Genomic DNA, 57,671 nt, shown 5'->3' on the forward strand with positions numbered 1-57,671 from the left:
CTCACCGAGCAGGTAATCCAGAAACTGGATTTTCACCGGCGTATTGAACTGCCCTTCGGCCGTCAGCGGAATGATCTGAGCAGCCCCCGCCCGAGTGAACGCGAAAAACGCCGCGGCGGCTTCACGGCTGCGGAAGGTTTTCACGCACAGCACATCGCGGGTACGCAGCGTGATAAAGCGCTGATAACGACCACCGGAATAGGTGCTCAGAATCAAGCCATCGTCCACCAGAACGCCCAGCCCCTGAGTGGCACGGCACTGGCCATCGCCGCCATTCTCCGAGCCGTAGGGCAAGTAGCACCAGTTGGTCTGGCTCAGGGCCCGCACCGAACCGGGGGCAATCTGCAGGTCGTGCTCGATTTGCTGCCGGGCTTCGGGTGTTTGATACGGAATGCTGCAGCCGCTGAGGATCAGGGCCAGTAACACGTACAACAGGCGATAAGAGCGCATAGGTTTTCCATAACGGGCACGGCAGGTCGTTGCGCGCGTTGCCAGGGGGGTCATTCCTTTGAAAGCTGCGCAGGTTCTGTCACATTCTACGACAAGTACCTCTCGGCGAAGCTTTATGGAAATACAGATTTCGGAAACGTCCGACTGGCAATTGTTCGCGGCCATCGCCGAAGTGTTGGAGCACGGTTTGAAAGGTGAATGGACCGTAAAGGCCGACGGGCTGGTGGTTCCATTTGCGGGATAAAGGAGACTTTGCGTAGGCCGTAGCACCTTGCTCCATTGCCTACGCTTGCGTCAGAATCCGCCGGCTTGTGCACCTCGGTGGTCATCTCTAAGGTTGCTCGGTCGCTGAAAACTCAGTGATCGGGTTTAGTAGCCCTTAGTTGAATTGCGCTTAGTGCACGAGCTTCATCAATCAGACGTTCCTGTCTGTGCTTGATGGTGGCTGTGCGTAGGGCGCCTTCGGGCGCGCCGGCTTTGCGTAATTCCCCGGTCTACTAACCTGCGTGCAGCTGCCACCCTTTTCGTTTAGTAGCGAAAGGGGGTCAGCCCCAAGTCAGGAATTGCGTGAATGTTCAAAGTAACCCCGAATCCTCCGAAGAAACCGGATCTAAAACTCCACCAGGCTGCCCAGCGCGCCATTGATCACTACCTCAATCCCGGCACCGATGCCGAGACAGTCCCAGAGACAACCGCCCTCTTCAGCGTCACCTCCGGCGTCAGCAGCGAAATCCTGATCGCCAACAGCTACGAAACCGTTTCCTCCGTCAGCGCCCTGCTGCTCGACCTGTCCGACGAACTGACCGGCAAAGACCGCGACGTGGCATTAGCCATTCACCAACTGAGCGAATTGAGCGTACTGCTGATCGGCAAACTGATGGACCGCGAAACACCTCGGGCATGAAGCCCAACGCGGTCCTGCGGGACTAGCCCTTCAACTCACCCAACCGATTACTCGCCGCGTCGTCGTATGTCATATACAGCGACGCGGCGAGAGGCGCACGGTGCATTCAGCCATTGCTGAACCCCGCCTGGTTCGTTGTAATGGGCCTAGTCGAAACCCAACAGGTGATTCATGGACGCTGATCCGCTATGCCTAGTATTTGTACCAGCCCTCGTAGCCGTTCTCACCGCCGCTGAAGACAGAAAGGGTTCACCTCTTACCGAGGCTGAGGTCTGCAATATTCGAGACCAGGCGGTTTGTATTACCCTGCCATTCAGCGTGGCGCTTGATATGGAAAGGGAACGCGGCTATCCGGATATAGTTGCGGAGAACTGCTGGAGTGAATGGCAAAGCCGCAAATGTCATTGATTGATGTGGTCAGAATCACTTCACGTCTTTTCTAAAAGACTGTATGTGATGGTTGCCTAACTCAATTTTAGCGAGCGTGCTATGCCTGAATTAAAATGTTTCTTTCTTGATCATGACGTTGATATTGATCCAGATCCTCAGGCATATGCTGAGTTCTTCTTGAACTATCAATCTTCAAAGTGGCAGAAAGGGTCCGGTGATGGAGTATTTAGCTATATTAGTGACGAAGGTGACAAGTCCGAGCTATCAGTGCTAGAGAATAAAGAGTTAGGTATTTCAGTTAGATACAACATCCGAATATCCGGAGAACGAACAGGCGCTGAGTTTTATTCAGTGGGCACACTGAATAAAATTAATGTCGTTAAGAATTGTGGTGATGATCAGTTCGTACCTGAAGGCTCATTTTTAAAGCCCGATGTAGCATGGTTAGCGGTGGAAGATTTTTTAAAGAATCCGAGAGTTAAATCAGCTCGGATAACATGGTTGAATTCTGATGATATTTCCTGGCCCGACAGGTAATGAAATGACTTGATATGCCTGGATAACCCGGCACCACGCTGAACAGAAAGGGGCTTTATTTTTTCGATTAAAAAACCAGACTTCTTTTCCTTCTTGATCACGGCCTGAATCCCGCTACCGTCCCAGAGACGACCGCCCTTTTCAGCGCACTCTCCGGCGTCAGCAGCGAAATTCTGATAGCCAACAAACACAAAACCGTTTGCTCAGTCGGTGCCCTGCTGCTCGAGCTGTCCGACGAACTGACCGGACAGACCGCGATGCGGCACTGACCATCCACCAACTGAACGAATTGAGCGAATTGCTGATCGCAAACTGATGGACCGCGAAACACCTCGAAGCTAAAGCCGAACGCGGTCCAGCGGGACTAGCCCTTCAACTCACTCAACCGATTACTCGCCGCGTCGTCGTATGCCACATACAGCGACTCGGCGATTTGGCTTTTGATAGCCTTGGCGCTTTCCAGACCCAATACAAAACCTTCAGCCTTCCCGCCTGCGCGGTTGAGGTCTTCTTTGGTGTCAGCACCGGTGATGGCGTCGAGGAGCTTGATGGCGTGAGGGCCTACGCCTTTTGGGAGGCTGATTTGGTCGATGCTCATTGGGATGCCTCGGATGAGGTGCGGGATGGGGTGATGCGGGGTGAAGAGGTCATGGGCGATACCTTGAGATTGAGGTCGGTAGCGCGTGGAACCACTGCCGGGGGGGCCATGGTAGACCGGTATGGGAATTAAAGGGCTGGTTTCGGCCAAAAGCTGCCTGTCGGTTGCCCACGCTTTGACCGATGGGGTAGATGAAATTTTGAGTATCGCTAGAGTCTCATCGTCATTGCCTAACTGTGCCATCCAGGGGCGACGGATCGACTGTATGCAATAAGCGTCTGATCGGTACACCCTCGGGCAATTGCACGGAGCTGAAGATAATCCGGCCCTTGACCTCGGTGCTCAGCTTCGCCAGTCGCCGCTCCGGCACGTCGTAGATAAAGGCTTGCCGGATCAAGGGATGGTCCATACAAAACGCCAACAGATTGAATCGAAAGCTTGTCGCCAAGCTAGCATTTATCATTACCAAGTCGAAAACGCTGTCGCCGTACTCCAGTAGATTTAGCATTTCTTCCAAGCTCGATACAGGTGCTATGGCGTAGTAGCCCTGGTAGTTGAAGTCTCGCTCCAACCGCAAACGTTGAAAGTGTTGCGGATCGGCAATCATGATACGCAAGGCTTTATTGGTCATGGGAGGCTCCTAGCGACCTGCGCCGTTCGCTGTAGCCAACGTAGCAGGTCGGCGCCGTCCATTGGCCGGGCGTGCCAGTAACCCTGACCCTGGGTGCAGCCAAGCTCCAAAAGCTCTCGATGTTGCTCGGCGGTTTCAATGCCCTCGACTACCACGGACATGCCCAGGGTGCTCCCCAAGGCTAGGGTGCTCCCGATCACAGCTCGGCAACGGGGCTCATCATTGAGGCCACGGACGAACTCAGCGTCGAGCTTGATTTCGTTAAACGGTAACTGACACAGGCGCTGCAACGAGGAAAAGCCTGCACCGAAATCATCGATCGACAAGCGACACCCCATCATGCGCAGCCGTATCAGGTTTTCCAGGCACATCGCCGGTACTTCGAGTAATCCGCTCTCGGTCAATTCGAAGGTTAAGCTTGAGCCCGGAGTCTGGTTTGACGCCAATATCCGCTTGATCTGCGACGTCAGCTCAACACTGGCAAGTTGGCTCGCTTGAAGGTTGAACGCAAGGTCCAGAGCCGCGCCCTGGCTCCTGATCTGCCACTGCAAGCTCAGCGCCTGACGCATCAGGCTGAACAGCAGTTCATCGATCAAGCCACAACGCTCAACCGTCGACAGAAACACAGCGGGCGCGAGCAGGCCCTTGGTGGGGTGATTCCAGCGCGCTAGGACTTCCACCCCCAATACCTCGCCGGTCCGCAAATCGAATTTGGGTTGATAATAGGGCTCCAGTTGCTGATCGATAAAAGCATGTCGTACCTGCTCTTCGCTCGCCTCCTCTACACACGCCGGGATGGACTGCGCGGACCGCCGCCCGCTCAGATACGCCTCTAGAAACTGACGCAAAATATCTGCGTGCAAAGGCTTGGCAACATCACCGAGCATATTCAGCCCCAACAGTGAGCCCATCTGCCTCACTGCGCGACGCACATCACTTGGCATGCAACTGCTGATCAAGACGGCGCCCAGTTGCCCGGCGGTACCAGCACGCTGAATGAACTCAAGGCCATCCATACCTTCCATTTGCAGGTCGCACAACACTACATCTACAGAGCCAACCGCTTGCAAGAGGGTCAATGCTTCCACACCATTGCCGGCCTCCAGTACCTCGGCGCAGCCCAATTGTTTCAGCAAGCTGACCGCTACGGAGCGCTGGAACAGGTGGTCTTCAAGCACCAGGACACGAAGTGGCAGGCTAGGCATTTTGGTTCACTCGGCTACAAAGGAATACGCCCATTTTCGAGGATTGACCTCTAGGATTAGCGTGGAAAATGGCTGAGTTTTTGTAGGAATTTTCCCAAAGGATCTTCTGCTTCAGACACAAAAAAACCGCGCCGGACACAGTCCGGCGCGGTTTACCAGATGAACTACTTGTAGGTAATCGTGAAATTCGCGGTAGCGTTGGCTACGCCTGGTTCAGGGCCAATGGTGCTGCCGGCGGTCTGAATATAACGAGCCCCGAACTGCAGGGTGGTAACACCGTCGCGTACTGGCATTACCGGGGTATCCACACCCAATGGCAGCGGCGTGCCATCTTGCTTGAGCACTTGTACGGCAACCCCCTTGGCGGTCGATTCTGCGTTGAGACCCATCACGCCATTCCCTGCGTCAACGATTGCCGAACCGCGGACGCCTTCAAGGCGGATATTGGCGTTGTTGCCCTGGAAGTAGTTCCAGGCCTGGCCCGAGACGTAAGTGCCGGCCAGGCAGTTATTCAACGTGATGGAGAAGTTCTGGGTAGTGGTGGTGGTGCCAGGACCGTTGAATACTCTGCGCTCCCAGGTGCCCATGGGCACGTCAACGATGTTGCCGGTCTCCTGGGGCAGGCTACAGCCGGCTACGGTGATGCTGCCATTCAAGACGCCGGTGGCCCAGCGCTCGGGACCGCTGCCATTGTTGATGTCAAAGGAGTAGATCTCCAGTCCGTTGAAGTCATGACTACCCGCACCAATTGGACCGGTCTTGACCAGGAAGATGCTGATGCCCGCGACCGCCCAAGACCCTCCGGGACCACAGCTTTCAATGCTGATGGGAAAGGTGCTATCGCCGACGCGGCACCAGTAACCGACCCCACCATCGTAATTGACTATGGCGCCTACCCCCGGAATATTGGTGCTGTACACCGACTCACCCAGGCCCTTGCCAACGGCCACCGGTACACTGCCGACCTTCGCGCTCAAGACATTTCCCTGCGCGGTAAAGAGTGTGGAGGTCGTGCAGGTTACGCCTTTGTTGACTGAATACTTCCGGATACCAATGGTCGAGCCAACCGGCGCATCCTGGGGAATATACAAAGCCCCAACGTTGTAGGTCAGCGTCGAAGGGTTTATGTCGCATTCCGCCCAAGCCAACTGGCCCACACACATCTGTAAAACACCCAACAAGATCAAAGCCAAATACTTGTTCATCACAACCTCACAAAGATGCTGTCATTGATAGAGAACGGGGGGCTCAAGGCGCAACCCGGCACAGCGCTTCCATCACGCGATAACCATCGGTGATCGGCGCCTGACTGATATCCAGTTGAATCTCGCAGCGTTGCGAGGCTTTCTCGCCCCACTTCATGCTGTAGGTTTTGCCCTCGCCTGCCGACAGCAACACCTGTCCACCCTGTCCTACCACGCCCACGCTGGTGCCCTTGTCGTCCTCGACAGTGGTGCCAAACGGCAGTAGTGAACCGTCTTGCATGCGGACGTTGAGCACGACTTTCTCCGAACGGCTCGCGGCGAATTTGGCTTTCACCACGGCGCCACGACGCGGCACAACATTGGTCACGCCTTCGGCGATGTCGACGTTGGTGTCCAGCTCGCTGGTGTCCACTGTCACGCGGTTCTTGCGGTACGGCGTGACATACGGCACCAAGGCGTAGCCCTGCTTGTTGGTGAGGATGCCCGGAGCGTTCTGCACGCCAACATTCGGGGTATCCTTGACCTCCACCAGGGCCACGGTTTCGCCCAGGGTCTGGCCGAACTCAATGCCTTCGCTGTGGGCCAGTACCGAACCCGAGGCGCTGATCGAAGCTTGCTTGTAACCTTGGCCAACACTCACGCCGGCGCCCAACTGAGCAAACGGTGCGCGGTAGCCGATCAGGGCCGAGCCATTGTTACCGGTGTTTTCCACGCGGTTGGCGTCGACGTTGTACGTCATCTCGCCATTGCGACCGCTGATGCCGGCACGCTGATCAAGGCTGCCATCGTTGTTGCGGGTGACGCTGAACGTACCGGTGCTGCGGGTCTGGCCGAGAGGCATCGATACGGTGAACACCACCTGATTGCTCTGGCCATAGTTGTCGGTCAGGGTCTTGCTGGCGTAGACGCCGTAGGTCACACCCTTGACCTGAGTGTTGAAGCCCAGTTGCATCTGTTTGTCTACACGGGACGAGCCCCAATAGTTCTGCTGGCTCACGTTTAGGTACAGCGAGCCGTAGCTGTCCAGTGCCTGGTTGAGGCTTGCCTCGACCTTGCTGCGCTTGGAGATGTTGGCGTAGTCGTTGGGCTGTTGCAGGCTTACCGCTTCGGAGAAGTCACGGTAGCCTTCAGTGGAGTAGCGATAGCCGGCGAACCGCACCGATGTGCCGGTCTCAAAAGCCTTGCCGTAACGCACGCTGACGCTCTGGCCTTTCTCGCTGCCCGCCTTGGCCGACCGCGCGTTGGGAATGTCGGTCTGAGCCTGAGTCACGTCCACAGATACCGCGCCGAGGCTGCCCAGGCTCTTGCCGACACCCACCACACCGGCACGATAAAAATCTGCGCCGAGGGCGCCTCCGTAAAGGGTCAGATCGAATGGCAAACCGTAGGCCAGCGACGCCTGGACAAACGCGGGGTGTTCACCGCCCTGTGCGGCATTGTATTGACCAGCGGTGAAGCTGTAGCGCCAGGTTTTTTCCCGAAGCATGTTGGCCAGAGTCGCATAAGGCTGGGTGAAGCGACGCTCACGGCCATCGGCTTCGGTGATGATCACTTCCAGGTCGCCACTGCCGGAGGCCGAGTTCAAATCGTCGATCTCAAAGGCACCGGGCGCCACGTAGGTGGTATACAGCGAATACCCGTTCTGACGCACTTCCACCTTGGCCTGGGTTTCGGCAATACCGCGAATGATCGGCGCATAACCCTGCATCGAGTCGGGCAACATGCCCATGTCCGAAGCCACTTGCATACCGCGAAAAGGCACGCTGTCGAACACATCGCCAGGCGTGAAGCTTTCACCGACGGTCAGGGTGCCCTTGATGGCAGTCAGGTCGCGCTGGGCGTAGGTGTTGCTGCGCTGCCAGTCGCGGCCGCCTTGGTCATCCTGGCGGAACGAGGAGCTGGAGCGAAAACGCCAGTCGCCATAGTTAAAACCGCCGGTGGCATACAGGTTGTACTGGTGGCCGCTGCCCCGGGCATCGCTGCTGGTTTGCGCAGCCGAGAACTGATAATTGAGCATTGCGGCATTGATCCCGCGGTCCCATTCCTGCGGATCCACATAGCCGGCGGCATCGCGGCGCAAGGCGATCTGGGGCACGCTGATATCCAAGACCAAGCGGCTCGCATCGAAACTTACCGAGGCTCCGTCAATCAGGCTTTCCAGGTTGACGCATTCCGGCAGGATTTCACCTGGGGTGACGAAGCCATCAAGCTTGATCCCAAGTTCCTTGAGGAAGTCTTCAGACAGGCAAGCCTTCACGTCACCACTATCGGCGTCCTTGGCAAAGGTCATGTCGCGGCGGCCAAAGAAGCTCTGGTTCAGGCGCACCGCCACCGGGTAAGTGCCGGGGCCGATGCTGCCACTGTTGGCGATCGCGTCCAGGTCGAGGTTAGGGCCGGCACTGGTGCCGCCAAACGACTGCATGAAGCTGGAATCAAACTTCGCAGGCTCCCCCGCTTGCGCCAGGCTGCCGACAAACGCGGCCAGGACAGCAACGCACAGCGGCAAAGGTGCAAAAGGCACGTTTGAATGGCTGATACTCGGGATATGGATTCGCATGGCAATACTCAATACGAGCCCGTCGCACCACACAGGCGGCACGCGGTTTCGTTCGCAGGTAAAAGGGATGGAGCGTGTTAGCGGGGGCTGCCCAGCGGGGCTTTTTGTGGGTCGGTGTAGCCGCCGTAATCGTTGATGGCGCTGAACTCGACCTCACCGCTGGTGCCGGTAAAACCCGGTAGCGAATAACGCTGGCTGCTCATTGGCGCGACCATCGTCGGCTCGTTGACCTCGACCGAGCGGCCACTGGCGTTGACCTTCACGCCGATAAACGACACATGGAACGCCGACGGGTTATTGACCACCAGCACCGGCTTGCCCTGCGTCTGCACCAGGCTCCACTGCAACTTCGGCAGCGTGTCCAGTACCGAACCCTTGAGGCCGACAGGGCGATAAAACAGCTTAATCCTGGTGCGCATAGCAATCTTCAGGGTGTTCTCGTCGCCGGCACTCGCCACCGGGATTTCCTGGGCGTTGAAATAAAATACCGACTCGCGATCCGCCGGCAGGTTGCCCGGCACCTTCTGGATGCGCACTACTTGCTCTTTACGTGGGTCGAGGCGAAACAGCGGCGGGGTCGCCACAAACGGCGTCGGGGTGCTGTTGTCATCTGCCTCGGTGTTAACCCAGGTTTGCACGGCATACGGCTGGGAGGTGGTGTTGCTCACCGTGATGGCGGCGTCACGCTTGCTGCCATCGAACACTACCCGTGTACCGCCGAGCATGATGCCGGCCTGGCTGACGCTGCTGAGCAAGCTCGCACCAACCAGCAGTGCCGCCAGGGACAGAGTTTTGAAGGGAAAGGCTTTCATGTCGATCATCCTCTTGCCGTTGGGATGGCAGCCGGAGCGCGTTGACCCGGCTGTGCATCGAGGGGCTTACTGGTAGTCGATGGTGAACGCTGCCTTGGCGTTGGCCGGACCCGCAGTGGAAGCACCGGTAGCGATGTAGTTGGCGGTGAAACGCAGTGGCTGGGTCAGGTCGGCGTAGGGCGAGGAATCCAGGCCCAGTTGCACGTCCTTGCCTTGGGCGTCCTTGATCTGTACCGCGACGTTGGTGGCTGCGCCGGCGTCCGGGGCTATGCCAACCCATTGACCACTGGCACCAGCGTTGCCGCTCAGGGACAGGAACTTGACCACGGCTTTCTTGCCGGCAACGGTGCAGCCAGGGGCCGACGTGTCGATGGTCAGGCTAAAGGCGCCGCCGCCTGCGATGTCGCCTATTTTTGCCAGGGAGGTGGCAGGTACGTTACCCAGGCTCACATCACCGGCGCCGGCCGAACCGTTCAGGTCGCTGACCACTACCGGGCAGGTGTTATCGGTGACGCTACCGATGAAATTGATTTCGCCATCGGCGGCCATCGCGGCTTGGGAACCTGCGGCGAGGACTACAGCGGCAACCAGACTTTTCAGAGCAAACTTGTTCATAACGGTATCCAGATAATAAGTGGTAGGGAGTCGGCCCGCTGGGGCCTTGACCTCATGTTGGTAGCGCTGCCGGTGGCAGGTTTTTCGCTTCAACGGGTTCATTATCGGAATTGGAGGAAGGACTAAATGTAGGAAGCAGCTATTCGATTTGTAGGAAATTTCCCAGTGATTTTTCCAGCCTTCGGCGGCGTTTCCAGGTGCAGGAAACGCGGCTGAACGCGACGTCGTGAAGGGCTAGTAGTAATTGATGGTGAAGGTCGCGGTGGCATTCGCCGGGCCGGCGGTGATGCTGTCTGCGGTCTGGATGTAGCGGGCTTTGAGCGGAATGCTGTAGCTGGCGCCTTCTTGAGTAAGAGGGGTGATACCGCTGGCATGCAACGTAGCTAATGACAACGGAGAACCACGGCTATCAGCAACTTGCAGGCCTACCCCTGTGGCTGCGGGCGAGTTGCCTTGAGCACTGGGGTTAAGGCTTAAGATGCCCAGGGATGGGTTGATAGCGGCCAGAGTCGGATCAATACGTACTTGCAGAGTGTTGTTCTTACGTGAGCCAAGATTGCTGCTGGAGCCATCGTCCGCCCAACGCGGTCCGGTATCCTGATAATAGCCATTGAATGCAGGACAGTTGTTCAGTGCGATATTGAAATCCTTCCACTGAGTGAAGGTGTTCTTGCCGGAAAACTCGTTGGTCAGATGCGTGCCCATTGGTACGTTTACGTCCGGGGTTAAACAGGTACGCGAGACGATGTTGATGCTTCCGGAATAGTTGACCCTCATAACCTCAAGACTGTTGCTGGAGATCCAGTTCTGCGAAACCGTCGGCAGCGAGGCTCCCTGGATAGTGCCCGCTGTGACCTCACCGATTTTTATGAACGAAAGATCAAATGTCAGCGTGTTTGAAATGGTCCACACACACTCAACTTCATTGTTGCCACAATTACCAATGCTGGTTGAGGTGGGCATAGCATTGCCGGCGTACCAGACAACGACGCCAATGCCCTTGACCCCGGACTCATAAACCTTGCCCCCGTAAGGAACACCCACCCAACTGGACAAAGGCATAGGTGTGACAGACGGCCAACGCCTGGTCTCGATGTTGTAAATCCCAGGTGAGCAGCCGAACCTGACGGGTGAAACTTGCGTGAACGTTTGTCGATAGATCTCCGCACCTAACGGTACATCCCTGCCGACAGTAAGATTGCCGCCCAAAAGCGGTTGAGTGCGAATCATCGGGGCCGTATCGCTGTAAAAGTTGCAATCCGCCATAGCCATCCCTGTCACCAACGACAGCCCTATCACGGTCACACCGGCTTTCAGCCCCCTTATCCACTTCATTATCTGCTCTCCCGTGCGTTGCTCACTGAGGCAACGCGACTATCCAATTGATCGACCGCACACACCGCATCCACTTGGCGCAATGTCTTGCCGTCACTTTTCCCCGCAGGCAATGGCAACGAGCATTGCTGCCCCGCTTGCGTGCCCCAACTGATCAACAACCGCCGGGCATCTTCCTTCACCCGGGCATAGAGCTGACCGCCCTGGCCGACCACGCCCACCGATACGCCTCGGTCATCCACAACACTGGCGCCAAACGGTAGCGGGCTACCATCAGCCAGGGTCACGTTAAGCAGCAGGGCCTGACCATTACTGGTGCCGTACTTGAGCGCCACCACGGCACCGGCCCGCGGCGCGACTTGCTGGCTGGTTTCAGTCAGTTCAACGTCCAGGGACGTGCCCAGCGGATCGATGGCTACCTCGTTCAATTCATAAGGACGCAGGTACGGCACCACGGCATTGCCGCGACCGTCGAGGCGCAAGCCAGGGAAGCCCACCACCTTGGCACCCTCAGCGCCCTTCGCACTGACCACCGCCATGGTTTCACCGCGATAAGGGGTAAAGGTCACTCCGCTGGGGTGTGCCACGACACTGCCGCTGGCATTCAGGGACAGGCTGTTATAGCCATCACCCTGGCTGACGGTGGCGCCGACAATGGCTTTAGGGCCGGTATACTGGCCGTTGACCGAGGTATTGTTGGTGTGGCTGGCGCCTTCATGGCTGCCGGTCAGGCTGTAGTTGTACTGGCGGTCTTCACCGGCCGTGCCGCTTAAGGTCGTTTGTTCGCTGTAGCTGCCGTGGGTATCACGCAGTACACGACCCGACAATTGCGGCGAGTTGACCGAACCGCCGAACTCCAGTGGCATGCTGACGGTGAGCAGCAGGCTGTTGTCCATCTCGCCCAGGCCAATGCGGCTGCGGTTGGCACTGATGCCATAGCTGACCTGCCGTACCTGTTTGTTGTAGCTGAACTGGTACTGCACGTCCCGTCCCGGCTGGTTCCAATAGTTCTGGGTAAAACCACTGAACGCCACCTGGCCCCAGGGCCCCAGACTCTGGTTGGCCGTCAGGGTCAATCGGCTACGCGGGCGCCCGTAAAGGCTGGTGTCCAGGCCGTTGCGCTCGGCATCCAGCAACTGCATCGCGTTGCTGAAATCCAGGTAGTTCTCGGTGGAAAACCGCGTCGCCGCCACGGCAAAGTTACTGCCGGTACTGAGGATGTTTTTGCTGTAACTCATGCGCACACTCTGCCCGCTGGCCTTGCCGCTCTTGAGGTCGGTCTGGGCCTGGGTCAAGTCGATTCCCATGGCACCGATCGGCGTACTGAACGCCAGGCCGCCAAGCAGCGCGCGGTAATCATCACTGCCCTGAACACCGCCATATCCGGTGAAGATATTGCTCAGACCCAGTTGGTAGGTACCTTGCACCAGCTTGGCCTGGCGCTCGATGTAGTTATTGCGGGTTTCACCAGCAGTAACGTTGAAACGCGAAGTGCCGGGGCGAAGTAACTGCGCGGTGGACGCGTAAGGCACTATGAAGCGTTGCTCGCTGCCGTCAGCCTCATAGACGGTTACTTCCAGGTCGCCGCCGTAGCCGGTGGAATACAAGTCGTCGATGACAAAGGCCCCCGGCGACACTGTCGTCTCATACAGCAGGTTACCGGCCTGGCGCACCGTCACCCGTGAGGCAGTGCGGGCGATCCCGCGAATCACCGGGGCATAACCGCGCTGGGATTCGGGCAACATGCGGTCGTCGGTGCCCAGTTGCACACCGCGATAGGCCAGGGTGTCGAAAATCTCGCCACTGGTGTTGGCTTCGCCGACGGTCAACTGGCTCTTGAGCGAGGTAACGTCACGCTGGGCGTAGGTATTGAGGGTTTGGTAGTTCTGCCCCGTATCCTTCTGCCAGTTCAACGAACCGTTATGACGCAGGCGCCAGTCCCCCAGGTTCAAACCGGCGTTCAGGCCCAGGTAGGCTGAGTCGTAATTGCCGGTGTTGGTGGTGTTGTGGTTGGCGTTGAAGGTGTAGCTCAAGGTCCCGGCGGTGACGCCACGGTCCCACAGTTCAGGGCTGACATACCCACGTGCATCCCGGCGCAGGGCAATTTGCGGGATGCTGATATCCAGTTGCTGGCTGGAAGGCGAAAAGCTTACCGTAGCACCCTCGATCAATTGGCTCAGGTCCAGACAGCTTGCGCCGCTCTCCAGCTCGGCCGTGGCCTGGGTCGACAGCTTGTGCAGGTCCACGCCAATGAGCTCCAGCAAGCCACGGCTGAAGCACACCACCGGATGGCTACCGTCTTCGGCGGCATTGATGCGAATGTCCTGGCGACTGACCAGCTTGCCATTGACCGCAACATCGGCCCGGTAATCACCTGGCAGCACGGGGTTGCCCTTTTCGTATTGAGTCAGGTCCAGGCTGCGAGAGTCCTCAGGCAAAAAGGCATCGTTGAACTGCACGTCTTCAGCCCAGACCAACGGAGCCAGGCATATACCCGGCATTACGGCCAAAGTCTTGAGAATCAGCACCGTCAGCGGATTTAGGGCAAAGCGGCGGCTCACCTGCGGGCAGTGGCCCAGGCGTGGGATAGTCGTCATAAGTCACTCGTGCGCTAGAACATTCGCGGGTGTATCAGGGCTTGAGCGCCTGCTTGATCGGCATCAGCGCGCCGTAGTCATTGATCGCGTTGAACTCCACCTGGGCAGCGGCACCTGGCAGCGACTTGAGGCCCGGCAATGCAAACACCTGGTTCTCGCCGGGGTTGATCATGCCGTTGTCGCTCTCGAAGCGCTGGTTGCCGACGGCAAGGGTCAACTCCACCAGAGAGACGTGAAACGCCGTCGGGTTGAATGCTTGCAGCGCATAACCCTGGCCCTGGGGGATAACCTTCCATTGCACCTGCGATGGCGCCTCGGCAGCTGTGCCCGGCAGGCCGTCGGGTCGATAGAAAATCTTGATCCGCGAACGAAAGGCCATTTGCAGCACATTCAGGTCCACCGGGCCCTCGGCCTTGGGCGGGATTTCCAGCACGTTGAGCCAGAACACTGACTCCTTGCCCGTTGGCAGTGCCGCCCCCGTAAACATCAGGCGCAAGCTCTGGCCCTTACTCGGGTCGATCCTCGAGACCGGCGGCGACAGCACAAACGGTGCCTTGGAACTGGTAGGACTGGACTGCACGTCCCCGGTATCCACCCAGGCCTGCACCAGCGCGGGGTGCAAGCCGTTGTTGTTCAATTTGACGGTGATTTCTTTCTGGCCCGCCGGGTAAATCAAGCGGGTACCGGTGATCACCACACCGGCCATGGCCTGGGAACAGACCAGCGTGGCCAGCACTAACCACGCGCTGCGACGAAGATTTTTCAGACAGGACATAAAACACCTCATCAGCCCGACATCGGCGCGCCGGGTCGCGGCGCGCTGACGTGAACGCGGCTTACTGGTAGTCGACGTTGTACGTCACGGAGCTGACCACAGTGCCTGGGGTGGTGGCGCCGGTAGCGAAGTACTGCACGGCGTAAGGCATGTTGGCTGCGCCATTACCGTCGATGGTGTTGCGGGTGGTCTTGGTGCGCTGGTTGGTGTTACCGGCCTGGATCACCGCGCCGCCTTGGGCGTCAACCAATTGCAACTGCACGTTGGTGGCGGTGCCAGTCATGTTGTTCAGGTTGCCGCTGATTGGGTCGACTGTAGCGCCGGAGTTGAAGAAAGCGGCCGCGGTGGCGGCGGTGCCAACACAGTTGCTCAGTTGAATGTTGAAACCGGTACGGCCTTCAGCCTGGCCGGCAGCAGTCAGCAGGCCGGTAGAGATGGTTGGCAGGGTCACGGTGGCAACGGCAGGGGTGACCACGCCGTCTACCGCGATGGTGCAGGTCTGGTTAACCAATTCACCGTTGAAATTGATGGTGCCGTCGGCAGCGTTGGCGAACTGAGCGCCAGAAGCGCAAACCAGTGCAGCAAGCGTGAGGGCTTTAGTTTTCATGGTGCAACTCCAATGGGAAAGTTTTAAACACGGTCGCCAAGCGCTGATGAGTTGCCAGGTGCTGAATGCGCGCTGGAATAAACAAAGCATCTGCTGTGTGCGACGGGTTTATCTTCCTTTCATGGAGTTTTGAGTCATGTAGTACCAATCCCTCTGGCGTGTAGGAAGTTTCCGAAGGCGCGTCAGTCAGCTGTCAAGCCAGATACTCCTCCAATCGCTGATCCAATTGCTCCATAGCCTGCTGCAAGTTATCCACCGCTTCGGTCAGCAATGCCGAGTTCAGCCCCTTGCAGGCGGTCTCCAGTTCTTCACAGGTATGGATTAGCCGTCGGGCCTTGATGATTCTCGCCCCACCCTTGACCCGATGGGCAAGGTCTCCCAGACCGGGGAGATCATGTTGGGTAAACAGTTGCATCAACCGCGACATATCTTGCTGATTGCTGGTTGCGAGGTCTTGGAGCAGACTCTTGATCGAAGCTGCGTCGCCACGGCTGAGTTGTTCGAGGCTAGTCAGGTCAATATCGTCGAGGGTTTCGCGACGCTCTTCCTCGGTGGGCACAGGCACAGTGTCAGGGGCCAGGGGAGCGAGCCGCGCACTGAGGTCCTGGAGGCTGATGGGTTTAAATAGGCAATCGTCCATCCCTGCCTCGATGCAGCGGTCTTTCTCTTCTGGCTGGGCATTGGCAGTCAGGCCGAGAATCAGCCCCGGTTGTAAGCCCCTGGCGAGTTCCTCGTCCCGAATCGCCCGCGCTAGTTTGTAGCCATTCATCAGCGGCATGTTGCAGTCAGTGATCACCACGTCGAAATGTTGACCTCGCCAAGCACGTAGCCCGTGGGCGCCGTCTTCTGCGTCGGTAACCCGGTGACCGAGATAGTTGAGTTGCTGCGCCAACAAAAGGCGGTTCGCCGGGTAATCGTCGATTACCAAGATATTCAAGACCTGTGGTGTAACGGGCTGAGTTACATCAGCAGCGGCCGGCTCCTCCAACGTCATTAAGGTTGGCAAGCTGACCCGCACTTCCACTTGAGTGCCCTGTCCCAGCACACTGCTGAGCACCAAGGTGCCGCCCATCATTTCGCTCAGTGTGCGGCTGATCATCAAGCCCAACCCCGAACCGCCCCGGGCTGATTGTGCGTTGTTGCTCGCCTGGGCAAACGGACTGAACAGGCGCTGCTGATCTTCATTGGAAATACCTATCCCAGTGTCCTCGACCCGCAGGCACACCGCCAGGCGCTCGTCATTACTGTTTGGCTCGGCAACGACCCGCAGGTGCACCTGCCCTTCGCTGGTGAACTTGATAGCATTGCTCAACAGGTTGGACGCGATTTGCTTGAAGCGCAGCGGATCAACCAGCACATCACGGTTTACGGTGGAGTCGAGGTCGAGGATCAGGCGCAATTGCTTCTGTCGCGCCAGCCCCTCGAAAATCCGTACCACCGACTCCAGTAACTCACGCAGGTTGGCGCGTTCCGGAGCCAGCGAAAGCCGACCGGATTCGATACGAGCAATGTCGAGGATGTCGCCGATCAGATCCAGCAAACCCCGGGCGGCTCCGGATGCGACCTCGATAGAAAACCGGTCCATAAAGCCTTGATCGGCCTTTTTTAGGGCCAGTTCCAGCATGCCGATGATGGCGTTCATCGGTGTGCGAATTTCATGGCTCATGGTTGCCAGGAACGTGGTCTTGGCACGGCTGGCATCATCGGCGCCTTCCTTGGCCTCACGCAACGCTTCAAGCAAATGCTGGCGCTCGCTGATGTCGATCCAGCCACCGATCATGCCAGTGACGACGCCATCGCTGTCACGATACGGTAGCATCCAGTGGTAAATGGTCAGTACATTGCCGGTCCGCATGGTCAGGGAGCGGTCCTGCACTCTCGGCACTCCCTCCTCCATGACCTGCAAGTAGTCTTCGTGGTAAGCCGCTGCCTCGCTGGCATTCTTCAGCACACCTTCCACCACGGTTTTACCGAGCACTTCTTCGCGCTCCACGCCAAACACAGAGAGGTAGCCGCTGTTGCAAATCATCAGGCGGGCCTGGCGGTCACGCACGTAGATCGGATGTGGCGTGCCATCGATCAATACCCGCATGAACTCCATCTGGTCATTTAGGGCCAGCTGCGCTTGTTTGCGCTGGCGCATCAGCATCCGCAGGTAGGCGATCCAGCCTAGAGCTATCACCAACAAAACGGCCGCTATAGCGAAGCCCTCCAGGATTACCGTGCGATTACGCAGCCAATAACTCTCATCTACAGCAATTTCGCTGCGCCAGCGGTTGGTCACCTCGTCCATTTCTTCCGGAGGAATACTGAGCAGGGCTTTTTCGAGGATCGAATACAGTTCCAGAGAGCCACGAGGAGTGGCGAACGCGGTGAGCGCTGATTGAGTGCCGACGGTGCTGGTTACGCGCAATTGGTCACGGTACTGGCGAGAGATCATGTAGTACGCAGTGATCAACGAGTTGACCGCGGCATCCGCTTGACCATTGGCCACCAGGGCCATCGCCTGCTGGGCATTGCTCGCGTCTACCAGAATGATGTTGGGGTACTGCTCGATCAACAGGTCACGCACCGGGTTGCCATGAATCAAGGCCAGGCGCTTGCCGGCCATCTCGTCCAGTGTCGCCGGGCTGCCGGATGCATTACGGCTGACCAGAACGTAGGGAGTGTTTAAGTAGGGCCGGGTAAAACGCAGCAACCCTTCGCGTGCGGCACTGGGCGTCAGGGAGATCAGCAGGTCAGCCTTGTCAGTCCTGACCTGCTCGAGCATTTGCGCCACCGAGTGAGTGCGCTGAATATCGAACTTCAAACCTGTACGCAGGGCGACCTTGGCCAGCACATCCGCGCTAATACCACGGAACTCACCCTCCTGATTGAAGAACGAAACTGGCAGGTAGGTCTCATCGATCGCCACACGCAGCCGTGGATGAGCATTCATCCAGCGCTGCTCATTGGCGCTGAAGTTCAACACCGTGCGTCCTGGCATGCTGGCGCCGCCGGCGCTCCAGCGGCGCAGGATGGTCATGCGTTCAACGGAGGGAATCGTCGCCAGGGCGCTGTTGATAATGCGCAAAAGACGCTCATTACTACGATCCAGGGCAAACGAAAAGTTACTGACTTCCATGCGGGAAAAGTCAGCGAGCTGCACGTTGTTCAGGTAGTTCTTATTAATCAGGTAGTGCGCGCTGATGGAGTCGCCCAGGTACACATCGGCACTGCCAAACGCCACGGCGCCGATCGCGCTTAGGGTCGAGGGATAGAGCTGCAAGGTGGCCTTGGGGTAAAACGCCTTGACCGCCTCGGGAGGCAGGTAGTGATACAGCATGGCGATTTTCTTGCCTGCCAGGTCCGGCGTCAGGGCCTGGCTGTTGGCAACTTGGGTGACCAGAGTTGGTTGGTCCTCGGCGTACGACGTCGACATCAACAGGTCGGCGTCGGCTTCCTCATAGCCATTGGAGGTGCCCAAGAAGTCCACGCTGCCATTCTTCAGGGCCTGGATCACCTCGGCACGGGACGCAAACCGGCGCACCTCGATGCGGGTACGCAACAGCTCGCTCAACAGTTGCGCATAGTCGGCAGTGAGGCCCTCATAGTCATGGCCGTCACTGGTGATACCAAAGGGCGCATAGTCGGGCGCAGAGGCACCAAGCACCAGCACGCCCTTGCTCCTCAGCCAACTCCAGTCCTGTTCCGATAGGGAAGCACCGTAACCCTCCACATGTGAGCGGCCCAGTACTTGATAGGTTTCTACCGGCCCATCAGCCAGAACCGTGCCGTTAAAGGTGCCGACCAGCACGATTGCCATCAACCATCTACGCAAGGATGTTCTCATTCAGACCAGTTTATTGCGTTTGGCAAAGTCGGCGAGGTAAACCACCGATTTCACGTTGAGCTTTTCGATCAAGCGAGTTTTGTAAGTACTAACCGTCTTGTTGCTGAGCAACATCGTGTCAGCGATTTCCTTATTGCTCAGTCCTTGAGACAGCTGTTGCAGGATCATCAGCTCTCGGTCAGACAGTTTCTGGATCAATTCTAGATCGGTGGTCTCGGCATCACTTCGCCGCACCGAACTACTGGCTAAATTGGGAAAAAAGGTATAACCGCCCATTACCGCCTTGATCGCCTTGACCAGTTCGCTGAGGTCGTTGAGCTTGGAGATATACCCCGCGGCCCCGGCTTTCATACAGCGCATGGAATAGAACAGCGGTGACTGGGAGGTCAACACTACAATCTTACACTTGAGACCCAAGGCACATATCCGCGCGATGACCTCCAGCCCGTCCAGCTTGGGCATAGCAATGTCCAGCACAATTAAGTCTGGTTCATGTTCCCGCGCCAGTTGCAACGCGTCCGCGCCGTTATCGGCCTCGCCCACTACCTCAAAGCCCTCTCCCGTCAGTAGCATTTTGACCGAGGAGCGAATAAAAGGATGATCGTCCACAACTAAGGCTTTATGCATAGGAGCTCCTGTGTGACACACCAGATTCAGCCGCTGACTAAAAATATATGGCGTAAAAGCCATGGCGAAACTGACCTGTCTACGCGTCGTTTAAAATACACGAACGCTATTCAATTGTAGGAAATTTATAAAACTTACAGCACTAATTGATGGAAGCCTCCAAGCCTGCTTCATGGGCCTCGATCCAAGGCAAAAGCCGGTAGCCCTCCATCGGCCGAGCCAGATAAAACCCCTGGCCAAACTTACAACCCATTTTCGTGACTGTGTCGCGAATGCGCTGACTACTGACCCCTTCAATCACTAGGCTCATATCCAGAGACTGAGCCAATGCTAGCGTGCTAGCAATCATCGCTTGGCTGCGAGGCTCGCGTATATTTCGGACAATCTCGCCATCAAGCTTGAGCTGATTGAACGGCAGCTGGCATAGCAACCTGAGGGACGAAAAACCCATACCAAAATCATCGACGGAGAGGCCGCAGCCCAACATCCGGAGACGCAGCAAGTTGTCCTGAATTCGTGGCGAAATATCCAGCAAACCGTTTTCCGCCAATTCGAACATCAAGGTATTACCTGGAAAGTCATGTTGTCCCAGAGCCCACTGAATATGCTCGACCAACTGATCGCTGATGAGCTGGGAAGCATGCAGGTTGAACGAGAGCTCCAGTTGCACCTCTTGCCGACGTAATACCCCTAAAAGATTCAGGCCCTGCTCCAGAAGTTGCTTGAACATCTGGTCGATCAAGTCATAGGCCATGACAGCTGCGAGAAAGTCCGCCGGCAGTAGCAGGCCCTTGGCGGGGTGCTCCCAGCGAGCTAAGGCTTCAACTCCAGCCAACTCGCCGGTATCCAACTCAAATTTGGGTTGGAACCAGGCACGAAACTCACCGAGTGCTAATCCGCGATGGATCTCCTCTTCACTGGGCAGAGGCAGGACCGATGGTTGGAGGGCAGGAGGGGCACGTCGATGGGCATAACGATGAAGCATCTTGCTAAGCGCACTGATTTGCACCGGTGGTTTCATGACCCCCAGCAGTTGTAAACCTGAGAGCGAATCCATCTGCTCCAAGGAGCGGCGAAGCTCCGGCCTTAGTTCGCTACACAATGCCACAGCACGCACCATGCCCGACCGGGCAGCGCTCCGCAGGAAGCCTAGGCAATCCAAGCTGCGGTCCGCCAGATCGCATAGCACGATGTCGACACCACCTGACTTCTGAATCTGCTCCAGGGCCTGTTCGCCATTACTCGCTTGAACCACATCGCGCACGCCTAAGTGATCAAGCATTTTGATCAAGACGCTGCGCTGGAATCGTTGGTTCTCCAGAACCAGGACGCGGGGGTGGGCCATGCTTATCAACCACTTTCAGGTACGAAGAATCTGATAGTGGACGTGAGCAGGCTGAGTAAAGGAAGGAAATGGCCTTATGTTGTGTAGGAAATTTCCCAAGCAGCAAGGCTCCCGTTAACTTCGTGGATCCTGATGTAGCTAGGGTGGGCGGCGATACGATTGAGGTTGGGGCGAGAGTGAATGTTTTTGACCGAAATCGGCCAATTCAAAAACGCAATGAGAGATCAATAACTGCTTTCATCAGAGATTTTCAGATCTGAGTCTCGCTAAGCCTTGCTTGATGTGGCCTGCGTTTTCGCTAATCGTATGCAAAGCTCCTCGGACATTTTCGCCCTTCTCGCTTGATCCCTGCTTCTCTGCATGGAGTATCAACTCCATTAGCGCCGCCTCCAGTGCTAGCTGATTTTGATACATCCTTTCAAGTAGGTCTGACAAAGCCTTCGATGCGCGCGACCTTGGTATGGTGGGGATGTGATGCCATTCTGTTGAAAGCTTTCAGCTAGTAGAAAGGTTTGTCGGATCGCTACGGATTGCGCGCTCATGATTAACATCGACCTTTGTCAATACGACGAAAGGCACGATAAAGCTGTGACTGGTCTGTGTAGCGGCGTTCTGGAGCAAGCCCCTTGTACTGGTAAGCGCATGACCTGCGCTCAACCGCTCTTGGCCGATTGCTGCCCGTCACTAGCGGCAGAAATCGGCCAAAAGCTGCCGTCGCATGCCTACGAAACCAGGTGTTCGGTCCACGAACTGCTGGGGGCAGATTGAATACGGCGTTTACATTTAAGGTCACGGGCACGATGTCATAGGCTATGGGTCGACTCCAACCGGCCGAGAGTTAGAGGCTCGGTTTGGATCTAGTGTTATCCATAGCTTCGGTCCGGAAATCAGGTTTTTCCAAGCTGAACGAATGTCAGTAACAGTTGCTTTATTAACAACTTCAAGAAGCTCTTGGCGCGTGCTAAAACTGTAGTCTAGTCGTGATATGTCCGCCCAGTAACCCTCAGTCATTTCCATTAACCCACCGTGATCAAGTTTCAATTTATTAGATGCCCCGCTTTTCAACTTGTTGAGCTGTGTGTCATCCAATTCACAAAACTCTCTATCTAGCGAAGCAAGGAATTCCAAAACTTTAGACTGGATATCGCCACTTCCATAATTGCTAGACTGTATTGATAATATTAAGGCTGGTTTACGCCAGTCACTGCTCGGATATGCAGAAACCGCATAACCTATTTGCTGCTGGGTTCTTATCTTTTGAAAAAAACGGCTAGCAACAAATTGACTGATCAGCATTGAATGGGCCTGCGCGCTGAGCGTACTGCTCGAAAAAGGCACATATGTAATAAGTACGCTATCGTGAGATGATGAACGGACACGAATGGGCGGTAAATTTTCGTCTAAAGTGCGAGGGCCGGAGTAAACAAAATAGCGGGTCCGTGCTGTGGTTTTCAAAACCTCATGAATCATAGACCCTGTTTTCCGGGCGGTATCCAAGGATAAATTGCCTACAACTAGGGCATCTGAATGTATATCTTCTAGCCATCTATCACGCCAGCGATTAAAACTGTCTATCGAGGCTTTATTGAGTTCAGAAAGGCTTTCATTAGATGGCCAGTTTTCGGGGTATATTGCAATTCGCAGAGCATCATTTGCAGCAGCTAAAGGCATCTTACTCTCTTGAGACCTCCAATACCGCTCCATACGAGCCACGACAGTATTGAACTCATGACGATTTATTGGCTCATTCATTAACGTCCGCAACACCTCCTGCAGGAGCAGATCCTGGTGCTGACGCAAACCATGTAGGCCCACCTCGATACCCTGCTCAGCTATTTTTATTTCACCGAACAAACCTGCGTAAGATGCCTGTTGAAGAACATTTTGCATACGGTAATTCAGCCAAGTTATAAGCAATGCAAGATTTACATGGTCCTCCAGGCCCACTTCAGAATTACTTCTTATAGAAATTCTCCATGCAGTCATCGGCATATTGAACTCTTTTTCGGGGCGATACCAAACTCGGGTTCCAGATTTATTAAAAATTGACAGCGGTTCAGATTCGTTAACGTCAACCAGATTCAAATCATCCACAAGGAACGGATTTTTTTTAGGAAGAGAAAATGTGTAGATTTGAGTATGACTAGGCAACGTGGTGTCTTGTTGGATACTGTAAGGTACATCTAGCCATTTAGAGACGTGATCGGTCGGAGCGGCCTGCGACTCCCATACCAACAGAGTATTGCTAGAGGCCATATCCGACAACAAAGAATCAATCCTTTGGGGGGCGATACCATTCATTCGAAACGGCCCATACAACCAGTCCTCAGGTTCATAGCGGCGCATATTGCTTACTAATGACCTAGCCATAGCCAAGGGGGGCTTTTTCTCTTTATACAAAAAACGTTGCTTGCTCAAAGCAGCGAGCTCATCATATCTCCAACGATCTAAACCAGCCGTTCGAACTAACTCAATGGAGTCATAGATAGCCTCTTTGATAGCGCTAATTTCTGGAGGAGCACCGGCAGCCATCTCGATATGGACACCTATTATAGATTGATTTTTGCGCCACTCCATCACGTTAACACTAACCTGTTTCGCCAACCCATGTCTCTGTAGCTGAGATTGCAAGCCCCCCTCGTTTTTTGCATTGAGCAATGAGAGTATAAAGTTAAGCGGCTTGCTGAACTCATCTCCGGCCTCATTTCGAACAGTAAGAATTAACGTTAGCTTGTTCCGTGAATCTTTTGGCTGCACATGTACGATTAGCGGCTCGGCATTTTTTTTCCACAAGTCGATATGATCGGGTGTGGGCAAATTTAAGCCACTATTGAAGCTCAGAAAATTATGCTCGACTAAATGCTGAAGCTCATCTAGAGACTGGGGCCCGCTTACAACTAATTTTATCCTTTCCGAAGAATAGTAAAGCTTGTGAAACCTTGCGACTTCACTTGCGATTTTCTCGGAATCACCACCTAACGTTTTTAAGTTCCCGATTCGAAAGCGCGCCCAAGAATGACGCGGACTAACGGCATTGCCAACTGCTTCCAGAAAACGAAATTTTTCATTGTCTGAGAGCATCCGATATTCTGCATCAATAGCCTTTCGTTCAGACTCAACGTATGTTCTATCAAATAATGGCTCACTCAGAGCAGCAGCCAGATGGGCCATTGCTACGGGTAGCGCTGGTGCTGGAACATGAAAATAATAATCTGTATATTGCCTATTGGTTTTAGCGTTAAAAGTGCCTCCAACAAGGCCCATTAATTTGGAGATTCCATTAGGATCAGGGTAGCGCCTACTGCCTAAAAAGACCATATGCTCGGTAAGGTGCGCCAATCCTGGTAGAGACTCAGGGTCCTGATCGCTACCTGCATTTACTGTTATCGCAATAGCTGACTTAGTTGCAGCATGATCATTCACAAGTAAAGCGATAATGTTATTCTGTAACCGTATCGACCGGTAGTTATTTCTGTCACTCGGCGACTTTATAGGTTCCGGTAATATCTCACCTTTCGCGCCTGCACAAAGACATACTAAAAAAATGGAGAGCAGATAAGTGTGCGCCCTAAAATTCATGTAAAATCCGCCAGTTAAAATCCAGATATTTATCACCACTGAAAAACAATAGCAGGCCATTATTTGAGCGATAGATCACACATGTTGCTCTAGCTCAGAATTTTTTTCACCCAAGCAGATAACTGCACTAAAATATTCAACAATTTCAACCCAGCTTCCGAACATTACAGCTTTCCGAAGTCGGATCTCATATCCTCCTCGGGAAAAAAAGTTAATTTCTGCTAACGGGATGTATGCATCCCCTTTTAAACCACAAATATAGTTAAATAAAATCCTTGAGATTCTTCCATTACAATCGATAAATGGATGGCATGCGACAAAAGAGATCGATACCATGATAGCTAATAGCAACCGCGACCCCCTCCAATTATCAATGCACTTTTGTATTGATTTCAGAGTGCTTGGTATACTTTCAGGCGAAGGGTATTTAATTCGAACATGATGACTATCTGAATTAGTATAAACGTCCACAGCGCGAATTTCAGAAGCAGCACCAGATAGTTCTGAGGCTATGACTAGAATAGTATCTATTAATTGTAAAGAGCAGTTTTTATTAAGGTAATCAGAACTTAAGTGGGGCAAGACAGTTAGGATTTTCTTTTCCTCGACAGCCCGCATCGATGGGTACTCTGTATGATTTCTATCAGCATAATGTTTGCTCAGATAGTGCTCAAAGCTATAGTCTTGGCAGACTGCTACTGATTTTGCGACTTCAAGCGAATCGGGCCATTTTGCGGATCTAGCTAAAGGTAGGACTTCCGCTGCATGTAGTAACAAAGGCAAACTGCCCAACGCGTCCCAATTAACTGAGTTGGGGTCCAAAGGTTTCCATGCAATGGTATTTAAAGTACGAATAATCACTTTTTTGCATGCTCCACTGGAAAGATAAAACAGATATGTTCTACCTCCGTTTTTGACTTGGCCTTGAGAAACACTATTACAATAATTGTTCGTTTGGAAAGTTGAGTTGCTACTTATCCACTCCTTATCGTCTACTGCAATGCAAGACAGAAAACTAATAATATCTAAATCCACAGACCAATAGCTTAGGAGCCATCTAGAATAAGACAATCTCTGAACCGATGCATGGCTCACTGCAGTGAGCCATGCATTTGAGTCAAAAGCTAACGGTGTCCCCCGGGGACACGTCCCCAGGATCGTGCGCCATGCCGTCATCTGGATGTTCACCTGGATCGTGAGATATATCATCCCCCCAATTTTCATCCGCTCCGTTGGTATCATCACCCCCAGATACCAAAATGAGTTCTTCTGCTGTCAATTCACGCATCTTTATATCCTCACGTAATATATAAATTAAAATTGATATTCCATCTGAGTATATTTGGTTTTTACCTCCTCGCCGTATATTGATGAATTAAGTATCTATAGATTGAAGGCCACAATAGAAATTGCCCACCAGGTTAAAGTCTATTTAGGGCATCTAGATCGATCACGCGACTGAAATTATCTTCTAGGTCATCATGAGAGATAACTATTACAGTTTTATCAAGGTTTAATATGTGTTTCAGTATGTTTTTTTTACTATCTAAATCCAAATTGCTAGTTGCCTCGTCAAGCATTAGCACAGGCGCGTCTTCGGCCAGTGCTCTTGCTAATAATATTCTTTGTTTTTGCCCCGCAGATAAAATATTAGCGGCCCCCGAAAGAAGAGTGTTATAACCCATAGGCATTGTAATAATATCATCATGAATACACGCCGCTTCTGCTGCACTAAATACATTGTCAAAGCTTATGTTCGAACGTGAATATATTATATTGTCCAGTATAGTGCCCGATACGATCTGATCGTCTTGCATCATGATGGAAAAATGAGATCGAAATGAATCGGGACCTGTTTCTTCGAGCAGGAAACCGCTTAACATTTGTTTCCCGGAATTTGCCTTTAAATTTCCGCTTAATAAAGAGATTAGTGTGCTTTTGCCTCCCCCCGACTTTCCTCGAAGTAAGATTTTTTCACCGTACCTTATCGAGATATCGCAATTGTACATAATCCATTTCGTTGAAGGTGAATGCCTAAAGCAAACATCTTTCAATGCGATATCGGGTTTCTCAAGCCTGATGCACCTTCTAAATTGAGTCACTTCAGCTGGGTAACTATATAAATCTTCAAGATTGTCCAGATGATACTGATTTTCGTGCTTGTGGATGAAGTAGTTAGAAATGGAACTCAGATTAACGAAGAACCTTGAGCTAATAAGCAAATATGCAAAAATCCCACCGATGCTTAGGGAGCCATTGGATATTTGGCCTGCAGCTATCACAACGACGAAAATCCTATGCAGATTCAATAACAAATTTAGCAACCCTACGCTTTTTAGTGTGATGCTTTGGGCGGTTGCATCATAATAGTTATAACTAGAATAATTCGCGAAGAACCTTTCTTTGCTTTCTTCCTGAACCCTGGCAGACTGTATCTGCTTTATATTCCGTATCGTGTCTAGGACTATATTATCTGAGCGAGTTTTCATCTTGCTCTTCTGCCGCAACGCATGTCGTTGGTTTTTCGAGATAAATACTACACTCACCCCATACACAATCCCGAATGCAGCTGTGCACAGCGCTAAGTGGATTGAGATAATTGATGATACTATCAGAGCTGCGACAATCAGCCATGCAGCTACAAGTGCCGTACTACGATATTTGTGTTCAAAACTTACAATAGCTAGAAGGGACGTGAACTTCGAAATTATGTTGTTCGATGTCCTCGTTGAAAAAAACGAAACGGGCAAGCTAACGGCTTTCTGAAACGTTTCATATCCTAAAGAGTCTGCTAATGACCTTGCCGTGTTGACAGTGTTTTTTAGATGGATTGTTTGGAGCAGATATTGAATACAGCATAATGCACCAAATAACATCGCAATAACGAACATAAGGTTTTGGTCATTGCTCTCCATTACCTGATCCACTGCTAGCTGAATATAAAAAGGTGATGCTAGCGTAAGGAGCTCTATTACTATGGGTAACACGTAAATCAGCAACGATTTATCACGTTTGAGCCCGGGCTGAAATATGCCTACCTTACGGGCTGAGCCTGAAGCCAACTTACAATCTGCTGTGTAAAAAAGCTCAGTAGCTATACCAGTAAAACTTGCTGAAAACTCACTTCTGTTAAACCGATAAACGCCCTCGGCAGGATCATAAATTGTGAATCTATTTTTACTTGCCTTTGTAAGCACAACAAAATGATTCATGCGCCAGTGAAGAATGCATGGCAACTCTAACGTACGAACTTGTTCCAACTCAAGCCTTAGATGTCGGTACCTGAAACCAATCTTAGATAACAAATCTGACAAGTTCTTTAAATTTATTCCGCGTCCCCCTGTTGCAAAGTCAGCACGCAGGGAGTTAAGTGAAATGTCTACTCCATAGTGCTCGCAGATCATTGCTACACATGCCAATCCGCATTCAGATTGTTCTTGCTGGCGTATGAGCTGAAAATTTTTAATATTCATTTAGTTTTCCTTGCCCCGCCTGTACTACAGAATTTATCAATGGATCAAATATCCATCTGATAAGAGAGTGCTCTTCAAGCATTACTGAGGCTCGACCGGTAAGTCCGTCTTTTTGGTAGTCTATCTCCAGATTCGAGTTGCTAGATTCAATTATCTTTATAGTCGCTAAATAACCGGGCTCTTCGGCTTGCAAACCTAGCGTACGCAATACGTCTTTCGTGCTGGTTACTGTATTATCAATTTGTATTATTTCCGCCTGAGCTGTTCCGAATTTTGTAAACGGGTAAGCATCATATCGCAGAGTGACTTTCTGTCCGAGATTAGCTAATGCAGCTGCTTGCTTAGGTATTAAAATACGTGCAGTCGGTTCTCCTTTTTCTGCTTCAACCACAATAAGGCTGTCCGATTTCCTGATGCTACTTCCCTTTGAAGCACTCACTGCCGCGACGACGCCATCAAAATCGGCGACAATATATGATAAGATTTGGCTTTCAATATCAATCAGCTCTCGTTCAATCTCTATAGCCTCAGATCTATTGTGGTTGATCTGAATTTCTAGTTCATTTTTATATTGCTTTGCCAGGTTGGGAGCTTCAGAGAGAAACTGCTGCTCCTTTATCAAGTTTTGTTTTGCATAATAAGATAAATTGTCGATATTCAAGACTTTATCTTTAAGATCCTGAATATAACTTTCGGCTACAGCGCCCTCAGCCAGCAAATGATTACCTACCACAATTTTTGATTCTAGAATTTTCCGCGCACTGACTAAGCCATGCACTCGGGCCTCCAACTCAGCGGCCCGTAATTCCGAAAATTTAGATTGGAGCCCTAGCTTTTCTATACTAATTTGATAGTTCTGGGAGTTTTTTACAGACAATTCATTTAGCTGTATAAGATTTTGACTAAGAAGATTTCTTTTTTGAAGATTGGTAGAACCGCTCCGTCCGAATTGCTCTCGTGTGTAGGCTATTAGTTTTTGCCCTCGATGAACGAAGTCTCCCTGCTCCACAAATATCTCAGATATCACACCTTCTGATGTAGCCTCAACACGCTGCTTTCCAGACAGTGCTATTGTGATAAAATTTACGTCTACTCTTCTAGTATAGGGTTGCAACAAAATAAAAAAAACACATAGCATTAAAGCTATCGAAGCTGCCCATGGCTTAATACTGCCAATCCTTTCGGATCTTGCTGCGACGCTCGTATTTTCTAATGTGTTGGGTAGAGATTCTTTTCTAAATAACTTCGCTTGATCTTCCATAATCGACATAGCGGTTCCAAATACCAAGATCCCTAAATGACTAACTATCTTAATGGCAGCTTGCTGCGGATTCCTATCGCACTCTTCAACCTTACTGTTGGATATGTTGCAGTATTATGTCCACATGCTTGCGATTGCATTACAATTGAAGATTTTTTGTATCTATGGCCAGGCCAGCATTGTGATTTATTTGATTTTTATGCGTCGAATGTTTTTTATAGCGGCTTAAGGGTAACGTTCATGAATTCGAGTTGCAGTGTTGTATGCAGATAGGATACCTTGGCTCCCTGGAAGCTCTATTAGTTTTTTGGTGAAGATACAATAAATAGGTGGGGTCATGATTAAGCTTTTAATTGTCACTGTGCTTTTGGGAACAAGCACATTGTTTTCTCTGTACGCTAGCGCATTGTCTCCTGAGAGACAGGCCGCTATCGATGCATGCAGAGCGGAAACAAAGTTAATTCATGTTCGTATACAGTCTGCACCACGAGCATTTTCAAAGCCTGAGGAGACAATCGCTGTTTTGATTCAGGGCGAAAAGCCTCCTCCATCAATGAAGCATCTCGATGGTGCGGAGCTCTGTTTTTATTCGGTACGAAAAAAGTACGTGCAGCTTATTGAATGGGATGCCTTAGGACGAACTAAAAGGCTGCGCAGTCCGATAGAGCCTAAGCAAGATTTATAGTTTTCTTGTTTTTTATCCAATACGTTATTATTGCAAAGTTACTATGTTGATACTCGCGTACCCAGACTATCCAAAGCACACAACACTTTTTGACTGGTTGAAAAGCATCCCCGCTGGTGGCGATAAAACCACACGACTCGCGCGAATTTTCTCTGCGATTCGTACTGAGGCAATCTTGAGCAATGGATTGATGATGCTGATTTACGGACCAAGAGCGTGGGGATTTTCGATGAACCGGATCCCAAGAAGCTCGACTTACTACTCCGCTCCCTGGGACGAGGCTTTGCTGGGGGCTACTTGAACGCTATTCAGCAAAAGCGGATTGAGCATTTTCTTCAAGAGGAAGCGTTAGCCTTCAGCAGTTGGTTTCGGCCTGTGAGTCCAAATGCTCCACAGACGAGACCGATGCTACCTGATCCTGATGATTCTATTGCTCTCAATCAAGCCCCAGATCCTTATGATGACGATGATCGACCCACGTCCCGGGGCGCCTATCCCAGAGTCTAGATTGAAGCCTAAATCGTCCCTGGCCTCTTAGGCACCTGGAATGGCGGCTTAGGGTCGGAAGCGGTCGGTCATGAGCGGCCGCTTCTGGCCGATTCTGTTGAAAAAGCCGTACTCGCTTAGCCAAGGTGACCGCCTGCATCAATGAATAGCTTGCGGAGTTTTTTTCGAGCCGCCTCTGAAAGACGCTGTGAATAGCGTTGAAACTCTTCTTCGGCTGTGTCGGGCTTGCCGTTCATGGCCAATACAAACGCGTATGCAAGAGGATGTTGTATGTAGTTGTAGAAACCCAGGCCACCCGTCGACAAATGCTGCTTGACCCGCTCGAAAGCACCAGGCAGGTCGGCTATCGAACGAGCCTCGTCCCAAAACGATTCAGCTTTTGGAATGGCAGCCCGGAGGATATTGGGTGCGCTGGTTGCTATGGCATCAGGTCCGTAGCTGCATGAGATATCAAACGCTCGATCGCGCACATCGAAAGTCAGATCAGGTCGTGCTGATTTTGACGTCCTGTGCCATTTGATTTCATTGCCGGAAAGATGGGGAACGAAGTCCAGTGACAGAGCCCATGACGGCGCTAGCGCGCCGCCTTTCCACTGCTCAAGGCGAAAGAGTTGGCGAATGGGAGCATCGACGCTACGAAGCCAGGACAGCGGGCCCTGAACTTCGAATCCTAACGGCTGTAAAAGTGACTCTACGGTTGGCGAAACAATTTCGTGGATTTGATCTATTCGCACTATCTCGAACGTTTTTCCCTGCATCGGCGGCCCCATGCTCAAAAGTAATCCCAGTTCGACAACTTCGGTCGTTGGTTCGACCTCAGATAATTGATGGAGTCTTCTTCATCCTCATTCGGGAATCAAGGCACACGAAACTTCTCTCGGCGAACTGTCTTTTACATCTGGCAGATAGTGAAAACGTGGCTTGACCCCTTTTCCGTTGTGGTCCTTGCGTAGAAATCACCCACCCCCTCCCTGGATAGCTCCCCGCCTTACCTGGCCCAAATCCTGCCTGCATCACTCCCACCCAGTCGCTACTGACTACGCGGACGACTCTTTTGAGCCCCGCCGCCCAATCCCCGCCCCCGATAATCAAGCATCCCCCCTACCACCGCCGAGGCCTTCCCCCATGACGAGCCCATCCACCGAACAGGTCAGCCCCCAAACCCTGCGCAGAGTGATCATCGCCGCCGGCATCGGTAATTTCGTGGAGTGGTTCGACTTCGCCGTCTACGGTTTTCTCGCCACCACCATCGCCCAGCAATTCTTCCCCAGCGGTGACGCCAGCGCGGCGTTGCTGAAGACCTTTGCGGTGTTCGCGGTGGCCTTCGCCTTCCGGCCCCTGGGCGGGATTTTCTTTGGCATGCTCGGCGACCGGATCGGGCGCAAACGCACGCTGGCCATGACGATTTTGCTGATGGCCGGCGCCACCACGCTGATCGGCCTGCTGCCCACCTATGCCGCCATCGGTGTAGCGGCGCCGATTCTGTTGTCGTTGATTCGCTGCGCCCAGGGTTTTTCCGCCGGGGGCGAATACGCCGGGGCCTGTGCCTATCTGATGGAGCACGCGCCCAGTGACAAGCGCGCCTGGTATGGCAGTTTTGTGCCGGTGTCGACGTTTTCTGCGTTCGCTGCGGCGGCCGTGGTGGCGTACGCACTGGAGGCTTCGCTGTCCGCGGAGGCGATGGGCAGCTGGGGCTGGCGCTTGCCGTTCCTGATCGCCGCGCCGCTGGGGCTGGTGGGGCTTTACCTGCGCTGGAAGCTGGATGAGACGCCGGCCTTCCAGGCGGTGAAGCAGGAGCACGCGGTCGCGCACTCTCCCCTCAGGGAAACCTTGCGCAACCATGGTGCGGCGATCTGTTGCCTGGGCGCTTTTGTGTCGCTCACGGCGTTGTCGTTTTATATGTTCACCACCTACTTCGCGACGTATCTGCAGGTGGCGGGTGGCTTGAGTCGGGCGGTGGCGTTGCTGGTGTCGCTGATTGCGCTGATTTTCGCGGCGGCGATCTGCCCGCTGGCAGGGTTGTATTCGGATCGGGTGGGGCGTCGGGTCACGGTGATGACGGCGTGTGTGTTGTTGATTGTGGTGGTGTACCCGTCGTTCCTGATGGCCAGTTCCGGGTCGTTCGCGGCATCGGTGGTAGGGGTGATGTTGCTGGCGGTGGGCGCGGTGCTGTGTGGGGTGGTGACGGCGGCGTTGTTGTCGGAGACCTTTCCGACACGCACTCGGTATACGGCTTCGGCGATTACCTACAACATGGCGTACACGATCTTTGGCGGTACGGCGCCGTTGGTGGCGACGTGGTTGATCAGTACCACGGGCAGCAACCTGTCGCCGGCGTTTTATCTGATTGCGGTGGCGGTGCTGGCGTTGGCGGGCGGGTTGGCGTTGCCGGAGACGTCACGGATCTCGCTGCATGAGGTGGGCGTGGAGGAAAAAGGCACGGCGCCGGTGTTGTCGCGCTAGGTTCGGCTGGTGTGAACGCAATGCCCAATCCAACAAAGATCAACTGTGGGAGCGGGCTTGCTCGCGAATGCGGCCTGTCAGTGAAAAATGAGCTGACTGGCTCACCGCATTCGCGAGCAAGCCCGCTCCCACATTGTTTTTTCTTTGCTTGTTAGATCTCCACTGCCGGACTGAACAGTGTGGGCGTCGGCCGGCGTAATTATTTAGCCACTACCCCAATCGCCCGCGCCGCCTGAGCCAAACGCTGCGTAGCGACGCGGATTTCCTCCGAATTGAGCGAGGCGAAGCCCAGGCGCAAGGCATTTTCAGGATGATCAAACGGTGAAAACAGGCGACCGCTGCGCACCACCAGGTCCAGCTCCAGCGCTTTTTCAGCCAGTCGGTCGACGTCGATTGAGTCGGCGAACCTTACCCACAGCGCCAGCCCGCCTTCGGGTTCCTGCACAGAGATCTGCTCGCCAAAAGCTTCCAGCAAACAACTGAGCAGGGTCTCCCGACGCCGGCGGTATTCCCTGGAAACCCGCCGCAGGTGCTTCTTCAATTCGCCATCGTTGATCAGGTCCGCGAGCATCCGCTGCATCACGGCATCGCCCTGGCCCAGGCTCACCGCCGCCGTACGTTCGAGCACTTCGATGAGGTTCGACGGGGCAACGATATAGCTGCAACGGAAGGTGCTGCCCAGGGACTTGGACAGCGAGCCGATGTAGATCACATGACGCTGCGCGCTGTCACTGGCCAGGGGCAAATAGGGCCGTCCGGCAAAGTGATACTCGTGGTCGTAGTCTTCCTCGATGATGCAGAAGTCATGCAGCCGGGCCAGTTCCAGGAGCTGCTGGCGACGGCCGGCACGCAGGCTGACGGTGGTAGGAAACTGGTGATGGGGGGTGACGTACATCATCCGTACGTCATGCAGGCGGCACAGCTCGGCGAGTTGGTCGACCCGGCAACCTTCGTCGTCCAGGTCCACGGTGACCAGTTGCGCACCCAACTGGCGGAAAATCTCCCAGGCCGGTGGGTAACTCAGGCGTTCGACCACCACCACATCACCGGGTTTGAGCAACGCGCTGGCGGTCAGGTACAGCGACATCTGCACGCCTTGAGTCAGGCAAATCTGCGGCGCGCCGACCGTCAAGCCGCGATTGTGGCGCAACATTTCGGCCAGGGCGTTGCGCAGGTACTGGCCGCTGCCTTCGCTGCCATGGCGCACGGTGTTGGTGGTAAAGCTGTTGCGCAAGGCATTGCGGTAATAGCGGTGCAGCACGGCTTGCGGCAGCAAGCGATGGTCACAGGCGCCATTGTCGAAAAACAGCGCGCCGGGCCGGTGTTGCAGGGCTGTAACCTGTTCGCCCGGGGTGAAATAGGCCGCCGCAGGCACCTCCCGCAATGCCGGGGCAAACGACTTCGGGGCGCGGGTGGCCGGCACCGCGCCTGTCGCCAGCTGCGAACTGACGAAGGTGCCGCGACGTTGAATGCTGACCAGCCAGCCCTTGGTCGCCGCCTCCTCGTAGGCAAGGATCACCGTCTTGCGGTTGACGTCCAGCAGTTGCGCCATCTCCCGCGTGCCGGGCAACAGCGCTCCGGGGCGCAGGCGGCCCTCGACAATCGCGCTCACCAGGCCCTCGACGATCTTTCTGTAGGACGCCTGCGGCTGCTCCCCATCGAGTTTGAGCAACGGGCGCCATTTGCGAAGCTGGACCATATGAATTATCCAAAACTGGAGGTTCTCCTGGTCCTAGTCTACCGCAACAATCGAGCCTCAATTGCCCCGAGGTGTTTATGCAAAACCGCCATGTCGTTGAATTGTTGCCCTCGGGCAAATCCTTCGAAGCTGCCGATCAATTGCTGCTCGACGCCATGCTGGCCAGCGGTCTCGCCGTACCCTTTTCCTGCCGGCGCGGCGCCTGCGGATCGTGCAAGGTCAAGGTGGTGTCGGGCCAGCACCGGGAAAAGCTGCGCACACCCGACACCCCTGCCCCTTCTTATCCGCTCGCGTCTGACGAGATGTTGCTGTGCCAGAGCCATGCCTGCAGCGACATGCGCGTGGAAATCCCCGGCTGGTCACTGGACACGCCCGCGCTGGAAGCCAGCGCACAGGTGATCAGCAAACGCGCGTTGAGCGCCGACATCGTCGAGCTGGTGTTGCTGACTGCCCAGCCACTCGAAGTCCGGGCCGGCCAGTACCTCAGGTTTCGCCTCGACGATGGCGACAGCCGCTGTTTCTCCGTGGCCAATCTGCCCGCGCAGGACCAAGGCCGGTTGGTGTTTCATATTCGCCAGGTCAGCGGTGGCCTGTTTTCCGAACGCATCCTGCCGAGCCTGCAAGTGGGCGATGCGGTGAAACTCGAAGGCCCCGTGGGCGCCTGCACCTGGCAACACGACGATGAGCGCCCTGTTGTGCTGTTCGCCACCGGGACCGGTTATGCCGGTATCAAGCCCTTGTTGCTGACGGCCCTGGCCCGCCAGGCCGAAGTCACCCTGTATTGGGGTAACTCGGCACCGGCGGACTTCTACGACGTCGAGTTTCTCGAACGGGCCAGCCAGGCCCATCCACGCTTTCTCTGGCATCGGGTTTTGTCGGCAGACGCCCGCGTACAGCAGGTCGCGTTGACACAGCCCCATGACTGGGCCGATAGCCAAATCTACGCCTGCGGCAATAGCACGATGATCAACCAGGCCCGCGCAGCCTGCCTGGCGGCGGGTGCGCAGGCGCATCGTTTTGTCGCCGAAGCCTTCGTCCCCAGCGGTGCATTGACGCCAGCGGAGTCGCTCAACACGCGGCACCCGGTGCTGGAAAAAGTCGGCCCGCGCTACTCGCTGGACGGCATGCTCGCCGCCCGCGAGCAAACCGTCAGGGCCCTGGCCGCCATCGCCGATCAATTGAAAGTCGGCATGACCACGGCGCAAGCCCTCGCAATGGCCAGCGAGACATTGCAGGCCATGGGCGCGTCTCACACCTGGCATCCCACCTATATCCGCTTTGGCGAAGACACCGTCCGCACACCCCGCCAAGGCATCGACCTGCTGCGCAAGCTCCGCGCCACCGACATCGCCGTGGTGGACCTTGGCCCGGTGTGGGATGGCTATGAAGGCGACTATGGCGACACCTTCGTATTCGGCGAGCACCCATTGCATGACGCTTGCACGAAGGCCCTGCATGAAGTGTTCGACGAGACCCGCGATGCCTGGCACCGTGGGCTGACCGGGCGCGAACTGTACGACTTCGCTGAGGGTAGCGCCCTCTCCAAGGGCTGGCGCCTTGAGCGCAACCTGGCCGGACACCGCATCGCCGACTTCCCCCATGCCCTGTTCGGGCAGGACAAGCTGGCTGAAGTCGAGATCGTACCGAGCGAGATGGTCTGGGTGCTGGAGATACAGATCTGCCATCCCACACAACCGGTCGGGGCGTTCTTCGAGGATATTCTGATTGGCGAGGCCAACGGGGGCGTGTAGGGACGGGCCGTACGGTGGATCCGGTGAGTCCAGAGCGCGGTAACGTTATCCGGGCATTATCACCTCAGCAAAAAGGGAGTTTGCATCATGACCGACGACACAAAAACAAAAGGGCCAGCGTCGTACTTCCCCTCCATCGAAAAAAACTATGGGCAACCCATTAGCCACTGGCTGGATCTGCTCAAGGCCGCCAGTTCCAGGAAGCATATGGAGCTTGTGGCCTTGCTCAAGACTGAACACGGCATGGGCCATGGTCACGCCAATGCGTTGGTTGCGTACTTCTTGGCGGCTGAAAAAGGCAATTGATCCACCTCCCGGCGGGCGGTGAACGTGCCTACCCGCCGGGCGTTGCGGCTGTCTCTTGAAGCGTTCGTTCAAGTCGTCGTAGGTGAGCATTCACAATGAGTTTGTGCGCTGGCCCCACTGGCAGCATGTAGAGGCGCCCATAGGTGTTATGGGTGACAACCGACGAGGTGATCGTGAGTACACGGTCAGCGATTGAAAGGCAGATCATCACATCCAGGTGCCGGTCACGCTCGGTCAGCACCAGCATGTCGGGCGCGCTGCGTTCCACCAGGAAGAAGTCCAGCCGGTCGCCGACCTGCACAGCCTCGCGCAAGGTGCCGGAGAACCCACCGATGCGCTTCACACCAAACAACGAGGAAATGGCATCCCTGATTCGGAAAGCCACCTGCATCAACGGCCCCGGTTCGCCGGTCATGATGTTCCAGGCATCCAGCGCGGTGATTTCAGTAGGCAGCGGGGCTGACCGGGTGTCGTAGTAATCAAGCTCTGACGGTGCACGCAGCGTGTGAACAACATCGGTAGTCGTCAACATTATCTTCCCTGATTGCTCGGTTAGAGCGGCTGACCTACATCAATACGATTCCCGTCCGGGTCTTCGAACACAAACGCCCGCAACCCGTAATCCTGATCCTTGAGGCGCTTGATGATCCTCGCCCCATGCTGCACGCAAGCGGCGTGCAGCCTGTCGACATCGTCCACCATCAGGTGGGCAATCGTGAACGCGGCGGCTGGGTGGTTGGGTTGCAAGGTCAAATGCAGCTCGCCCTGGTCGCGCTGCAGAATCATGAAGCCGATCGGGTTTCCATTTTCGAAGGCTTTCGTAAACCCCAGGGCCCTGGTGTAAAAATCATGGGCCCTGCCCATGTCCTTTACGGGAAGCGTTACTGCAATTCGTCCGAAACGGACGCCATGATCAACGACTGCGCTCATCGCAGAACCTCAACGTGCAAGCACCATGACACCTGCCAGGCGGTGCTGGTGAGTGTGAAGCGCCTTGCCAAACCTGAAGGAGCAGGACGGTGCCTGCGAGGCAGAGGTTATTTTGCGCAGCTACTGAAGTAAAGAGAGATACGAGGGTCGCTGCAGGTCAATGATCAGCAGGCGGTCGTTCAGCTACGATTGCTCGGAGTCGGACCTGAGCCCAAAACCAGCAGGATTGATCAAGCGGCCTGAAAGGGGGCGAAGCGCATGCGTTTATTCTCGCCCCCTGCCTCTATCACGGTTTCAGAGATGAAACACCGGCCCCGCCTCTGCACCTTGTGGAGGCGCTTCAACCTTCACCTTCAGCGCAATCAACAGTGCCGCCAACAGCATCAAGATACCTGCCGCGACAAAGACCCCGCCGATACCACTGAAACTGAACATCGCGCCGCCTGCCGCCGCCCCGGCGGCAATCGCCGACTGCACTGAAGCCACCACCATGCCCCCGGCGCTTTCAGCCTGGTCAGGCACGGCCCGCGCCACCCAGTTCGACCAGGCCACCGGCACCCCGCCAAACGCCAGGCCCCAGAGCATCAACAACCACACCTGCCCGGTCACGGTTGCCGGCAACAGCGCCAGAGCGAGCGCTGCAACACCCACCAGCGCGGGCATCAGCACCAATGTTCCACGCGGCAGACGCACCAGCAGCCAGCCGGCCAGCAGCGTGCCGGCAAAGTTCGCAACACCGAATCCCAGCAACATCAACGCCAGCCCCTCGGCATCGACGCCAGTGGTGCTTTCCAGGAATGGCCGGATATAGGTGAACAGCGCAAAGTGCCCGGTGTGCACCAGCACGCACCCCAACATGCCCACGGCAATGCCCGGACGCAGCAGCACTTCCAGCACCGTCCTCAAGCGGGCGGTCCTGCGGGGTGCGAGCGGCGGCAGGGTGAACAGCTGGAACACCAGGGTCACGCCGCCCACTGCGGCGGCGGCGAGAAACGCGCTGCGCCAGCCGTACAGCCCACCCAAAAAGCTGCCCAGCGGCACCGCCACGACAGTGCCCACCGCGATGCCGCTGAAGATGATCGACAAGGCACGCGGCAGCAGGGCCGCCGGTACAAGCCGCATCGCCACCGCCGCCGCCATGCTCCAGAAGCCACCCAGGGCGATGCCCAACAGGATACGCATCAGCAGCAACACCGTGAGGCTCGACGAGACCGCCACCAGCAGGTTGGAGCAGATCATCAGTGCGCTGAAGCACAACAGCACCACGCGCCGGTCGATCCCGCGGGTCAGGCCCGGTACCAGCAAACCGGCGAACAACGCCACCACCGCCGTGACTGTCACCGCCTGCCCTGCCAAGGCTTCCGAGACGCCGAGTTCGGCCGCCATCGGCGTCAACAAACTGGCCGGCAGGTACTCCGCCGTGAGTAATCCGAACACGCCCATCGCCAACGAAAACACCGCCATCCAGGCCGGTGTCGCGGGCGCCACATCTGCACCGGTTACGGCGTCACACACACAACTGCTCATCACTGGTCACCCTCCAAAAGTTATCGCGACCGCCAGTCTAGGTACGCAGGGCAGGATGATCTATGATGCAAAATCTTGAATCCTTTACCGAAACCCCGAAAATGATGCCTCCAGAACCGTTCGACGTGTCCTCTGACCTCATCAACGAGCTGTTGCGCGGCATGCGCCTGCGGGGCGTCGAGTACCGCCGTATCCAGGCCGGGCCGGCGTTTGGCCTGGGCTTTGCGGCCAAACCCGGGCATGCGTACTTCCACCTTGTCGCCGCCGGCGGCGTCACCCTGCGTACCGAGGACGGCACGCAGTACGAACTGACGCCGGGCAACGCCGTGTTCATCTCCCACGGGGGCGCCCATCAGTTGCTCTCCAGCCCGGAGGTGCCGGTGCAGGACATCCACAGCTTCAACGCCGCAGCCCTCGGCGATGCGGTGTGTGCCGTGGATGCCCGCGCCGATGCAGGCGTAGCTCAAAGCACCCTGCTCTTCAGCGGCTGCATGGAGTTTGAACTGGGGAGTTTGCACGGCCTTGGCCGCCTGATGCCGGACCTGATGCTGATCGACGCCAAGGGCCAACGTTATCCGGGGCTGATGCCGATCCTGGCGGCCATGGAGCGCGAAGTCAGCAGCGCCCGCATCGGCTTCGCCGGCATTCTGGCGCGCCTGGCGGACGTGGTGGCGGCCATGGTTGTTCGGGGCTGGGTCGAATGTGCCTGCGGGAATGCGTCCGGCCTGGTGGCCGCGCTACGCGACCCGCGCCTGGCCAAGGCCCTGCTGGCGTTGCACCAACAGCCTGGGCGCGACTGGACGGTGGAAGAGCTGGCGGCGCAGTGTCATACCTCGCGCTCGGTGTTCGCCCAACACTTTCAAACCACAATCGGCACGCCACCGTTGCGCTATGCCACCGAACTGCGGATGCGCCTGGCCAGCCAGTGGCTGACGCTGGAGCGGCTGCCCATTGAAACCGTGGCGCAGCGCCTTGGCTATAACTCCCAGGCCGCGTTCAGCCGGGCATTCAAGCGCGTCACCGGGCAGCCGCCGGGGGCCAGCCGGAGGTCTTGAGCCGCTAGGAAAAGTGCGTGATCAACATTTCTCGCACTGCACTGACCAGCGAAGCCTCGCCCGGACGCGGCGGTAACAGGCTGAACTCGACATCGGGCAGCGCCGGAAGCGTTTGAATCGACCGGCATGCCTCGGCCCCGGCAGGCACGGCCGAGCTGTTCAGGCACGCCACGCCCAGCCCCGCCAGCAGTGCCGATTGCAGGCCCGCCACCCCGGACGCGGAATGCGCAATGACATACGGCACCCCGCGCGCATCCAACAGGTCGATGGTGAACCGCTGCAAGCTGCAATCCTGGGGAAGTACCACCAACGGCAGCGGCGCCACGAGTTCGTGCTGTGCGTCGAACCCACTGAGTGCCACCCACCGCAGGGCCTCTCGTCGTACGGGAATGCCTTCGGGAAGGCTGCGACCATCGAGGATGCGCATCGACAGGCCAATGTCGAATTCGCCGCTGTTGGCGCCCTTTTCGATTTGCAGGCTCTTGCGCACCGAAACATGCAACCGAAGCTGCGGATATCGCGTGCGCAAACCCTTCAACATGCCCGCGATGGCGCTCGGCAAAAAATAGTCGGTGATGGCCAGGCGCAGTTCGCCGCTCAAGGTCACGCCGCGCATGTCCTCAAGCACGCAGTCACTCAGCGCGAGCAATTCACGCGCATGTGCCAGCAGGCGCTCTCCGGCAGGTGTGGGGCTCACGCCTTTTTTGCCGCGCTCCAGCAGCGTCACGCCGGTGAAGGTTTCCAGCTTGCGAAGTTGCTCACTGAGCGCGGACTGGGAACGGCACAGCTTGGGCGCGGCCGCCGAAAGGCTGCCGGATTCCAGGATGGTGACGAAGGAGCGCAGTTGCTCAAGGTCAAAGGGGCGCATGTCTAACCTGCGTTTTTTCCGATAGATATCATTATATCTTCCCGTTTTTCAGATCCGAATAATTTTCTTAATCTGGCACCTCACCCTACCCTTACGAGGAACTCACCATGCCAGGCATCACCCTGAAAATCTCCGGAGAACGCAATCCCGAACTGGTCCGCCAGCTCGTCCCGCAGCTCACTGCACTGACCTGTGAAGTGCTCGAGAAACGCCCGGAGCAGACCTTGCTGATTCTCGATTTTGTACCGCATGACCAGTGGTTCATTCATAACCGCTCGCTGGCCGAACATGGGCGCAACGCATTCCGCCTGGAAGTCACCGTGACCGATGAGACCAACACCAAGGCGCAAAAGGCGCGTTTTCATCGTGAGGCCTACACGCTGTTGGCGGAGTTGATCGGCAACCTGCACCCACACTCCAATGTGCATATCATCGACTGCCGAGCCAGTGCCTACGGCTATGAAGGGGTGACTCAGGAGTACCGCTATCAACACACTTGATAGGCCGGGAAAAAGCCGCGCATGAATATCGATCAGGTCAATGCGCGGCTCATCAAGTCCGTGAACAGTTGCAGAACCCGTTCATCATCCACGCCCAACAATCGGTCACCCACATAGCATTCGGTCTTGCACCATCCCGGTCCATGAACGACAGCACGCCCAGCCGCGACACCAGGTAACGCCCCGGCAAAAGGACCGTCGACGCGGGCTTTTATGACAAAAATTTCATACAGCTAAACTGTACAGTTTTTCTGCACGCATGCTAACGTCCGGGCATGAACAAACCTTCCATCACCTCCGAAACCCAATCCGCCGCCCTGGCTGCCGAGCTGCGCATCTCCCTGGGCAAGCTGATACGCCGGCTGCGGGAACAAACCCATCCGAACGATTTCACTTCCGCCCAGAAGTCGGTGCTGCTGCGCCTGGACCGAGACGGGCCCAGCACCGTCTCGGCCCTGGCCCGGGCGGAGAGCGTGCGGCCGCAGTCCATGCGCATCACCGTGGCCGGGCTGGAAACGATGAAAGCGATCAGGGGCAAACCCGACCCCAGCGATGGGCGCCAAACCCTGATCGAGCTGACTCCCGGCTTTCGTAAGCACCTGATCGCCAGCCGGGCGGCCAAGGACGATTGGCTGCTGCGGGCGCTGCAGGAGCAACTGTCTGCCGAAGAACAAGCTGAACTCGCGGCAGCGGTAAAGCTGCTGGAGCGCCTCGCCGACTTTTGAGCCCCCTACCCGTTCGAGGACATCCCATGGCCGTCACCTTGCTGGATCCCAACACCGCGCTGATCATCGTGGACTTGCAAAAAGGCATCGCCGAATACCCGTTCATCCACCCCATCGGCGCCGTGGTGGAACGCTCCCGTGCACTGCTCGACGCGTTCCGCGAGCGCGGCATGCCGGTGGTGCTGGTCAACGTCACAGGCTTCGCCCCCGGGCGTACCGAGCGGCCACGGCGCAGCGATGTATTTCCACCGGGATGGGCCGACCTGCTGCCCGAACTCGATCAGCAACCCGGCGACATTGGGGTGACCAAACGCACCTGGGGTGCCTTCGCCAGCACTGATCTTGAGGCGCAACTCAAAGCACTCGGCGTGACTCAAGTAGTGATCACCGGCGTTGCTACCGGAACCGGCGTGGAGTCCACCGCGCGCCAGGCCTACGAGGCCGGCTTCAACGTGACCCTGGCCGTCGATGCCATGACCGACGCGAACGCCGAGGCCCATCACTACAGCCTGAACCAGGTATTTCCGAAGCTGGGGGAAACCGGCACCGCGCAAGAGATCATCGGCTTGCTTGAAACAGGGGGGCGTGACGATGCAATGGCATGAGCTGGTGTCTTATTTCTTCGGCGGCGTATTGCTCGCCAACGCGCTGCCCCATTGCCTCAGTGGCTTGATGGGCCAGTCCTTCCAGACGCCGTTTGCCAAGCCGCGCGGCCAGGGGCGGTCTTCCTCGACGCTGAATGTGCTCTGGGGTTTTCTCAACCTGGTGATCGGCTACGTGCTGGTCTGCCGGGTCGGGGACTTCGACCTCAAAAGCACCGCTGATGTGCTCGCCCTCGGGCTCGGGGCCTTGGCCCTGAGTGTATTCCTGGCGCAGCATTTCGGGCGCTTCAACGGTGGTCATTCCTCAGGGCCGGTGTGAGTTCGATGGGCATTTTCCGCTCGCTGCGCAGCGTCAACTACCGCATTTGGGCCGCCGGCGCCCTGGTGTCGAATATCGGCACCTGGATGCAACGCACGGCCCAGGACTGGCTGGTGCTGACCCAGCTCACGCCGCATAACGCGTCGGCCGTCGGCATCGTCATGGCGTTGCAGTTCGGGCCGCAATTGCTGTTGCTGCCCTGGACCGGCTTCGCCGCCGATCACTACGACAAGCGCAAGCTGCTGATGGTCACCCAGGGCGTGATGGGCGTGCTGGCGCTGATGCTGGGGGTGTTTACCCTGACCGGCATCGTGCAGCTGTGGCACGTGTATGTGTTCGCGTTTTTGTCTGGCTGCGCCTCGGCCTTCGATGCACCGGTGCGGCAGATATTCGTGGCGGAGCTGGTGGGCGAAGCGGACCTGTCCAATGCCATCGCGCTCAATTCCACCTCGTTCAACATGGCGCGCATGATTGGCCCGGCGGTGGCCGGCGTGACCATCGCATCGGTGGGCACCGGCTGGGCGTTCCTGCTCAATGGCGCGAGTTTTTTCGCGGTGCTGGCCTCGCTGTTTCTGCTGCGGGTTTCCGGCCTGCACACCAGCCTGCGGGCGCTGCGCACCAAGGGCAGCCTGACTGAAGGCCTGCGTTATGTGTGGGCGCGGCCGGACCTGATGGCGATCCTGATCATGCTGTTCTTGATCGGCACCTTCGGCATGAATTTTCCGATCTTCATCTCGACCATGGCCGTCACCGTGTTCCACGCCGATGCCCGCGGCTATGGCCTGCTGACGTCTACCCTGGCTATCGGCACCGTTGCCGGGGCGCTGCTCGCAGCCGGTCGCGAGCGGCCACACTTCAAGGCGTTGTTGATCGGCGCGCTGGTATTCGGGGTGGGCTGCATGCTGGCGGCGATTGCCCCGAACTATTGGTTGTTCGCCGGGGCGCTGGTGATCATCGGCGTGGGCGCGCTGACCTTCAGCAACACCACCAACAGCCTGATGCAACTCACCACCGAACCCTCCATGCGCGGCCGGGTAATCGCCCTGCGGGTGGGCGTGGCCCTGGGCGGCACACCGATTGGCGCACCGATTGTGGGCTGGGTGGCCGACCATCTTGGGCCGCGCTGGGCGTTGGCGGTCGGCGCGGCCTCGGGCATCCTGGCTGCCGGCGTGGCGGTGTACACCATGACGCGCAAGCTGGATCGGCCTAAAAATATGTGATGGGCAACACAGCTCCCACAGTTGATCGTTCCCACGCTTTGCGTGGGAATACATCCTGTGACGCTCCGCGTCACCATTGCGCAGGACTTGAACCTTGCATCGTCAGCTGGACGCAGAGCGTCCGAGGCGGCGTTCCCACGCAGAGCGTGGGAACGATCAATATCTGAAGGGCAACACGAATCCAGTGTGGGAGCTGTCGAGCTTCAGCGAGGCTGCGAAGAGGCCCTTTCAGGCAATAAAGATGTCGCCTGCCAGTCCGCCATCGCAGCCTCGCCAAAGCTCGACAGCTCCCACAGTTGATCTTCGCAGGCTCGCACAGTTGATCGTTCCCACGCTTTGCGTGGGAATACATCCTGTGACGCTCCGCGTCACCATTGCGCAGGACTTGAACCTTGCATCGTCAGCTGGACGCAGAGCGTCCGAGGCGGCGTTCCCACGCAGAGCGTGGGAACGATCATCTCGATCCGACAAAATCCTGCGTAGGAGCTGTCGAGCTTCAGCGAGGCTGCGAAGAGGCCCTGTCAGGCAATAAAGATGTCGCCTGCCAGTCCGCCATCGCAGCCTCGCTAAAGCTCGACAGCTCCTACAGTGGATCTCTCGCGTATCATCACCCTCCTCGCTCCTCAAGGAATCCCCATGTCTTCAAGCAAACGCGACAGCGCACGCATCGAACGTCGCCTGGTCGCGACCCTGACCGATGCCTGTGAGATCGCGAAAGCCGAAATCACCGGCTTCGACTGGCTGACCCACGAAGTCGACTACCAGGCCTTTGCCCAAAGCCTGCTGGTCATCTGGGTATTCGATACCAGGGCGAACCGGGAACTGGCCCTTTCTACCGGACTGGACCTGCGCATGCGCGAGCTGACGGCCACCGCGCTGGAGGATGCCGGGGTGGATCGCCCTTCTTCGGACCGCTACGTGCGCTTCGACTCCGAGGAAGAATGCCACCTGCAGCATGGCGGCAATTGGCGCCTGCGCCTGCTCAAACTGTATGCGGTAAAGGGGTAAAGCCTTGGCTAAAGATATCGAGAACCCGTGCGTCTCAACCTGCCAGCTCAGTGGTGAGCTGTGCGTGAGTTGTGGACGCACCAAGGACGATATTCGCAAATGGAAAAAGATGAAGCGGCCAGAGAAGATGGCCGCTGTGCAGCGCGCAACGTTGCGCTTGAAGACGTTGAAAAAGGGCAAGTGACGCACCCGGTTTCAGGCCGTCAAGTACGCCCGACTGACCCCGTCACCGGCAAATTCCCGAGCAACTTGAGCCCGGTGGTTTTCACAAACGTCGCGTAGTCCATCGGCTTCTCGATACGGGTTTCAGCGTTGGGCAGAACATACGCCCAGGCGCGCTTGGACGACACGTCGTAAACCAGCTTGAACAGGCGAGTCGGCACCCAGACCTTGTTGTCGCCAATGGTGCTGCAGCCCGGGTCAAACAACGGGCCGGTGAACACGAACACGTTGCCGTCGGCGCGCTTGGCAAACTTGCGCACGTCCGCCTCGACCTTGCTCCAGATCTTGCGGTTGTTGGTCGGGTCTTGCGGCACCATGTTCGACAGCGCAAAGGACTGGGCCATGGCGTTGGTGCTCGGCGCATCCGCCGCCGGGGATTGATGGCCACGGTCCACCGCGGGGTGTTGGCCACGGTAGTCGCTCAACTCGGCGCGCGCGCCTTTGGGAATACGCGGGTCGGGGTAGAACTGGTTGGTGCGTTCTTCGCCTTTGGCATCCTTCAACTGGCCGGCATTCAGGCGTTCGACCACCACCAGCGGGGTCTTGCTGGTTTGCGAGTACAGCACCGCGAAATTATCGGAACACAGCGCCAGGGGTTTCATGGTGGCCGGCACGGTGGCCGTGTTGATCGGTTGTGCGGCCGGGAACAGGTCGGCGCAACTGTCGAACGATGGCTTTTTCTGTTGGCTTGAATACAGATCCAGGGCCGCGCCCTGACTGATGGAGCCCGAGCGGGAGGTATGGGATTGAGGCGGTGTGATGAGGTCAAGCAGGCCACGGGCTTGCGCCCCGGTGGAGAGCAAAACAAGGGCCGACAGCCCAACTGCAATTTTGCGTAGGTGCATGGGTTAAATCTTCAAAGTTCGATTGCGGGGCTTATGGACCCATGGATGTGACTTTAGTGCGAAGCAGCGCTGCAAAATACCCTGAACACGGTTTACGTAAGTGACTGATAGGTTTGAAGATAAGCTCGCAGCATGCGGGTCACCTGCTGTTCCAGGCCGGCTTCAAAGGCCGCAGATGCATTGCCTTCAAGCAACGCCCGAACCGGTCCCACCACCGCGCTGAGCGAGATGGCGGCGGTAAGGGATGGGTCTTCAAAACGCGCATCCGACGCCGTCGCCAACATCGCTGCAATCGCGGCCACCACCCGCTTGTTGATCCGCGCCACAAGCTCCGCACCGCCCCGCTCACCTGCGATGGCATACAGGGCTTTGGACGCCGTCGGGTCCATCAGCTTCACGGCGAGAAAAGCCGTGACAAACCCCGATGCCATTTCCGCCACCGTGGTGCCCTGGTGTTGATCGCACGCCTGCTCGACGGTCTCGGCCACCTGCACCAGATGCTTCTCCAATACCGCAGCAAGCAGTGCATCGCGGTTCGGATAGTACTGATAGAGACTGCCCACCGACATGCCCGCCCGCTCGGCCACGCGGGTCGTGGTGCAGCGGACCAGGCCCTGAGCGGTCAAAACCTGAAGGGTTGCCGTGTGCAGCGCTTCCACCGTCGCCGCCGACCGGGCCTGGACCGCTGATTTTCTTGGCTTTAACGACGCTTTGAGAGGGCTCATGGAATGCGAATTCTAAACCTGAAGGATCCTTCATATTATAGGCTTCCTCCCGTCAAGCAAGAGCTCCGACCATGACCACCAGCACATTCAATCTCGGCGATCGCACCGTCAACCGCATCGGCTACGGCGCCATGCAACTGGCCGGCCCAGGCGTGTTTGGCCCGCCCAAGGACCGTGATGCAGCGCTGGCCGTACTGCGCGAGGCCGTCGCTTGCGGCGTGAACCATATCGACACCAGCGACTTCTACGGGCCGCATGTCACCAATCAGATTATTCGTGAGGCACTGCACCCGTATAAAGACGATCTTACGATCGTCACCAAGGTAGGCGCCCGCCGTGGCGACGATGGCGCCTGGTTCAACGCTTCGTCGAAGGCCGAGCTGACCCAGGCCGTGCACGACAACCTGCGCAACCTGGGCCTGGATGTGCTGGACGTGGTGAATGTGCGGGCCATGCACGGCGTGATGGGCACTGCCGAAGGCTCGATCGAGGAACCCCTGAGTGCCATTGCCGAGCTGCAACAACAGGGCCTGATACGCCATATCGGCATCAGCAACGTTACCCCGACGCAGGTCGCCGAGGCGCGAAAAATCGTGCGCTTCGTGTGCGTCCAGAACCTGTACAACATCGCCCACCAACACGATAACGCGATGCTCGACGAATTGGCCCGGGACGGCATTGCCTATGTGCCATTCTTCCCGCTGGGCGGGTTCTCGCCAGTGCAGTCAGCGGTGTTGTCGAACGTCGCACAGCGCCTCGGCGTCACCCCGATGCAACTGGCCCTGGCATGGCTGCTGCGCCGTTCCCCGAATATCCTGCTGATCCCGGGAACGTCCTCGGTCACCCATCTACGGGAAAACATCGCGGTGGGCGAGCTGGATCTTTCGGACGAGGTACTCGCAGAGCTGAACACCCTCGCAGGCTGACCCTCACGCCAGCAGTTCTGCGATCCACCGCGCCTGCAGGGCGACCTCTTGCATCTTGTCCTCGGGCACCGCTTGCCGCGCCTGGGCGAAGTCGCTCAGGGTCTGCTGTTTGTGGCGCAGGATGCGCTGCCACTTGAGCAGGAATTCCGGGCTGCGGGCCTGCATTTGCAGCGGGCCGAAGTACAGTTCTTCGGCGGTGTAGGTCACAGGCCCGGCGTGCTCGGCAACGATGATTTCGTAGAAGAATCGGTTCTCCCGCAGCAGCTCTTCGCACACGATGCGGTAGCCGTTCTCCATCAACCACTGGCGCAACGGTTGCTCGCCGCCGTTGGGCTGCAGCACCAGGCGCTCCTCGCCACTGAGGCGCGCCTTGTCGCTGTCGAGGATGTCGCGGATGGTCTCGCCGCCCATGCCGCAGATGCTGATCGCGGTGATCCCGTCTCCCGGCTCGATCGCCGCCAGGCCACTGGCCAGGCGTACGGTGATGTGTTGCTCCAGCTCGTTCTCACGCACCGTGCGCTCGGCTGCGCGAAACGGCGTCAGGGCCACCTCGCCCGCCACCGCCGCCACGATGGCGCCGCGGCGCATCAATGCCACCGGCAGGTAGCCGTGGTCGGAGCCGATATCCGCCAGGCGCGCCCCGGCGGGGACGTGCGTCGCCACGCGCTCAAGGCGCATGGACAATGTGTGTTCGTTCAACTGCCGTTCCTTTTCGGTAATACCCTGGCCATTGTATTGCGGGTTCTTCAAAGAGGAACGTCACTTTGGTGAACGCCGTCAATCAGTGGCCGCCAGCCTTACCAGTTCCTTGCGCAACAGCGAACGATCCAGCACCGCCATCCCGGCCTGCCAGTCGATGGAAAGCAACTGGCTCAGTTTTTCCTGGCTGACCTTGGGCTCAGCCAGGAAATAACTTTTGCACTCGCGGATACTGATGAGATTCACCAGCCAGTCCTCCCCCTGCGCCGCCAGCCAATCAGCGATGGTCGAGCGATGCTTTCGGACCAGCGCACCGGCATCCCACACCGTCATCTGCGCAAAAACCTGCGGCAGGTTGCTGTCGGCTTTCAGCCACTTCAGGTCACCCGCCAACGCGCCTGCAAGGTCTGACTCGATAGTGGCCTGGCACTCGGAGAAATACCGCTCAGGCCAGTCTGCTGCGAGTTTCGCCAGCAGCGCGAGGGTTTCATAAGCCCGAACATCCGCCGCGGTGGTCAACTGCCCGGTAAAATTCAGGGTATTGTCCAGGATTGCCGTGGCCAGCAGCGCGGCACTGTGCTCACTGATCAGCGGCAACAAACCGGCCGCTTCCCAACGCAGGAAAACCTGCGTCGCTGCTGCACCGATCAAACGGATGTCTGCGGCACTTCCCAGCCTCTGCGCCCAATAGGTTTCAAACCCCGGGTGATGGTCAATCACCTCCACCACCTGATCGAGCACGACCACCGGGTCGAAGTGGTGGAAGTCCGAGATATCCACCATCACAAACTCATCGCCGGGCTCGGGTCGGTAGTCATCCAGTGACGATCGCCAGCCGAGCACGGTCCTGGAGATGCTGGCATTCAGTGGAGCACTGCTGACGGCACGCGCCTCGATTCCCTGACGATTCAACAACTCGGCATACGCAATGCAGCAGGCGTATGCATCGATGTCCAGATACGCCGAGCCGGAGGTGACTACCCTCATCGGAAAAACTCCATGATTTCATATTTTTGGCAGGCAAATTTCACACGCCTTTATGACGAAAACATGACTAAATGGACAGAACAACCCTGGAGATTCGAGCAATGACGTCATTTCGCGTTCGCGAGCTGAGCAGTACGGACACTGAAGCATTGCTGGCCTTCGAAGCCCGTAACCGTGACTGGTTCGAGTCGCATATCGAGGCGCGCGACCCATCGTTTTACTCGGTGCAGGGCGTCGCCGAGCATATTGACGGTTATCTATCAGGCCTGGCCACCGGCACATGGCACCCGTTCGTGATCGAAGACGCCAACGGCGAAATCGTCGGTCGCGCCAACCTGAAAAGCATCGACTCGCCAAAGGGCTCTGCCGAAGTCGGCTACCGCGTGGGTGAGCGCTCGTGCGGGCAAGGGCTGGCAACCCTGGCGCTGAACCATCTGATCCGCGAGGCACAGGCGCGCTGGGCACTGACCCAACTGGTGGCGTACGTGTACCCCGAGAATGTGGGCTCACAAAAAGTCCTGACCCGCTGCGGTTTCGTGCCCGACCAGCCCGCACCGGACGGCAAGCCCCAGGGCGAAAACCGCTTTGTCCTGACATTCCAGGCCTGAAGACCCGGCCCCCCGGCGAACCTTTACCCGGTAAACACCGTCCGAGCTAGGGCATTGATGCTTACCGCTCGCCGCGAGGTTTCCGTTTGAAAGCTGCCATCATCAAAAAATACCGCCTGATCATCAAGACCATGGGCTATGTAGGCTGGGCGCTGTTCTGGCTGCTGCTCTGGGATATCGCCGTCACCGTGGACTTCATGCTGTTCCTCAACAGCAAGATCAACCTGCCGCTGATGCCGCTCACCCTGCTCGGCTCGGCGCTGGTGGTGCTGATCAGTTTCCGCAACAGCAGCGCCTACAACCGCTGGTGGGAAGCACGCACGTTATGGGGCGCGATGGTCAACAATTCCCGCAGCTTCGCCCGGCAAGTGCTGACGCTGCTGGATGACCCGGACAATGAGGTCAACCCGATAAAGGCGACCTTGCTGCGCCGTCACGTGGCGTATGTGAACTGCCTGGCGGCGCACTTGCGGGGCCAGCCTTGCCCGGAAGAAATCCGCGCCTTCCTGCCGGCCAACGAGTTCGCCCGCAGCACCAGTACCAATAACTTTTCCAACGACATCATCAACGGCTCCGCAGCCCTGCTGGCCCAGGAATACAAGGCCGGGCGCCTGGACAGCATTCGCCTGGCGCGGCTGGAGTCGACCCTGGTGGATTTGTCCAACAGCCAGGGCGGCATGGAGCGCATCGCCAATACGCCGCTGCCCTACCCTTACGTGTATTTCCCACGGCTGTTCATCTCGCTGTTCTGCCTGATCGTGCCGGTGGGCCTGGTGGAATCCCTGGGCTGGTTCACCCCGCTGGCGTCCACGGTGGTGGGCTTCATGCTGCTGGCCATCGAACGCATCGGCACCGATTTGCAAAGCCCGTTCCGCGACAGCGAGCACCAGATCCAGATGGAAGCCCTTTGCGAAACCATCGAGAAAAACCTGCAGTCGATGCAGCGTGATTCCCTGGGGGGCGAGCGGATCAGTTAATCCACCGATGCGCCCTCGCCGCGAGCATAAACGGTCGGCGACTGCCCGGCATACCGGGTAAACGCCACGCTGAAGGCACTGGCGGAGCCATAGCCGACCTGCTCGGCAATGTCGGCGATACCGCCTGCCTGATTGCGCAGCAGCTTCTTCGCCAGCGCCATGCGCCAGGCCAACAGGTACGCCATCGGGGCGACACCCACGGCGCGGTTGAAGCGTTCGAAAAACGTCGAGCGCGACAGTGCGGCGTGTTTTGCCAGTTCCGCCACCGTCCAGGCCCGCATGGGTTGTTCGTGCAGCAGGCGGATAGCGACCGCCAGTCGTTCGTCAGACAAGCCCTGCAGCAACCCGGGGGATGCCGTCGTACTGCCTGTCGAGCGCAAGGCTTCGATCAGCAACACCTCCAGCAACCGATCCAGAATCACTTCCCGTGCAGGCCGCTGGCTGCGTGACTCCTCACCCACAAGATGGACCAGGGTTGCCAGTCTCGGCTCCCCGCGCACATGCACCAGCTCGGGCAGCAACGACACCAGCAAGGCTGCGTCGGGTGAGGCAAACGCACAATGCCCGACCAACAAGCGAATATCCGCCGGCCCGCTCTGTTCGCCAATCCGGAACTCCCCATCAGGCTGCACAACGGGTGTGGTTTCCGGCAGTTCCAGGTCAACGGCACTCGACATGCCGGACACCCGGGAAGCCGGAATCAACACAAAATCCCCGGCCTGCAAAGGTACCGCCGGCCTGCCGTCGAAGGTCAGCCAGCACTGGCCTTCAAGCACCGCGCAGTAAAACGGCTGCCCATTGTGGGCCCGCTGCACGCGCCAGGCACCGGCGCCGCTGACCACTTTGTAAAAGCCTGCGGTGGGTTGCAGCAATGTGACGATCTCGGCCAGCGGGTCGACCATGACCGGACTCCTGCAAATGAAATTTGGACTTTGAAGCATAGCAAGTCCAATCAACGCGGCCTATCGTTTTACGACCCTCACCACTGGCAGGAACGTCCATGAATACTGTATTGATCACCGGCTGCTCGTCCGGCTTCGGCCTGGAAATCGCTCGCTACTTCCTGGCCCGGGACTGGAAGGTCATCGCCACTATGCGTACGCCCCGGGAAGACCTTCTACCCCCCTCGGAGCACCTGCGGGTGCTGGCGCTTGATGTGAGTGACGAGGCCAGCATCCAGCAGGCCATCGAAGCCGCCGGGCCGGTTGATGTACTGGTCAACAACGCCGGGATCGGCCTGCTGGGCGCGGTCGAAGGCATCAACATGCAAACGATCCGCGAGGTATTCGAAACCAACACCTTCGGTACCATCGCGATGACCCAGGCCGTGCTCCCGCAATTTCGTGAGCGCAAGGCCGGCGTGGTAATCAACGTCACCTCCAGTGTGACCTTGCTACCGTTGCCGTTGCTCGCCGTGTACACCGCCAGCAAATGCGCAGTGAACGGCTTCACCGAATCCCTGGCGTTGGAACTGGCGGCGTTCAATGTACGCGCCAACCTGGTATTGCCAGGGCGCGCACCGACCACCCGCTTCGGCGAAAACGCCCGCAACCGCATCCTGATTCCCGAGGCTTACGCAGGCCTGGCGGAACGCATATTTGCCGCCTGGGGGGAGCCTTCCGAGGTTACGTTGGCCGAGGATGTGGCTGAAGCCGTATGGCGCGCGGCGACTGACCCAAACAGCCCGATGCGTATCCCGGCCGGGGCGGATGCGGTGGCGTTGTCCCGGTAAGGCGCTGGCCGTTAACAAAAAAATCCAGCCAGTGGTGAATTATTCAGTGTCCGCATGTATCTGACCCATTAAGCGCATGCCACCAAAACAGTGGCATCGAAATGGACCTGCGGCTGAGTATTCCCATGAAATCACGCAAGAAAACCGTCAATCCGATTGGATTGGATGACATCACCATCGTCGACGACGCCAAGATGCGCAAGGCGATCACCGCCGCTGCGCTGGGCAATGCCATGGAGTGGTTCGACTTCGGAGTGTATGGCTTTGTCGCCTATGTGCTGGGCAAGGTGTTCTTCCCCGAAGCGTCTCCCAGCGTACAAATGATCGCGGCCCTGGCGACCTTCTCGGTGCCGTTCCTGATTCGCCCGCTGGGCGGCCTGTTCTTTGGCCGCCTGGGGGACAAATACGGCCGGCAAAAGGTCCTGGCGGCGACCATCGTGATCATGTCCCTGAGCACCTTCGCCATCGGGCTGATCCCCTCCTATGACTCGATCGGCATCTGGGCGCCGATCCTGTTGCTGCTGGCCAAGATGGCCCAGGGCTTCTCGGTGGGCGGTGAGTACACCGGGGCCTCGATCTTCGTCGCCGAATACGCCCCGGACCGCAAGCGCGGCTTCCTCGGCAGTTGGCTGGACTTCGGCTCCATCGCCGGCTTCGTGCTCGGCGCGGGCGTGGTGGTGTTGATTTCGGCGGTAATCGGCGAAGACGCCTTCCAGTCCTGGGGCTGGCGCCTGCCGTTCTTCCTCGCCCTGCCGCTGGGCATGATCGGGCTCTACTTGCGTCATGCCCTGGAAGAAACACCGGCCTTTCAACAGCACGTGGAGCAACTCGAACAAGGTGACCGCGAAGGCCTGGCGGGCGGCCCGAAAGTCTCGTTCAAGGAAGTCGCCACCAAGCACTGGCGCAGCCTGATGACCTGTGTCGGCGTGGTGGTGGTGACCAACGTCACGTACTACATGCTGCTCACCTACATGCCGAGCTACCTGTCGCACAACCTGCACTACAGCGAAAACCACGGCGTGTTGATCATCATCGCGATCATGGTCGGCATGTTGTTCGTGCAGCCGATGATTGGCTTTGTCAGCGACAAGATCGGGCGCAAACCCTTCATTCTGTTCGGCAGCATCGCGCTGTTCTTTCTCGCCATTCCGGCGTTCATGCTGATCAACAGCGGCAAGCTCGGGCTGATTTTCTCGGGGCTGCTGATCATTGCGGTGGTGCTCAACTTCTTTATCGGCGTGATGGCGTCCACCCTGCCGGCGATGTTCCCTACCCACATCCGCTACAGCGCGCTCGCCAGCGCCTTCAACATCTCGATCCTGATTGCCGGCCTCACGCCAACCGCCATGGCCTGGCTGGTGGAGACCACCAACAACCTGTACATGCCGGCCTATTACCTGATGGTATTCGCCGTACTGGGGCTTTTCACCGCCCTGACCATGAAGGAAACCGCCAACAAACCCCTGCGCGGCGCGGCACCGGCGGCGTCGGATATCGAGGAAGCCAAGGAGCTGCTGCAGGAGCACGAAGACAATATCGAGCAGAAGATCGAAGATATCGACGCGCAAATCGCCGAGCTGGAAGCCAAGCGTGAAAACCTGGTGCAGCAACATCCACGCATCAACTGACGCAACATATTTGGAAACGAATAGCGGGTGAACTAACGCGCAAGCAGCACGCTCCTTCCTTAAGCGCAGTCAGCGCGGCCCTGATGAGCCTCATCAGGGCCGCTCAACGATAAGGAGCCGCCCGTGACCGACACCACCACCCTCACCTACCGCTGCACGCCTGGTCCGCTTCACGCGACCTTGCTGGCCGGTACCGTCCCGCTGTTTCTCGGCGCCCTGCTGAGCGACATTGCCTACTACCAGACCTACCAGATCCAATGGAGCAACTTCGCCGCCTGGCTGATCGCCGGCGCCCTGCTGTTCTGCGGGCTGGCGGGATTGTTTGCACTGGTCAACCTGCTGCGTGCCGACCGCAAGGCCGGGCGCCCCACGGTGTACTTCCTGCTGTTGCTGGGGACCTGGGCGCTGGGCCTGGTAAATGCCTTTGAGCATGCGAAGGATGCCTGGGCCGTGATGCCTTCGGGCCTGGTGCTGTCTGCCGTCGTGACCCTGCTGGCCTGCGTGACCACGTGGGTCGGGCTGACCAACCTGCGCTCGGGAGGTGCCCAATGAAGCCTTCCAGCACGCTGACCGTTTTAAGCATGGCGATGTTGTTGAGCGCCTGCGGTGGCGAAGCCGACAGCACTCAAGCTCGCGGCCCCGACCCCAAGCTGCCGGAACCCCAGCGCGGCCTGTTGCCCAGCATGAAGATCGCCGAACCGGTGGCCTGGGGCGAGCAGAAACCTACGGTGCCCGAGGGTTTCAGCATCACGGCCATCGCCACCGACCTGCGGATCCCGCGCCAGACCCTGGTGCTGCCCAACGGCGACATTCTCGTCGCCGAAGGCCGGGGCGGCAGCGCAGCGAAACTCAAGCCCAAGGATGTGATCGCCAGCGTGATCAAGGCCGAGGGCAACACCAAGGTCAAGGGCGGCAATCGCCTGACCCTGCTGCGCGATGCCGACGGTGACGGCACCTACGAGTTGAAAACCGTATTCGCCGAAAACCTCAACGCGCCCTACGGCCTGGCCTTTGCCGACGGCAAGCTGTACGTGGCGAACCAGGATGCGCTGGTGCGCTTCGACTACGAAGACGGCCAGACCAAGGCCGGTGGCCCGCCCACCACCGTCACCGAGCTGCCCGCCGCGATCAATCACCACTGGACCAAATCCCTGGCGATCAGCCCCGATGGCCGCTCGCTGTATGTGGGCATCGGGTCCAACAGCAACATCACCGAACGCGGCATGGAGGTTGAGATCGACCGGGCGATGGTCTGGCAGATCGACGCCGCCACCGGTGCCCACAAGCCTTATGCAACCGGTTTGCGCAACCCGACGGCATTGACCATTCAGCCGGGCTCCGGGCAGGTGTGGGCGGTGGTCAACGAGCGGGATGAACTGGGGCCGGACCTGGTGCCGGATTACCTGACCTCGGTGCGCGAAGGCGAGTTCTACGGCTGGCCCTACAGCTATTGGGGCCAGAACGTCGACACCCGCGCCCAACCGCAGAACCCGGCCAAGGTCGCCGCCGCGATCAAGCCGGATTACAGCCTGGGTTCCCACGTCGCCGCGCTGGGCGTCGATTTTTCCATCCCGGCCATGGGCGAGAAATATGCCGACGGCGTCTTCGTCGGCGAGCACGGCAGCTGGAACCGGGACAATCCGGTGGGCTACAAGGTGATCTTCGTGCCGTTCAGCAATGGCCGGCCTGCCGGTGAGCCGCTGGACTTCGCCACGGGTTTCCGCGGGGACGATGGCAAGACTCGCGGCCGGCCGGTGGGGGTCACTGTTGATCCGAAGGGTGCGCTGATCATTGCCGATGACCTGGCCAACACGGTGTGGAGGGTGACGCGCAATAAATAAAGCCTGAAGCGGCCGATGTGGTTGCCTTCCTGTGGAGCGCGGCGGTACCTTCGCCGCACTCACGAACAGGAAGGTAACCGCAATGCCAGACACCACCGACAACGGCTTCTATGATCGCGCGGACGCGCACATCGAGCTGTCCAACGAGCAGTTCAGGGCGTTCGCCGACCTGGGCAAAGTCAGCGCCTCGATGATGTTCGGCACCACACGCTTCAATGCCTGGGTCAGCGCACGCAGCTTTAAATCCGGCGAAGAAATGGCCCAGGCCCGTGAGGCGATGCTGAAGTATTTCTGTGATCAGTACCGGATGATGCTTGAGGATAATCTTGATGATCACATCAACAATTTCAGCAAGTACATGCTCGTTAAGGGCAGTTGAACCCGCCCGCACAGGGCGGTGTGTCGACCTGTGATACCCGGCGCTCAAATTGCAACGAAGTGGCCCGCGGCGACCTCGCGGTAACTGATCGGCGGAGCCTTGTAGCCCACCTCGTAAATCCTGCTGGGCACGCTCTCCTCCATCAGGCTGAACGGCTTTCTGGGCACGTTCAGGTCCGCCGAGGGCACCGCGCTCAGCAACCTTTGGGTGTAAGGGTGCTGAGGCTGCTCGAACACTGACTGGCGTGGCCCGATCTCAACGATGCGTCCGTGGTACATCACCCCCACCCGGTGGCTGACCCGCTCGACCACCGCCAGGTCATGGGAAATAAACAGGAATGAAATGCCCATCTCGCGCTGCAGGTCCTGCAGGAGATTAATCACCTGGGCTTGAATGGACACGTCCAGCGCCGAGACGGCTTCATCGGCGATGATCAGCTTCGGAGACAGAGTCAGCGCCCGCGCGATGCAGATCCGCTGTCGCTGCCCACCCGAGAACTCGTGCGGATAGCGTTGTGCATGCTCCGCCGACAGCCCCACCTTCTCCAGCAATATTCGCACCTGCTTTCGTGCTTGCGCGCCATGTGCAATGCCATGAACATG

At 57.1% G+C, this 57,671-nt stretch carries 55 protein-coding genes (2 of these 55 cut by a window edge); 23 read left to right on the top strand and 32 right to left on the bottom strand.

The genetic code is table 11. The features are described from left to right. On the bottom strand, window positions 1-450 hold the 5' portion of the coding sequence (locus HX815_RS21930; protein ID WP_008438818.1) for a hypothetical protein. The gene continues 150 nt to the left of window position 1, outside the view; the window shows 450 of its 600 coding nt (coding positions 1-450); it begins with the start codon at window positions 448-450; its stop codon lies beyond the left edge, outside the window. Between the two features lie 115 nt (window positions 451-565). On the opposite strand from HX815_RS21930, the gene HX815_RS31730 reads away from it, so the two are divergent. The 4 genes from HX815_RS31730 (at window position 566) to HX815_RS21940 (ending at window position 2,281) form a co-directional block, all read left to right on the top strand. Further along, the gene (locus tag HX815_RS31730; RefSeq protein WP_256351169.1) at window positions 566-694 is read left to right on the top strand and encodes a hypothetical protein; all 129 of its coding nucleotides are present in this window, start codon (window positions 566-568) and stop codon (window positions 692-694) included. Window positions 695-1,021: 327 nt separating this feature from the next. Further along, window positions 1,022-1,354: a DUF6124 family protein gene (locus tag HX815_RS21935; protein WP_167662448.1), complete on the top strand. Its 333-nt coding sequence runs from the start codon at window positions 1,022-1,024 to the stop codon at window positions 1,352-1,354. Window positions 1,355-1,525: 171 nt separating this feature from the next. Continuing rightward, window positions 1,526-1,762, top strand: a complete 237-nt coding sequence (locus HX815_RS31735) for a hypothetical protein (protein WP_083853257.1) — start codon at window positions 1,526-1,528, stop codon at window positions 1,760-1,762. A gap of 81 nt (window positions 1,763-1,843) precedes the next feature. Then, window positions 1,844-2,281, top strand: coding sequence for a hypothetical protein (locus tag HX815_RS21940; RefSeq protein ID WP_157222886.1), 438 nt, complete (start codon window positions 1,844-1,846; stop codon window positions 2,279-2,281). A 364-nt stretch (window positions 2,282-2,645) separates the two neighbouring features. On the opposite strand, the gene HX815_RS21945 is transcribed toward HX815_RS21940, so the two are convergent. The 20 genes from HX815_RS21945 to HX815_RS22040 form a co-directional block, all read right to left on the bottom strand. After that, window positions 2,646-2,879: a hypothetical protein gene (locus HX815_RS21945; RefSeq protein WP_008438825.1), complete on the bottom strand. Its 234-nt coding sequence runs from the start codon at window positions 2,877-2,879 to the stop codon at window positions 2,646-2,648. A gap of 223 nt (window positions 2,880-3,102) precedes the next feature. Then, on the bottom strand, window positions 3,103-3,510 hold the full coding sequence (locus tag HX815_RS21950) for a chemotaxis protein CheY (RefSeq protein WP_102605769.1): 408 nt from the start codon (window positions 3,508-3,510) through the stop codon (window positions 3,103-3,105). Further along, on the bottom strand, window positions 3,507-4,715 hold the full coding sequence (locus HX815_RS21955; protein ID WP_102605770.1) for an EAL domain-containing protein: 1,209 nt from the start codon (window positions 4,713-4,715) through the stop codon (window positions 3,507-3,509). Before HX815_RS21955 ends, HX815_RS21950 begins: the two co-directional genes overlap by 4 nt. A gap of 164 nt (window positions 4,716-4,879) precedes the next feature. After that, entirely contained in the window at window positions 4,880-5,920 is a 1,041-nt protein-coding gene (locus tag HX815_RS21960; protein ID WP_102605771.1) for a fimbrial protein, read from the bottom strand. Between the two features lie 43 nt (window positions 5,921-5,963). Continuing rightward, window positions 5,964-8,477 carry a fimbria/pilus outer membrane usher protein gene (locus HX815_RS21965; RefSeq protein ID WP_102605772.1) on the bottom strand — a complete coding sequence of 838 codons (2,514 nt, stop codon included), beginning with the start codon at window positions 8,475-8,477 and terminating at the stop codon, window positions 5,964-5,966. 77 nt (window positions 8,478-8,554) lie between these two features. Next, entirely contained in the window at window positions 8,555-9,289 is a 735-nt protein-coding gene (locus HX815_RS21970; protein ID WP_102605787.1) for a molecular chaperone, read from the bottom strand. A gap of 66 nt (window positions 9,290-9,355) precedes the next feature. Next, window positions 9,356-9,904, bottom strand: a complete 549-nt coding sequence (locus HX815_RS21975; protein ID WP_102605773.1) for a fimbrial protein — start codon at window positions 9,902-9,904, stop codon at window positions 9,356-9,358. Between the two features lie 234 nt (window positions 9,905-10,138). Further along, window positions 10,139-11,239: a fimbrial protein gene (locus HX815_RS21980; RefSeq protein WP_102605774.1), complete on the bottom strand. Its 1,101-nt coding sequence runs from the start codon at window positions 11,237-11,239 to the stop codon at window positions 10,139-10,141. Beyond that, entirely contained in the window at window positions 11,239-13,836 is a 2,598-nt protein-coding gene (locus HX815_RS21985; RefSeq protein WP_256346978.1) for a fimbria/pilus outer membrane usher protein, read from the bottom strand. Before HX815_RS21985 ends, HX815_RS21980 begins: the two co-directional genes overlap by 1 nt. Window positions 13,837-13,870: 34 nt before the next feature. Further along, on the bottom strand, window positions 13,871-14,611 hold the full coding sequence (locus HX815_RS21990) for a fimbria/pilus periplasmic chaperone (RefSeq protein ID WP_177028872.1): 741 nt from the start codon (window positions 14,609-14,611) through the stop codon (window positions 13,871-13,873). Between the two features lie 61 nt (window positions 14,612-14,672). Further along, on the bottom strand, window positions 14,673-15,218 hold the full coding sequence (locus HX815_RS21995) for a fimbrial protein (protein ID WP_102605776.1): 546 nt from the start codon (window positions 15,216-15,218) through the stop codon (window positions 14,673-14,675). Window positions 15,219-15,411: 193 nt separating this feature from the next. Further along, window positions 15,412-19,050 (bottom strand): transporter substrate-binding domain-containing protein, encoded by a 3,639-nt coding sequence (locus HX815_RS22000; RefSeq protein ID WP_177028873.1) that lies wholly within the window; start codon window positions 19,048-19,050, stop codon window positions 15,412-15,414. Then, on the bottom strand, window positions 19,051-19,677 hold the full coding sequence (locus tag HX815_RS22005) for a response regulator transcription factor (RefSeq protein WP_102605778.1): 627 nt from the start codon (window positions 19,675-19,677) through the stop codon (window positions 19,051-19,053). Window positions 19,678-19,819: 142 nt separating this feature from the next. Continuing rightward, window positions 19,820-21,022, bottom strand: a complete 1,203-nt coding sequence (locus tag HX815_RS22010; RefSeq protein WP_102605779.1) for an EAL domain-containing protein — start codon at window positions 21,020-21,022, stop codon at window positions 19,820-19,822. Between the two features lie 810 nt (window positions 21,023-21,832). Beyond that, window positions 21,833-24,601: an insulinase family protein gene (locus HX815_RS22015; RefSeq protein ID WP_177028874.1), complete on the bottom strand. Its 2,769-nt coding sequence runs from the start codon at window positions 24,599-24,601 to the stop codon at window positions 21,833-21,835. A 75-nt stretch (window positions 24,602-24,676) separates the two neighbouring features. After that, window positions 24,677-25,636, bottom strand: coding sequence for a Fic family protein (locus tag HX815_RS32000; RefSeq protein ID WP_177028875.1), 960 nt, complete (start codon window positions 25,634-25,636; stop codon window positions 24,677-24,679). 82 nt (window positions 25,637-25,718) lie between these two features. After that, the gene (locus tag HX815_RS22025; RefSeq protein WP_157222888.1) at window positions 25,719-25,889 is read right to left on the bottom strand and encodes a hypothetical protein; all 171 of its coding nucleotides are present in this window, start codon (window positions 25,887-25,889) and stop codon (window positions 25,719-25,721) included. 133 nt (window positions 25,890-26,022) lie between these two features. Beyond that, window positions 26,023-28,074, bottom strand: a complete 2,052-nt coding sequence (locus HX815_RS22030; RefSeq protein WP_177028876.1) for a peptidase domain-containing ABC transporter — start codon at window positions 28,072-28,074, stop codon at window positions 26,023-26,025. After that, complete coding sequence (locus HX815_RS22035) at window positions 28,064-29,344, bottom strand: HlyD family efflux transporter periplasmic adaptor subunit (protein WP_134326295.1); 1,281 nt, start codon at window positions 29,342-29,344, stop codon at window positions 28,064-28,066. Before HX815_RS22035 ends, HX815_RS22030 begins: the two co-directional genes overlap by 11 nt. A 1,299-nt stretch (window positions 29,345-30,643) precedes the next feature. Then, window positions 30,644-31,285 carry a hypothetical protein gene (locus HX815_RS22040; protein WP_256351171.1) on the bottom strand — a complete coding sequence of 214 codons (642 nt, stop codon included), beginning with the start codon at window positions 31,283-31,285 and terminating at the stop codon, window positions 30,644-30,646. A gap of 367 nt (window positions 31,286-31,652) precedes the next feature. Between HX815_RS22040 and HX815_RS22045 the strand changes: the two genes are divergently transcribed. Beyond that, window positions 31,653-32,990, top strand: coding sequence for an MFS transporter (locus HX815_RS22045; protein ID WP_177028877.1), 1,338 nt, complete (start codon window positions 31,653-31,655; stop codon window positions 32,988-32,990). A gap of 199 nt (window positions 32,991-33,189) precedes the next feature. On the opposite strand, the gene HX815_RS22050 is transcribed toward HX815_RS22045, so the two are convergent. Further along, on the bottom strand, window positions 33,190-34,689 hold the full coding sequence (locus HX815_RS22050) for a PLP-dependent aminotransferase family protein (protein WP_177028878.1): 1,500 nt from the start codon (window positions 34,687-34,689) through the stop codon (window positions 33,190-33,192). 77 nt (window positions 34,690-34,766) lie between these two features. Between HX815_RS22050 and HX815_RS22055 the strand changes: the two genes are divergently transcribed. Both HX815_RS22055 and HX815_RS22060 read left to right on the top strand, forming a co-directional pair. Beyond that, on the top strand, window positions 34,767-36,440 hold the full coding sequence (locus HX815_RS22055; RefSeq protein ID WP_177028879.1) for a M24 family metallopeptidase: 1,674 nt from the start codon (window positions 34,767-34,769) through the stop codon (window positions 36,438-36,440). A gap of 87 nt (window positions 36,441-36,527) precedes the next feature. After that, window positions 36,528-36,746 carry a DUF4287 domain-containing protein gene (locus HX815_RS22060; protein WP_003214516.1) on the top strand — a complete coding sequence of 73 codons (219 nt, stop codon included), beginning with the start codon at window positions 36,528-36,530 and terminating at the stop codon, window positions 36,744-36,746. Between the two features lie 28 nt (window positions 36,747-36,774). On the opposite strand, the gene HX815_RS22065 is transcribed toward HX815_RS22060, so the two are convergent. The 3 genes from HX815_RS22065 to HX815_RS22075 all read right to left on the bottom strand — a co-directional run bounded on the left by HX815_RS22065 (window position 36,775) and on the right by HX815_RS22075 (window position 39,203). Next, complete coding sequence (locus HX815_RS22065; RefSeq protein WP_102368493.1) at window positions 36,775-37,278, bottom strand: DUF2867 domain-containing protein; 504 nt, start codon at window positions 37,276-37,278, stop codon at window positions 36,775-36,777. Window positions 37,279-37,298: 20 nt separating this feature from the next. Beyond that, window positions 37,299-37,676, bottom strand: a complete 378-nt coding sequence (locus HX815_RS22070; protein ID WP_003214518.1) for a glyoxalase/bleomycin resistance/extradiol dioxygenase family protein — start codon at window positions 37,674-37,676, stop codon at window positions 37,299-37,301. A gap of 294 nt (window positions 37,677-37,970) precedes the next feature. After that, on the bottom strand, window positions 37,971-39,203 hold the full coding sequence (locus HX815_RS22075; RefSeq protein ID WP_177028880.1) for an MFS transporter: 1,233 nt from the start codon (window positions 39,201-39,203) through the stop codon (window positions 37,971-37,973). Window positions 39,204-39,268: 65 nt separating this feature from the next. Here HX815_RS22075 and HX815_RS22080 point away from each other — a divergent pair, with 65 nt between their 5' ends. After that, a complete protein-coding gene (locus tag HX815_RS22080; RefSeq protein ID WP_177028929.1) occupies window positions 39,269-40,258 on the top strand; it encodes an AraC family transcriptional regulator in 990 nt (329 codons plus the stop codon). A 4-nt stretch (window positions 40,259-40,262) separates the two neighbouring features. On the opposite strand, the gene HX815_RS22085 is transcribed toward HX815_RS22080, so the two are convergent. Beyond that, window positions 40,263-41,126: a LysR family transcriptional regulator gene (locus tag HX815_RS22085; RefSeq protein WP_134326054.1), complete on the bottom strand. Its 864-nt coding sequence runs from the start codon at window positions 41,124-41,126 to the stop codon at window positions 40,263-40,265. A 107-nt stretch (window positions 41,127-41,233) separates the two neighbouring features. On the opposite strand from HX815_RS22085, the gene HX815_RS22090 reads away from it, so the two are divergent. From HX815_RS22090 to HX815_RS22120, 7 genes are all read left to right on the top strand, one after another. Further along, window positions 41,234-41,626 carry a tautomerase family protein gene (locus HX815_RS22090; RefSeq protein WP_003214522.1) on the top strand — a complete coding sequence of 131 codons (393 nt, stop codon included), beginning with the start codon at window positions 41,234-41,236 and terminating at the stop codon, window positions 41,624-41,626. A 275-nt stretch (window positions 41,627-41,901) separates the two neighbouring features. After that, a complete protein-coding gene (locus HX815_RS22095; protein WP_003214523.1) occupies window positions 41,902-42,351 on the top strand; it encodes a MarR family winged helix-turn-helix transcriptional regulator in 450 nt (149 codons plus the stop codon). A 26-nt stretch (window positions 42,352-42,377) separates the two neighbouring features. Next, on the top strand, window positions 42,378-42,956 hold the full coding sequence (locus HX815_RS22100; RefSeq protein ID WP_177028881.1) for an isochorismatase family protein: 579 nt from the start codon (window positions 42,378-42,380) through the stop codon (window positions 42,954-42,956). Further along, window positions 42,943-43,272: a hypothetical protein gene (locus HX815_RS22105; RefSeq protein ID WP_102368490.1), complete on the top strand. Its 330-nt coding sequence runs from the start codon at window positions 42,943-42,945 to the stop codon at window positions 43,270-43,272. Before HX815_RS22100 ends, HX815_RS22105 begins: the two co-directional genes overlap by 14 nt. Window positions 43,273-43,277: 5 nt before the next feature. Beyond that, window positions 43,278-44,492, top strand: coding sequence for an MFS transporter (locus HX815_RS22110; protein ID WP_177028882.1), 1,215 nt, complete (start codon window positions 43,278-43,280; stop codon window positions 44,490-44,492). Window positions 44,493-45,128: 636 nt separating this feature from the next. Then, the gene (locus HX815_RS22115; protein ID WP_177028883.1) at window positions 45,129-45,500 is read left to right on the top strand and encodes a hypothetical protein; all 372 of its coding nucleotides are present in this window, start codon (window positions 45,129-45,131) and stop codon (window positions 45,498-45,500) included. A 4-nt stretch (window positions 45,501-45,504) separates the two neighbouring features. Then, window positions 45,505-45,684, top strand: coding sequence for a DUF1289 domain-containing protein (locus HX815_RS22120; RefSeq protein ID WP_003207939.1), 180 nt, complete (start codon window positions 45,505-45,507; stop codon window positions 45,682-45,684). A gap of 19 nt (window positions 45,685-45,703) precedes the next feature. Here HX815_RS22120 and HX815_RS22125 read toward each other — a convergent pair whose 3' ends face one another. Further along, the gene (locus HX815_RS22125) at window positions 45,704-46,567 is read right to left on the bottom strand and encodes a DNA/RNA non-specific endonuclease (protein WP_177028884.1); all 864 of its coding nucleotides are present in this window, start codon (window positions 46,565-46,567) and stop codon (window positions 45,704-45,706) included. A 92-nt stretch (window positions 46,568-46,659) separates the two neighbouring features. Continuing rightward, window positions 46,660-47,292, bottom strand: coding sequence for a TetR/AcrR family transcriptional regulator (locus tag HX815_RS22130; protein WP_023659027.1), 633 nt, complete (start codon window positions 47,290-47,292; stop codon window positions 46,660-46,662). A 71-nt stretch (window positions 47,293-47,363) separates the two neighbouring features. Between HX815_RS22130 and HX815_RS22135 the strand changes: the two genes are divergently transcribed. Beyond that, complete coding sequence (locus HX815_RS22135; RefSeq protein WP_008433296.1) at window positions 47,364-48,218, top strand: aldo/keto reductase family oxidoreductase; 855 nt, start codon at window positions 47,364-47,366, stop codon at window positions 48,216-48,218. Window positions 48,219-48,221: 3 nt separating this feature from the next. On the opposite strand, the gene HX815_RS22140 is transcribed toward HX815_RS22135, so the two are convergent. Further along, window positions 48,222-48,917 carry a tRNA (adenine(22)-N(1))-methyltransferase TrmK gene (locus tag HX815_RS22140; protein WP_177028885.1) on the bottom strand — a complete coding sequence of 232 codons (696 nt, stop codon included), beginning with the start codon at window positions 48,915-48,917 and terminating at the stop codon, window positions 48,222-48,224. Window positions 48,918-48,995: 78 nt separating this feature from the next. Further along, window positions 48,996-49,904, bottom strand: coding sequence for a bifunctional oligoribonuclease/PAP phosphatase NrnA (locus HX815_RS22145; protein ID WP_177028886.1), 909 nt, complete (start codon window positions 49,902-49,904; stop codon window positions 48,996-48,998). 101 nt (window positions 49,905-50,005) lie between these two features. Between HX815_RS22145 and HX815_RS22150 the strand changes: the two genes are divergently transcribed. Next, complete coding sequence (locus HX815_RS22150) at window positions 50,006-50,512, top strand: GNAT family N-acetyltransferase (RefSeq protein ID WP_102605056.1); 507 nt, start codon at window positions 50,006-50,008, stop codon at window positions 50,510-50,512. Window positions 50,513-50,598: 86 nt separating this feature from the next. Next, a complete protein-coding gene (locus tag HX815_RS22155) occupies window positions 50,599-51,489 on the top strand; it encodes a bestrophin family protein (protein WP_008433288.1) in 891 nt (296 codons plus the stop codon). On the opposite strand, the gene HX815_RS22160 is transcribed toward HX815_RS22155, so the two are convergent. Beyond that, the gene (locus HX815_RS22160; RefSeq protein ID WP_177028887.1) at window positions 51,486-52,391 is read right to left on the bottom strand and encodes an AraC family transcriptional regulator; all 906 of its coding nucleotides are present in this window, start codon (window positions 52,389-52,391) and stop codon (window positions 51,486-51,488) included. The two genes, HX815_RS22155 and HX815_RS22160, sit on opposite strands and share 4 nt — an antisense overlap. A gap of 98 nt (window positions 52,392-52,489) precedes the next feature. On the opposite strand from HX815_RS22160, the gene HX815_RS22165 reads away from it, so the two are divergent. From HX815_RS22165 to HX815_RS22185, 5 genes are all read left to right on the top strand, one after another. After that, window positions 52,490-53,221 carry an SDR family oxidoreductase gene (locus HX815_RS22165; RefSeq protein ID WP_177028888.1) on the top strand — a complete coding sequence of 244 codons (732 nt, stop codon included), beginning with the start codon at window positions 52,490-52,492 and terminating at the stop codon, window positions 53,219-53,221. 125 nt (window positions 53,222-53,346) lie between these two features. Next, a complete protein-coding gene (proP, locus tag HX815_RS22170; protein WP_003207926.1) occupies window positions 53,347-54,849 on the top strand; it encodes a glycine betaine/L-proline transporter ProP in 1,503 nt (500 codons plus the stop codon). Between the two features lie 123 nt (window positions 54,850-54,972). Then, entirely contained in the window at window positions 54,973-55,401 is a 429-nt protein-coding gene (locus HX815_RS22175) for a DUF2231 domain-containing protein (protein ID WP_087692924.1), read from the top strand. Next, window positions 55,398-56,690, top strand: coding sequence for a sorbosone dehydrogenase family protein (locus HX815_RS22180; protein WP_177028889.1), 1,293 nt, complete (start codon window positions 55,398-55,400; stop codon window positions 56,688-56,690). The genes HX815_RS22175 and HX815_RS22180 overlap by 4 nt, the downstream gene beginning before the upstream one ends. Before the next feature lie 82 nt (window positions 56,691-56,772). Then, window positions 56,773-57,069: a DUF3144 domain-containing protein gene (locus HX815_RS22185; RefSeq protein ID WP_003207921.1), complete on the top strand. Its 297-nt coding sequence runs from the start codon at window positions 56,773-56,775 to the stop codon at window positions 57,067-57,069. A 44-nt stretch (window positions 57,070-57,113) separates the two neighbouring features. Here HX815_RS22185 and HX815_RS22190 read toward each other — a convergent pair whose 3' ends face one another. Further along, on the bottom strand, window positions 57,114-57,671 hold the 3' portion of the coding sequence (locus HX815_RS22190) for an ABC transporter ATP-binding protein (RefSeq protein WP_003207919.1). Its footprint extends 1,266 nt past the window's final position; the window shows 558 of its 1,824 coding nt (coding positions 1,267-1,824); its start codon lies off the right edge, out of view; it ends in the stop codon at window positions 57,114-57,116.

Source organism: Pseudomonas sp. E6002, from assembly GCF_013385565.1.
Taxonomy (GTDB): Bacteria; Pseudomonadota; Gammaproteobacteria; order Pseudomonadales; family Pseudomonadaceae; genus Aquipseudomonas.

Bases quoted from the DNA above. Each gene is read 5' to 3' on its own strand.
- HX815_RS31730 (WP_256351169.1), top strand. From the start codon at position 566: ATGGAAATACAGATTTCGGAAACGTCCGACTGGCAATTGTTCGCGGCC.
- HX815_RS21935 (WP_167662448.1), top strand. From the start codon at position 1,022: ATGTTCAAAGTAACCCCGAATCCTCCGAAGAAACCGGATCTAAAACTC.
- HX815_RS31735 (WP_083853257.1), top strand. From the start codon at position 1,526: ATGGACGCTGATCCGCTATGCCTAGTATTTGTACCAGCCCTCGTAGCC.
- HX815_RS21940 (WP_157222886.1), top strand. From the start codon at position 1,844: ATGCCTGAATTAAAATGTTTCTTTCTTGATCATGACGTTGATATTGAT.
- HX815_RS21945 (WP_008438825.1), bottom strand. From the start codon at position 2,879: ATGAGCATCGACCAAATCAGCCTCCCAAAAGGCGTAGGCCCTCACGCC.
- HX815_RS21950 (WP_102605769.1), bottom strand. From the start codon at position 3,510: ATGACCAATAAAGCCTTGCGTATCATGATTGCCGATCCGCAACACTTT.
- HX815_RS21955 (WP_102605770.1), bottom strand. From the start codon at position 4,715: ATGCCTAGCCTGCCACTTCGTGTCCTGGTGCTTGAAGACCACCTGTTC.
- HX815_RS21960 (WP_102605771.1), bottom strand. From the start codon at position 5,920: ATGAACAAGTATTTGGCTTTGATCTTGTTGGGTGTTTTACAGATGTGT.
- HX815_RS21965 (WP_102605772.1), bottom strand. From the start codon at position 8,477: ATGCGAATCCATATCCCGAGTATCAGCCATTCAAACGTGCCTTTTGCA.
- HX815_RS21970 (WP_102605787.1), bottom strand. From the start codon at position 9,289: ATGAAAGCCTTTCCCTTCAAAACTCTGTCCCTGGCGGCACTGCTGGTT.
- HX815_RS21975 (WP_102605773.1), bottom strand. From the start codon at position 9,904: ATGAACAAGTTTGCTCTGAAAAGTCTGGTTGCCGCTGTAGTCCTCGCC.
- HX815_RS21980 (WP_102605774.1), bottom strand. From the start codon at position 11,239: ATGAAGTGGATAAGGGGGCTGAAAGCCGGTGTGACCGTGATAGGGCTG.
- HX815_RS21985 (WP_256346978.1), bottom strand. From the start codon at position 13,836: ATGACGACTATCCCACGCCTGGGCCACTGCCCGCAGGTGAGCCGCCGC.
- HX815_RS21990 (WP_177028872.1), bottom strand. From the start codon at position 14,611: ATGTCCTGTCTGAAAAATCTTCGTCGCAGCGCGTGGTTAGTGCTGGCC.
- HX815_RS21995 (WP_102605776.1), bottom strand. From the start codon at position 15,218: ATGAAAACTAAAGCCCTCACGCTTGCTGCACTGGTTTGCGCTTCTGGC.
- HX815_RS22000 (WP_177028873.1), bottom strand. From the start codon at position 19,050: ATGAGAACATCCTTGCGTAGATGGTTGATGGCAATCGTGCTGGTCGGC.
- HX815_RS22005 (WP_102605778.1), bottom strand. From the start codon at position 19,677: ATGCATAAAGCCTTAGTTGTGGACGATCATCCTTTTATTCGCTCCTCG.
- HX815_RS22010 (WP_102605779.1), bottom strand. From the start codon at position 21,022: ATGGCCCACCCCCGCGTCCTGGTTCTGGAGAACCAACGATTCCAGCGC.
- HX815_RS22015 (WP_177028874.1), bottom strand. From the start codon at position 24,601: ATGAATTTTAGGGCGCACACTTATCTGCTCTCCATTTTTTTAGTATGT.
- HX815_RS22025 (WP_157222888.1), bottom strand. From the start codon at position 25,889: ATGCGTGAATTGACAGCAGAAGAACTCATTTTGGTATCTGGGGGTGAT.
- HX815_RS22030 (WP_177028876.1), bottom strand. From the start codon at position 28,074: ATGAATATTAAAAATTTTCAGCTCATACGCCAGCAAGAACAATCTGAA.
- HX815_RS22035 (WP_134326295.1), bottom strand. From the start codon at position 29,344: ATGTCGATTATGGAAGATCAAGCGAAGTTATTTAGAAAAGAATCTCTA.
- HX815_RS22040 (WP_256351171.1), bottom strand. From the start codon at position 31,285: ATGCAGGGAAAAACGTTCGAGATAGTGCGAATAGATCAAATCCACGAA.
- HX815_RS22045 (WP_177028877.1), top strand. From the start codon at position 31,653: ATGACGAGCCCATCCACCGAACAGGTCAGCCCCCAAACCCTGCGCAGA.
- HX815_RS22050 (WP_177028878.1), bottom strand. From the start codon at position 34,689: ATGGTCCAGCTTCGCAAATGGCGCCCGTTGCTCAAACTCGATGGGGAG.
- HX815_RS22055 (WP_177028879.1), top strand. From the start codon at position 34,767: ATGCAAAACCGCCATGTCGTTGAATTGTTGCCCTCGGGCAAATCCTTC.
- HX815_RS22060 (WP_003214516.1), top strand. From the start codon at position 36,528: ATGACCGACGACACAAAAACAAAAGGGCCAGCGTCGTACTTCCCCTCC.
- HX815_RS22065 (WP_102368493.1), bottom strand. From the start codon at position 37,278: ATGTTGACGACTACCGATGTTGTTCACACGCTGCGTGCACCGTCAGAG.
- HX815_RS22070 (WP_003214518.1), bottom strand. From the start codon at position 37,676: ATGAGCGCAGTCGTTGATCATGGCGTCCGTTTCGGACGAATTGCAGTA.
- HX815_RS22075 (WP_177028880.1), bottom strand. From the start codon at position 39,203: ATGAGCAGTTGTGTGTGTGACGCCGTAACCGGTGCAGATGTGGCGCCC.
- HX815_RS22080 (WP_177028929.1), top strand. From the start codon at position 39,269: ATGCAAAATCTTGAATCCTTTACCGAAACCCCGAAAATGATGCCTCCA.
- HX815_RS22085 (WP_134326054.1), bottom strand. From the start codon at position 41,126: ATGCGCCCCTTTGACCTTGAGCAACTGCGCTCCTTCGTCACCATCCTG.
- HX815_RS22090 (WP_003214522.1), top strand. From the start codon at position 41,234: ATGCCAGGCATCACCCTGAAAATCTCCGGAGAACGCAATCCCGAACTG.
- HX815_RS22095 (WP_003214523.1), top strand. From the start codon at position 41,902: ATGAACAAACCTTCCATCACCTCCGAAACCCAATCCGCCGCCCTGGCT.
- HX815_RS22100 (WP_177028881.1), top strand. From the start codon at position 42,378: ATGGCCGTCACCTTGCTGGATCCCAACACCGCGCTGATCATCGTGGAC.
- HX815_RS22105 (WP_102368490.1), top strand. From the start codon at position 42,943: ATGCAATGGCATGAGCTGGTGTCTTATTTCTTCGGCGGCGTATTGCTC.
- HX815_RS22110 (WP_177028882.1), top strand. From the start codon at position 43,278: ATGGGCATTTTCCGCTCGCTGCGCAGCGTCAACTACCGCATTTGGGCC.
- HX815_RS22115 (WP_177028883.1), top strand. From the start codon at position 45,129: ATGTCTTCAAGCAAACGCGACAGCGCACGCATCGAACGTCGCCTGGTC.
- HX815_RS22125 (WP_177028884.1), bottom strand. From the start codon at position 46,567: ATGCACCTACGCAAAATTGCAGTTGGGCTGTCGGCCCTTGTTTTGCTC.
- HX815_RS22130 (WP_023659027.1), bottom strand. From the start codon at position 47,292: ATGAGCCCTCTCAAAGCGTCGTTAAAGCCAAGAAAATCAGCGGTCCAG.
- HX815_RS22135 (WP_008433296.1), top strand. From the start codon at position 47,364: ATGACCACCAGCACATTCAATCTCGGCGATCGCACCGTCAACCGCATC.
- HX815_RS22145 (WP_177028886.1), bottom strand. From the start codon at position 49,904: ATGAGGGTAGTCACCTCCGGCTCGGCGTATCTGGACATCGATGCATAC.
- HX815_RS22150 (WP_102605056.1), top strand. From the start codon at position 50,006: ATGACGTCATTTCGCGTTCGCGAGCTGAGCAGTACGGACACTGAAGCA.
- HX815_RS22160 (WP_177028887.1), bottom strand. From the start codon at position 52,391: ATGGTCGACCCGCTGGCCGAGATCGTCACATTGCTGCAACCCACCGCA.
- HX815_RS22165 (WP_177028888.1), top strand. From the start codon at position 52,490: ATGAATACTGTATTGATCACCGGCTGCTCGTCCGGCTTCGGCCTGGAA.
- proP (WP_003207926.1), top strand. From the start codon at position 53,347: ATGAAATCACGCAAGAAAACCGTCAATCCGATTGGATTGGATGACATC.
- HX815_RS22180 (WP_177028889.1), top strand. From the start codon at position 55,398: ATGAAGCCTTCCAGCACGCTGACCGTTTTAAGCATGGCGATGTTGTTG.
- HX815_RS22185 (WP_003207921.1), top strand. From the start codon at position 56,773: ATGCCAGACACCACCGACAACGGCTTCTATGATCGCGCGGACGCGCAC.